Annotated in this window: 50 protein-coding genes, 1 tRNA gene and 3 pseudogenes; 21 read left to right on the plus strand and 33 right to left on the minus strand. The window is 42.3% G+C overall.

Annotation, left to right across the window (positions count from 1 at the left end):
- The 4 genes from purB to IPP77_13820 all read right to left on the minus strand — a co-directional run.
- Positions 1-1,273 (minus strand): adenylosuccinate lyase (gene purB / locus IPP77_13805; protein MBL0310699.1); only part of this gene is annotated, 1,273 nt, incomplete at its 3' end.
- Positions 1,274-1,449: 176 nt separating this feature from the next.
- Positions 1,450-2,214, minus strand: a complete 765-nt coding sequence (locus tag IPP77_13810) for a DUF2279 domain-containing protein (GenBank protein MBL0310700.1) — start codon at positions 2,212-2,214, stop codon at positions 1,450-1,452.
- A gap of 233 nt (positions 2,215-2,447) precedes the next feature.
- On the minus strand, positions 2,448-3,428 hold the full coding sequence (locus IPP77_13815; protein ID MBL0310701.1) for a hypothetical protein: 981 nt from the start codon (positions 3,426-3,428) through the stop codon (positions 2,448-2,450).
- An 8-nt stretch (positions 3,429-3,436) separates the two neighbouring features.
- Entirely contained in the window at positions 3,437-4,897 is a 1,461-nt protein-coding gene (locus tag IPP77_13820; protein ID MBL0310702.1) for a M1 family metallopeptidase, read from the minus strand.
- Positions 4,898-5,526: 629 nt separating this feature from the next.
- On the opposite strand from IPP77_13820, the gene IPP77_13825 reads away from it, so the two are divergent.
- Complete coding sequence (locus IPP77_13825) at positions 5,527-6,771, plus strand: T9SS type A sorting domain-containing protein (GenBank protein ID MBL0310703.1); 1,245 nt, start codon at positions 5,527-5,529, stop codon at positions 6,769-6,771.
- 360 nt (positions 6,772-7,131) lie between these two features.
- Here IPP77_13825 and IPP77_13830 read toward each other — a convergent pair whose 3' ends face one another.
- Positions 7,132-9,090: a T9SS type A sorting domain-containing protein gene (locus IPP77_13830; GenBank protein MBL0310704.1), complete on the minus strand. Its 1,959-nt coding sequence runs from the start codon at positions 9,088-9,090 to the stop codon at positions 7,132-7,134.
- Between the two features lie 187 nt (positions 9,091-9,277).
- Between IPP77_13830 and murQ the strand changes: the two genes are divergently transcribed.
- The 3 genes from murQ to IPP77_13845 all read left to right on the plus strand — a co-directional run bounded on the left by murQ (position 9,278) and on the right by IPP77_13845 (position 12,784).
- Positions 9,278-10,099 carry an N-acetylmuramic acid 6-phosphate etherase gene (gene murQ, locus IPP77_13835; GenBank protein MBL0310705.1) on the plus strand — a complete coding sequence of 274 codons (822 nt, stop codon included), beginning with the start codon at positions 9,278-9,280 and terminating at the stop codon, positions 10,097-10,099.
- 202 nt (positions 10,100-10,301) lie between these two features.
- The gene (locus tag IPP77_13840) at positions 10,302-12,230 is read left to right on the plus strand and encodes an insulinase family protein (GenBank protein ID MBL0310706.1); all 1,929 of its coding nucleotides are present in this window, start codon (positions 10,302-10,304) and stop codon (positions 12,228-12,230) included.
- 32 nt (positions 12,231-12,262) lie between these two features.
- A complete protein-coding gene (locus tag IPP77_13845; GenBank protein MBL0310707.1) occupies positions 12,263-12,784 on the plus strand; it encodes an acyl-CoA thioesterase in 522 nt (173 codons plus the stop codon).
- Here the strand turns inward: IPP77_13845 and IPP77_13850 are convergent.
- Positions 12,777-13,298, minus strand: a complete 522-nt coding sequence (locus IPP77_13850) for a DUF421 domain-containing protein (GenBank protein MBL0310708.1) — start codon at positions 13,296-13,298, stop codon at positions 12,777-12,779. The genes IPP77_13845 and IPP77_13850 overlap by 8 nt on opposite strands.
- Positions 13,299-13,302: 4 nt before the next feature.
- Positions 13,303-15,129: an asparagine synthase (glutamine-hydrolyzing) gene (gene asnB, locus IPP77_13855; GenBank protein MBL0310709.1), complete on the minus strand. Its 1,827-nt coding sequence runs from the start codon at positions 15,127-15,129 to the stop codon at positions 13,303-13,305.
- Between the two features lie 317 nt (positions 15,130-15,446).
- On the opposite strand from asnB, the gene IPP77_13860 reads away from it, so the two are divergent.
- The 4 genes from IPP77_13860 (at position 15,447) to IPP77_13875 (ending at position 17,438) form a co-directional block, all read left to right on the plus strand.
- Complete coding sequence (locus tag IPP77_13860) at positions 15,447-15,884, plus strand: DUF1573 domain-containing protein (GenBank protein MBL0310710.1); 438 nt, start codon at positions 15,447-15,449, stop codon at positions 15,882-15,884.
- 13 nt (positions 15,885-15,897) lie between these two features.
- The gene (yajC, locus tag IPP77_13865; protein MBL0310711.1) at positions 15,898-16,200 is read left to right on the plus strand and encodes a preprotein translocase subunit YajC; all 303 of its coding nucleotides are present in this window, start codon (positions 15,898-15,900) and stop codon (positions 16,198-16,200) included.
- Between the two features lie 70 nt (positions 16,201-16,270).
- Positions 16,271-16,864, plus strand: a complete 594-nt coding sequence (locus IPP77_13870) for a dephospho-CoA kinase (protein MBL0310712.1) — start codon at positions 16,271-16,273, stop codon at positions 16,862-16,864.
- A 1-nt stretch (position 16,865) separates the two neighbouring features.
- Entirely contained in the window at positions 16,866-17,438 is a 573-nt protein-coding gene (locus tag IPP77_13875) for a hypothetical protein (protein MBL0310713.1), read from the plus strand.
- Here the strand turns inward: IPP77_13875 and IPP77_13880 are convergent.
- The 3 genes from IPP77_13880 to IPP77_13890 all read right to left on the minus strand — a co-directional run bounded on the left by IPP77_13880 (position 17,435) and on the right by IPP77_13890 (position 20,320).
- Positions 17,435-18,169, minus strand: a complete 735-nt coding sequence (locus IPP77_13880) for a 1-acyl-sn-glycerol-3-phosphate acyltransferase (protein MBL0310714.1) — start codon at positions 18,167-18,169, stop codon at positions 17,435-17,437. The two genes, IPP77_13875 and IPP77_13880, sit on opposite strands and share 4 nt — an antisense overlap.
- A 1-nt stretch (position 18,170) precedes the next feature.
- Positions 18,171-18,884: a pyridoxine 5'-phosphate synthase gene (locus IPP77_13885; GenBank protein ID MBL0310715.1), complete on the minus strand. Its 714-nt coding sequence runs from the start codon at positions 18,882-18,884 to the stop codon at positions 18,171-18,173.
- Between the two features lie 119 nt (positions 18,885-19,003).
- A complete protein-coding gene (locus IPP77_13890) occupies positions 19,004-20,320 on the minus strand; it encodes an adenosylhomocysteinase (GenBank protein MBL0310716.1) in 1,317 nt (438 codons plus the stop codon).
- An 84-nt stretch (positions 20,321-20,404) separates the two neighbouring features.
- Here IPP77_13890 and IPP77_13895 point away from each other — a divergent pair, with 84 nt between their 5' ends.
- Complete coding sequence (locus IPP77_13895; protein ID MBL0310717.1) at positions 20,405-21,229, plus strand: 2,3,4,5-tetrahydropyridine-2,6-dicarboxylate N-succinyltransferase; 825 nt, start codon at positions 20,405-20,407, stop codon at positions 21,227-21,229.
- A 172-nt stretch (positions 21,230-21,401) separates the two neighbouring features.
- Positions 21,402-21,638, plus strand: a complete 237-nt coding sequence (locus IPP77_13900) for a hypothetical protein (GenBank protein ID MBL0310718.1) — start codon at positions 21,402-21,404, stop codon at positions 21,636-21,638.
- On the opposite strand, the gene IPP77_13905 is transcribed toward IPP77_13900, so the two are convergent.
- From IPP77_13905 to IPP77_13915, 3 genes are all read right to left on the minus strand, one after another.
- The gene (locus tag IPP77_13905; GenBank protein ID MBL0310719.1) at positions 21,635-21,799 is read right to left on the minus strand and encodes a hypothetical protein; all 165 of its coding nucleotides are present in this window, start codon (positions 21,797-21,799) and stop codon (positions 21,635-21,637) included. The genes IPP77_13900 and IPP77_13905 overlap by 4 nt on opposite strands.
- An 87-nt stretch (positions 21,800-21,886) precedes the next feature.
- Positions 21,887-22,318: an IS200/IS605 family transposase gene (gene tnpA / locus IPP77_13910; protein MBL0310720.1), complete on the minus strand. Its 432-nt coding sequence runs from the start codon at positions 22,316-22,318 to the stop codon at positions 21,887-21,889.
- A 765-nt stretch (positions 22,319-23,083) separates the two neighbouring features.
- Positions 23,084-23,299, minus strand: a complete 216-nt coding sequence (locus IPP77_13915) for a hypothetical protein (protein MBL0310721.1) — start codon at positions 23,297-23,299, stop codon at positions 23,084-23,086.
- Between the two features lie 583 nt (positions 23,300-23,882).
- Here IPP77_13915 and IPP77_13920 point away from each other — a divergent pair.
- Complete coding sequence (locus IPP77_13920; protein ID MBL0310722.1) at positions 23,883-24,827, plus strand: carboxypeptidase regulatory-like domain-containing protein; 945 nt, start codon at positions 23,883-23,885, stop codon at positions 24,825-24,827.
- Positions 24,828-25,125: 298 nt separating this feature from the next.
- Here IPP77_13920 and IPP77_13925 read toward each other — a convergent pair whose 3' ends face one another.
- Positions 25,126-26,160 (minus strand): pirin family protein, encoded by a 1,035-nt coding sequence (locus IPP77_13925; GenBank protein MBL0310723.1) that lies wholly within the window; start codon positions 26,158-26,160, stop codon positions 25,126-25,128.
- Positions 26,161-26,587: 427 nt separating this feature from the next.
- Here IPP77_13925 and IPP77_13930 point away from each other — a divergent pair, with 427 nt between their 5' ends.
- The 4 genes from IPP77_13930 to IPP77_13945 all read left to right on the plus strand — a co-directional run bounded on the left by IPP77_13930 (position 26,588) and on the right by IPP77_13945 (position 29,557).
- Positions 26,588-27,835 (plus strand): T9SS type A sorting domain-containing protein, encoded by a 1,248-nt coding sequence (locus IPP77_13930; protein ID MBL0310724.1) that lies wholly within the window; start codon positions 26,588-26,590, stop codon positions 27,833-27,835.
- A 305-nt stretch (positions 27,836-28,140) separates the two neighbouring features.
- Complete coding sequence (rplU, locus tag IPP77_13935) at positions 28,141-28,449, plus strand: 50S ribosomal protein L21 (protein ID MBL0310725.1); 309 nt, start codon at positions 28,141-28,143, stop codon at positions 28,447-28,449.
- A gap of 31 nt (positions 28,450-28,480) precedes the next feature.
- The gene (rpmA, locus tag IPP77_13940; protein MBL0310726.1) at positions 28,481-28,738 is read left to right on the plus strand and encodes a 50S ribosomal protein L27; all 258 of its coding nucleotides are present in this window, start codon (positions 28,481-28,483) and stop codon (positions 28,736-28,738) included.
- Between the two features lie 117 nt (positions 28,739-28,855).
- The gene (locus IPP77_13945; GenBank protein ID MBL0310727.1) at positions 28,856-29,557 is read left to right on the plus strand and encodes a murein L,D-transpeptidase catalytic domain family protein; all 702 of its coding nucleotides are present in this window, start codon (positions 28,856-28,858) and stop codon (positions 29,555-29,557) included.
- A 3-nt stretch (positions 29,558-29,560) separates the two neighbouring features.
- Here IPP77_13945 and IPP77_13950 read toward each other — a convergent pair whose 3' ends face one another.
- Positions 29,561-31,051: a L,D-transpeptidase family protein gene (locus IPP77_13950; GenBank protein MBL0310728.1), complete on the minus strand. Its 1,491-nt coding sequence runs from the start codon at positions 31,049-31,051 to the stop codon at positions 29,561-29,563.
- A 280-nt stretch (positions 31,052-31,331) separates the two neighbouring features.
- On the opposite strand from IPP77_13950, the gene rpsA reads away from it, so the two are divergent.
- Entirely contained in the window at positions 31,332-33,239 is a 1,908-nt protein-coding gene (gene rpsA, locus IPP77_13955) for a 30S ribosomal protein S1 (GenBank protein ID MBL0310729.1), read from the plus strand.
- A 629-nt stretch (positions 33,240-33,868) separates the two neighbouring features.
- Here rpsA and IPP77_13960 read toward each other — a convergent pair.
- Complete coding sequence (locus tag IPP77_13960) at positions 33,869-34,570, minus strand: hypothetical protein (GenBank protein MBL0310730.1); 702 nt, start codon at positions 34,568-34,570, stop codon at positions 33,869-33,871.
- Positions 34,570-35,427, minus strand: coding sequence for a site-specific DNA-methyltransferase (locus IPP77_13965; protein ID MBL0310731.1), 858 nt, complete (start codon positions 35,425-35,427; stop codon positions 34,570-34,572). Before IPP77_13965 ends, IPP77_13960 begins: the two co-directional genes overlap by 1 nt.
- 769 nt (positions 35,428-36,196) lie before the next feature.
- Here IPP77_13965 and IPP77_13970 point away from each other — a divergent pair.
- Entirely contained in the window at positions 36,197-37,183 is a 987-nt protein-coding gene (locus IPP77_13970; protein MBL0310732.1) for a hypothetical protein, read from the plus strand.
- Positions 37,184-37,240: 57 nt separating this feature from the next.
- Here the strand turns inward: IPP77_13970 and IPP77_13975 are convergent, their stop codons facing one another.
- The 9 genes and pseudogenes from IPP77_13975 to IPP77_14015 all read right to left on the minus strand — a co-directional run bounded on the left by IPP77_13975 (position 37,241) and on the right by IPP77_14015 (position 44,681).
- Positions 37,241-37,849: a hypothetical protein gene (locus IPP77_13975; GenBank protein ID MBL0310733.1), complete on the minus strand. Its 609-nt coding sequence runs from the start codon at positions 37,847-37,849 to the stop codon at positions 37,241-37,243.
- Between the two features lie 48 nt (positions 37,850-37,897).
- Entirely contained in the window at positions 37,898-39,112 is a 1,215-nt protein-coding gene (locus tag IPP77_13980) for a class I SAM-dependent methyltransferase (GenBank protein MBL0310734.1), read from the minus strand.
- 56 nt (positions 39,113-39,168) lie between these two features.
- Positions 39,169-39,252, minus strand: a tRNA-Leu gene (locus IPP77_13985).
- A gap of 86 nt (positions 39,253-39,338) precedes the next feature.
- Positions 39,339-40,322 (minus strand): annotated as a pseudogene (locus IPP77_13990) (sensor histidine kinase).
- A 178-nt stretch (positions 40,323-40,500) separates the two neighbouring features.
- Positions 40,501-40,740 (minus strand): WYL domain-containing protein, encoded by a 240-nt coding sequence (locus IPP77_13995; protein ID MBL0310735.1) that lies wholly within the window; start codon positions 40,738-40,740, stop codon positions 40,501-40,503.
- Positions 40,741-41,015: 275 nt separating this feature from the next.
- A complete protein-coding gene (locus IPP77_14000) occupies positions 41,016-43,622 on the minus strand; it encodes a valine--tRNA ligase (GenBank protein ID MBL0310736.1) in 2,607 nt (868 codons plus the stop codon).
- A gap of 96 nt (positions 43,623-43,718) precedes the next feature.
- Positions 43,719-43,985: a type II toxin-antitoxin system RelE/ParE family toxin gene (locus IPP77_14005; protein ID MBL0310737.1), complete on the minus strand. Its 267-nt coding sequence runs from the start codon at positions 43,983-43,985 to the stop codon at positions 43,719-43,721.
- Positions 43,986-43,987: 2 nt separating this feature from the next.
- Positions 43,988-44,188 carry a hypothetical protein gene (locus tag IPP77_14010; GenBank protein ID MBL0310738.1) on the minus strand — a complete coding sequence of 67 codons (201 nt, stop codon included), beginning with the start codon at positions 44,186-44,188 and terminating at the stop codon, positions 43,988-43,990.
- A 46-nt stretch (positions 44,189-44,234) separates the two neighbouring features.
- On the minus strand, positions 44,235-44,681 hold the full coding sequence (locus IPP77_14015) for a cupin domain-containing protein (protein ID MBL0310739.1): 447 nt from the start codon (positions 44,679-44,681) through the stop codon (positions 44,235-44,237).
- Between the two features lie 1,036 nt (positions 44,682-45,717).
- On the opposite strand from IPP77_14015, the gene IPP77_14020 reads away from it, so the two are divergent.
- The gene (locus IPP77_14020; protein MBL0310740.1) at positions 45,718-46,359 is read left to right on the plus strand and encodes a fibronectin type III domain-containing protein; all 642 of its coding nucleotides are present in this window, start codon (positions 45,718-45,720) and stop codon (positions 46,357-46,359) included.
- Between the two features lie 19 nt (positions 46,360-46,378).
- Here the strand turns inward: IPP77_14020 and IPP77_14025 are convergent, their stop codons facing one another.
- The 4 genes from IPP77_14025 to IPP77_14040 all read right to left on the minus strand — a co-directional run bounded on the left by IPP77_14025 (position 46,379) and on the right by IPP77_14040 (position 50,166).
- On the minus strand, positions 46,379-46,693 hold the full coding sequence (locus IPP77_14025) for an HPF/RaiA family ribosome-associated protein (protein MBL0310741.1): 315 nt from the start codon (positions 46,691-46,693) through the stop codon (positions 46,379-46,381).
- A gap of 98 nt (positions 46,694-46,791) precedes the next feature.
- Complete coding sequence (locus IPP77_14030) at positions 46,792-47,193, minus strand: hypothetical protein (GenBank protein ID MBL0310742.1); 402 nt, start codon at positions 47,191-47,193, stop codon at positions 46,792-46,794.
- 98 nt (positions 47,194-47,291) lie between these two features.
- Positions 47,292-49,526: a TonB-dependent receptor gene (locus IPP77_14035; protein ID MBL0310743.1), complete on the minus strand. Its 2,235-nt coding sequence runs from the start codon at positions 49,524-49,526 to the stop codon at positions 47,292-47,294.
- Positions 49,527-49,638: 112 nt separating this feature from the next.
- On the minus strand, positions 49,639-50,166 hold the full coding sequence (locus IPP77_14040) for a hypothetical protein (protein MBL0310744.1): 528 nt from the start codon (positions 50,164-50,166) through the stop codon (positions 49,639-49,641).
- Positions 50,167-50,277: 111 nt separating this feature from the next.
- Between IPP77_14040 and surE the strand changes: the two are divergent.
- From surE to lpxB, 3 genes and pseudogenes are all read left to right on the plus strand, one after another.
- Positions 50,278-51,104: pseudogene (surE, locus tag IPP77_14045) on the plus strand (5'/3'-nucleotidase SurE).
- Positions 51,105-51,113: 9 nt separating this feature from the next.
- Complete coding sequence (locus IPP77_14050) at positions 51,114-51,434, plus strand: hypothetical protein (protein ID MBL0310745.1); 321 nt, start codon at positions 51,114-51,116, stop codon at positions 51,432-51,434.
- Between the two features lie 25 nt (positions 51,435-51,459).
- A pseudogene (lpxB, locus tag IPP77_14055) lies at positions 51,460-52,556 on the plus strand (lipid-A-disaccharide synthase).
- 570 nt (positions 52,557-53,126) lie between these two features.
- Here lpxB and IPP77_14060 read toward each other — a convergent pair.
- The 3 genes from IPP77_14060 to lon form a co-directional block, all read right to left on the minus strand.
- Complete coding sequence (locus tag IPP77_14060; GenBank protein ID MBL0310746.1) at positions 53,127-53,459, minus strand: STAS domain-containing protein; 333 nt, start codon at positions 53,457-53,459, stop codon at positions 53,127-53,129.
- 102 nt (positions 53,460-53,561) lie between these two features.
- On the minus strand, positions 53,562-54,617 hold the full coding sequence (porQ, locus tag IPP77_14065) for a type IX secretion system protein PorQ (GenBank protein ID MBL0310747.1): 1,056 nt from the start codon (positions 54,615-54,617) through the stop codon (positions 53,562-53,564).
- An 89-nt stretch (positions 54,618-54,706) separates the two neighbouring features.
- Positions 54,707-57,181 carry an endopeptidase La gene (lon, locus tag IPP77_14070; protein ID MBL0310748.1) on the minus strand — a complete coding sequence of 825 codons (2,475 nt, stop codon included), beginning with the start codon at positions 57,179-57,181 and terminating at the stop codon, positions 54,707-54,709.
- Between the last annotated feature and the right edge of the window lie 490 nt (positions 57,182-57,671).

Here is a 57,671-nt window from a genome sequence, read left to right on the forward strand (position 1 = left end):
AAATAAATTCATGAATGGATTCTTTGGTGATATGGTTCGTGCCTCTGGTCAGTTCTTTCAACTTTTCATACGGCTTCGGATAACCTTCCCGTCGAAGAATGGTTTGAATGGCTTCTGCCACTACGGCCCAATTATGTTCGAGGTCATTTTGTATAGCAGTTTCGTTGAGCAAAAGTCTGGATAAGCCTTTTTCGATGGAAGCAATGCTTATCATGGTATGAGCAACCGGTACTCCGATATTTCTCAGCACCGTTGAATCTGTCAGGTCGCGCTGCAAACGGGAGATGGGAAGTTTGGCAGAAAGATGTTCAAACAAAGCATTCGCAATTCCCAGATTTCCTTCAGCGTTTTCAAAATCAATCGGGTTCACCTTGTGGGGCATGGCGGACGAGCCTACTTCGTTCTTATTTACTTTCTGTTTGAAATACTCCATAGAGATATAAGTCCACAAGTCGCGGCAGAAATCAATCAGAATGGTATTGATGCGCTTCATCGCATCGAAGTGTGCAGCCAGATGGTCGTAGTGTTCAATCTGTGTGGTGTAGTGGCTGCGGCGCAGATGCAGAATGCGCACCACAAAATCATTGGCAAACTGCACCCATGCAATCTGTGGATATGCCACATGATGTGCATTCAGATTACCGGTAGCCCCACCAAACTTAGCGCTATATGGTATTTGTTCAAACAGGTGTATTTGATTCTGCAAACGTTCAACAAAAACCATCATCTCTTTTCCCAAACGGGTGGGAGATGCCGGTTGCCCGTGCGTATGAGCCAGCATAGGGATAGATTTCCAGTCTTCCGACAGTTGCTCGATTTGTTCAATCAATTTCTTGATAGCGGGTAAATAGACTTTCTCATTCGCCTCCATAAAGGAAAGCGGGATAGCGGTGTTATTAATATCCTGCGAGGTGAGTCCGAAATGGATAAACTCTTTCCATTTCCCTAATCCAAGCTCATCAAATTTTTCTTTCAGAAAATATTCCACCGCCTTCACGTCGTGGTTGGTTACCTTTTCGGTGTCTTTTATTTTTTGTGCATCCGCCTCCGAGAAATTCTTGCTGATATTCTTCAGAGCAGAAAAACTCTTGACCGGAAAATCAGCAAGCTGTGGCAAAGGGATTTCGCAGAGGGCGATGAAATATTCAACCTCTACATATACCCGATAATAAATCAATCCATATTCGGAATAATAGCGGGCAAGAGATTCGGTTTTGCTTCTGTATCTGCCATCAACGGGTGAGATGGCATGGAGCGGATTTAATGGTGTCATAGCTTTAGCAAAGATATAAATTTAAAGCCCGCAGGTCTTTGATTTCCAACTCATCGAATCTTCATACTGCTCTGTGAAACTCTGTGTAGTATTCAAGAATTCTGACTACGCGGAGTTGCTCAGAGAAGGCACAGAGAGGCGCAGAGGAAAATATACAGAACTCGGTTTGATAATTCTTAAAACCTGATTTTATAGGAAGGAAACGGCATCTTGAACGGATTAGATGCTTTGAACAAAACCTTGCCGGTCGGGTCTTTCTTGCGCATTCGGGGCAGGTCGGCATCCAGCGAAAATTTCAACAAACGATAGCGGGTCAAATCATTGCGGTTATGTTCTTTTCCTTCTTTGTCCAACCATTTGTTTTCAAATCCTCCATAAACATTTTCAGTACCATAACCAACGGAATAGCAAAGCCAGTCCGGTTTAATACGCGGGATAAATTTGGAAGGATTGACAGAAAGCCAAAAGGTCATGCCGTTGTAGTCTTTTATGGCACGCTCCATCATCGTCTTTCCGAAAAGATTATCGGCCCGTTCTGCCAATTCGCCCTCTTTATGTTTGTATGGAGCAAAAGAATATTTGCAAAGAATTCGTTGCTCTTCCCAAAGAAGAAATTGAGTCATGGCAAAAGAAGCGCCTATAAAATTTGCCAGCAGGTCGCTCCACGAAGCGCCCCATTTTTGTGTAAAGCCATCCCAAACTTCGTTGATGCTTTGAAAACCCATGCCAAGAAAGGCAGCCGTAACAGCCGAGCGCTTATTATCCATGCCTCCCCATCGCAATAGTTCATAAGCCCAAACCGTTTCAAAATAGGCTCCGAAGATATGACCTGCCTTATCCATCTGGTTCCATTCCCTCCGGTCGTCGAACCAATGGAACTTGGTCTGTTTGTATAAACGATACCAACCATAATACAACCAAACAAATGAAATCAAATACAAACCAGCAACCGTAGCACCAATGATGGATAGCCTGTGTTAGTCGGGATGTTCTGCATTTTTTACCAGCGTATCAATCTTGGTTGCTAATGCTCCTTTTTGCTTTTTCCGAATATAGTCGGCATAAACAACGTAAAGAATCAGGAGGAGTAGTATGAGCATAGCCGCTCATCAAAGAGAATAAAAAGAATTAAATATTGGATGCCATCACCCAAAATGATGGCATCCAATATTAACTATGGCTTCAAAGCCTCGGTCAGGGCTTTGGATTCCCAATCTTTCCAGGTACCCATTTCAAAAATACCTTTGGCGAGTTTGAGGTTTTCAGGCTTTGCTATTAAAACTTTAAGTGTTCTAATAGCCGGGCCACCCAATCGGGTATTGCTGCTCAATGCGGCGTTAAATAAATTGCGAACGAGTGCGTCGTTGCAAAAAACCAGTCGCTCTGCGGCCCCCATAGCTTTTACTCGAGTGAGAAATTCGTAGCGATTAGAAGTATATTCTACCAACTGATCTTGTTCGGTCGTTCCGGCTTTGGCTTCTTTAGCTGCGATTTCCAACCAAGTAATTCTCACGTTGTTATTATGCCCCATTACTCCTTTCGTTTTATCAAGATATACCTTGGCTTTTTCTGGGTAAAGTTTGTAAAGTTTGCGCAGGGTATTTTCAATAGTTACATAAGAAGAATCTGTCAGTAAATTTTCCACATCGGCCACAATCGCATTAGGGAAGGTTTCCAGATTATCTACCACAGCTCTTCTCACAGTGAGGTCTTTATCGTGTAAAGCTCTGTTGAAAAGGCTGATGGATGCAGCGTTATCATCTTTTGCAAGCTGCGAAATGACCTCGTTTTTGATCACGTTGAAAGTTTCCTTATTGAATAGCCGGATTAACAAATCTCTCTTTTGATCAAGGCCTGTCTCCTTCAATGCGGCAAGAGCATCATAGCGGTCAATCATGTTTTTGGCATTCAAAGCCTGAGCAGAAAGTTCTTCAAAGTTTCTCTGGAATTCCAAGGTTTTTAAAACATTTGACTCCGGGTCGAAGAGCGTATATTCCACCGGGCTATCATTGGGCGCGCTGACATAAACCGTGTCAGACGCATGGCTTAACCAAGCTTTCTTTGTGGAGGAAGATCCATCTTTGAAAAAGACTTGAAAAAATATCGGCATTTTGAAGTAGCCAGTCAACTCATCGGTCTTGTGAGTTTGGTTCACATAGAAAGCTACTCTATCTTTTGGCGTTCATAACTCACTGAATAATTTGGAACTCCGGCACGATATACCCACTGATCGAAAAACCAATCGAGGTTGATTCCGGCGGTTCTCAAAAATGTCATCATGAAATCATGATTGCTCACGTTATCATAAGCATGTTCTTTAAGATAATTAGCGATGCTGCGTCTAAATACCGAATCGCCCACTACATATCGAATCATATCAATCACCGAACTTCCCTTGGGATAATGACGCGCCGAGCCACCCTGACTATGTGCCACCGGGAAACGATCCTTTTTATCTGCAGCGATGGAAGCATTTGCTTCGCCGCGCTTTCCCCACTGATAAGAATCTTCCCCGTTTACTGTTCTTGTAAACTGTTTGGCATAATAGGTCGCAAAACTTTCGTGCAGCCAGTGGTCGGTAGAGCCGTACTCGGTAACATAATCACCAAACCATTGGTGCGTTAATTCATGTGCGTTCGTGCCGAGGTATTGACGGTCCATCTCCATCCGTGCATCGTTCAAAGAAAAATCACCATAGACGGTAGCGGTGGTATTCTCCATCGCACCATACATAAAGTCCTGCACCGGTATGTTGGCATAGGTCAGCCAGGGGTATTTGGTTTCCAATTCAGTAGAAAGCCAGTCCATCATCTCGGCACTGTATTTGTAGGTAGGCGCAACCGTTTGCGGAAGGTTGTCATAATAATATTGACGAGACACCATGCCGTTCTTGCTCTTGTAGTCTTTGTATTTATACTTGTCAATGGCCAGCATAATCAGGTAAGGAACCATCGGCTTGTTCATGGCATAATGCCAAGTGGCTGTTCCATCGGCATTATATTTCTTGCTTTTCAGGCTGCCATTTGATACAACGGTATAGCTTGAATCGAAGGTGATTACTGTTTCGGTTATCATTTTATCGTTCACGAAATCATAGCAAGGAATCCAATAGCGGTTGTCGGTCAGTTGTCCTTGTGTCCATATTTGTTTGCGCGTGAAGTAGCGATCGCCATCGGGGTTCTTGGCGTTTACATTCCAACCTATGAAATATAAACCCCGGCGAGGAGTGGCTTCATAAGTAATGTCCAGTTTATAGCTTTTGTTCCAGTTCATAGCCTGAAGGAAACGGATGGTAACCCCTTCGCTGTCCATAGCAAAGGGAGTTTCTTTTCCATCAAGCAATACTTTTTTTATCGCAATATCCGGTGCATTCAGGAACAGTGTGTCCACGACGTACTGAATAGGCCGGAAGTCGTATTTCACATTGCCAAAGACAATACCTTCTTTGGTATTGAATTTCACGCTCAAGGCCATTTTGGTGAAGTCAACGTTATGGTCGTGTGGTTTGCCGCCTTCATCGCGCAGGTAGCAGATGGAGGTGTCTTGGGCAGAAGTCGCAAGAGACGAGACGCAAGACATTAGACACAAGACAAGGGACAGGAGATAAATGGAAAGACGTTTCATGTTTATGATGTTTTATTGAGGCGTAAAGAAATTGTAATTAACGAATAATGAAAAGGGTATGAGGTTAAAATTCATTTTGGCCTTTCTCAGGGGACTTATAAGCTCGTTTACAGCAAAAATCTTCACTTATAGTGAAAATTTTTGCGTTTTTGGTAGGGCATGAACCCGTACAATTTCCTGTTTTAGGACTCTGATTTTCAATTTTAACGCGTTCATTTTTGATTGCTATACGCTTCTTTCAAATATCAATGCGTTTGGCTCCGGCATAAGTGCGTTTATTTCCCGTCATCATAGCTCTAATTTCCTCTTTTAGTGCATTGCAACCGGCCAGAAGCGCGTTGCGCTGAGCCGTAAGCGCGTTGTTCACCACGCATAAGCGCGCTTATCTTTGCCATAAGAGCAATAATTTTCGCCAGTAACGCATTGCACTCAGTCATCAACGCGTTTAGCACTGGTGTAAACGCGTTTATTTTTGGGGGAAATGGGTAGTATGGCCTATATTCTGGGGAGAATGCAAGTCGGAGAATGCTTTATTAATATTTTCAAGTGCGCAGAGCTAACAATGGGAGAACTGGTCTACACTAAATCGACACTCCTTAATTTTTTAACTTTGCAACTTAAAAATGACCATGAAAAAATTTGCAAATTTTATTGTTCTTCTAATCGTGACAGTTGCAACAAGAGGACAACAATCATATCCCATCACCTTCAATCATGACGGTCTAACTGTTAATGGAACATTCACAATTCCAAATGGGACAGGACAATTTCCAACTGTAATTATTAATGCGGGAAGTGGCGCAAGTGACAGAGATGGAACGATTCCAATGTTAGGTGCTAATGTTGCTTGTCTTTATCCTGACTTGCTCAACGACACGCTTCGACCTTATAAAGAGCTATCTGATGCCTTGGTTGATTCTGGCTATGCGGTTTTGCGATATGATAAATTAGAATATACCTATCCAACAACTCTTGGAACCATTACATTTCATAAGCTTTGGTTGCCGGTTGAAAGTGCTATCAATTATGTTAAGACACGCGATGATGTAGATACAAGCAATATCATTCTTATCGGACATAGTGAAGGTTCTAGCCTTATTCCTTTCATAGCCAAAGGAAGAACCGATGTGAAGGCGTTAATATCCATTGCAGGAGCAAGGACACCTTTTGATTCCATATTGGCTTATCAACTTGTAAATATTGCTCAAACTTGTGGAGGAAATGTTTCACAAGCGCAATCGCAGGCAAATCAGATTTTAAGCTACTTCAATATCATTAGAACTAATACGTGGAATGGAAGCACATCACCTTTATTTGGAGTTCCTGCAAGTGTTTGGTATGACTATTTCCTTGCGACAGATTCCGTTGCTATTAATTATAATCTGGACAACCTTCCAACTCTTTTTACAGGAATGGGACTGGATATAAATGTTCCTCCAGCAGAGTTAATACGCTTTCAAAACGAAGTCACCATCACAAACGATTTTTGGAGTATTCCCGGACTTGTTCACTATATGACCCCTAACAATGATCCTCATGTTTCACCCGTTCTAACAGACACGATAATTTACTGGCTTCGTCAGCATGTTCTAACGACCGGTATCACCCCTATTAACTCACCAGACCGTTATTTCCATATCACACCAAACCCGTTCAATACAGACTTTTCTATTTCCATCGAGAAAGAGAATGTGACTAATTTGAGCGTTTCACTTATCAATATTTTTGGGCAAATAATGTTTAGTGAAACCGATGAAAATATGCAAGGCAAATTTACTTCTACGTATTTAACGGGGGCACTTCCATCAGGTATATATTTTCTAAACATTTCTGCTGACGGACATTCTATGACAAGGAGAATTGTCAAACAATGATATGCGCGACCATCTAGCGCGAGCATCCGCCCGTGCCAAGTTCAGAGGTTCGAGCGGATGTTTTGTATCGGTCGTTCCTAAGGAACTTAAATTAGATGCTGTTTATTGACTACCAAACGCATAGCTCCTACGGAGCTAAATAAATCTACAGCAAAGTTTTGCGAGAATTTTCTGAGGCAATCTTTCGCTGCCAAAGGCATGGATTCCCATTTGTATTTCTGGTTTTATAAATACACAAAGGAAGATTGCCACGGCTTTTGCTCTGTTTATTATTTGGGAAAAAGCCTCGCAAGGACAATCTATTTGATTACCTCTCGAGGTAAGGCTGGACAATTTTCTCCGCCGGAGGGTACCAAAATTTTATTGGGCAGAAATGATTTTACCTGTCTTTATTAATTGGTCATCTTTTTGAAGTTGCCAGAAATAAAGGCCGGATGATGGCAGGTGGCAGATTGTTTCTTGCGCTGTCAGGTAAATTGACTGAATTTCTTTTCCAACGCAATCATAGAGGGTGAATGTGGAACCTTGTAAGGATTCATTCACCTTTAAAGAAAACAGGTCGGATGCAGGATTTGGAAAGAGGGTTACTTCCAAATTGTCGTCCAAGTGTGTAGCTTCAGTAATGAAAGGATAGGTAACCGTAGCCGAATCGGTAATTCCTTCGCTCAGATTTATATACATGCCCGATGGCGAGGATTGAAGTTTAGCCGCGCGAACCATGTAGTAATAGAGTCCATCGGTTCCCACAGAATCATAGAATGTATTGGAGGTGAGCAGCCCGCTAATCTGTTCGTAGCGGCTAAAGGCAGTGGTGCTTTTATAAACATAATAGCCCAGCACGGTATCAACAGAAGCCGTCCAGTTGAGGCTTGCTCCTAGCGGAGCGGAGGCGTGGGGAGTAGCAGTGAGCTGGGTAACGGGAGCCACCACATCTTGTTTTAAGGTGAGGTCGCCCATCAGCGCCACGTGAACGGAACGGACGCCAAAGTTTCCGCTATAGAGGTAGGGATTGTTTTGTGAAAGCCGGGCAGAGAAACCGATATGTTCGCCCATAGCCATGTGATGAAAGAACCAATATGGCCGACCGGCCCAGCAACAAGTCAGCGCCGGTTCATCGGCACAAAGCGGAGCGCGGAGGAAATTGTTCTGCGAATTCCAATCGCCGAAGTAGCTGCCAAAAAGCATGGTGAAAACAGCGTTGACAGATTTGGTGGCAAAATTAGTTGTACTTCCTATGCCACCGGCGCTGTTAAAAGAGCCTCCTCCGCAACCATAAGCCCATTGATAGGAAGCCGTATCGAGCGTAGAAATAAAATCGCGATTGAAAATATTCTCGCGACCCAGAAGCGGAGCAAAATTTCGATAGCCGCAACTGGCAAAGGCTTCGCCACTGAATACTCCAAAATTATCATCTACCAGCCCACGATGTACCGGCTCAAATAATTTGTGACGATAAGCGTGGTCTTTATCCAGATAATTCTTCATCAACTGTACTTCACTTCTCGGAATGGAGGGCATGTTATAGAAATCCACGCGGCTGATTTCAAGTTCCAGATTGGAAGGAAGGTTGCTTTGGTCAAACTTTCCGTCGCCCGGAATATTTTTATTCAGTGCATAGGATGAGGTAGTGTCATTTACAGAAATATCTGTCCAAGAGGAGTTAATGTCTCCATAATACGCATCGGCGGGCCAGGCACCGCGGTGGTTAGAGTGGCCATCAGGATTTATGTCGCCGCTATAAGGCACCGGTATATGTCCCAGTAGTAACACCGCCTTTGTACGTGCAGAATCTTCTGCCACCACATTCAATATTTTCGCTTTGACCGAAGGTACAAGTTCGTTTCTTCCCATCACCATTTGCTTCACCTGCCAACCATCGCCACTGATGTCTTTCATCAGACGTTCTATCTGCACCGGAAGGGAATCTGCAAAGAGTGAATCAACCAGCAACAGAAGTATCCCTTTGTCATGCACGGCAGGCAGACGCACCGCTGAATAGATATAACCCGCCAAAACTCTGTTGTAGGCAGCTTTTTCCACTTTATATTCATAAGCAGAATCCACAGAAACATTGTTGTCAACGTAAAAGGTATCTGAAGGCGTGAGCGTCGCGAGAATGATTCCCCAACTGGTTGCTTCTTTGGTTTTTCGATACACTTTATAGGAAGTAGCGCTATCCGAATAAGGCCATTGAACAGTTACCTGGGGTGGAACTAGGCTCGTCGTGGCGGTCAGCGGAACCAGATAGTCTGCCGTGGTTTGGGAAAAAACAAGTAATACATTGACAAACAGAAACAGGGTCAGTAGAATATGTTTCATCTAATGGAAATTTGTTTTCAGAATAGTACTTTGATGCTAAAAATAAATAAAAATAGGTACCTCAATTTTTAAAACCAAAACAAGAATACGTTTTATTGAGTCTATTTGAAAGATAAGGCGAAGAAGCCAGAAGTTGCTAGTTTGATCTGCTACTCATCCACCTCGTTTTATCTAATCCAGAAAAAATATCTTCGCAACCGTGAAAATCACCGAATCGCCATCTCTCTATCGTCATCTTGAAAAGATGACCACGAACGAATTGTTGGCTAATATCAATATCGAAGATCAAAAAGTAGCTGAGGCAGTAAAAAAGGTGATTCCCCAAATCGAAAAATTGGTAGTTGCCGTAACTGATAAAATGTTGAGTGGAGGAAGACTCTTTTATATCGGCGCTGGTACCAGTGGGCGCTTGGGCATTGTAGATGCTAGCGAATGTCCGCCTACTTTCGGAGTTCCACATGGTTTGGTCATCGGTCTAATGGCGGGAGGCGACAGTGCCATCCGCAAAGCGGTGGAGTTTGCAGAAGATAGTAGAGAACAAGGTTGGAAAGATTTACAGGAATATAGCGTGAATCAACGCGATGTGGTGGTCGGAATTGCTGCATCAGGTCGAACACCTTATGTAGTAGGCGCGCTAGATCTTTGTAGAAAGAACAACATCCTGACCGGTTGCATTTCCTGCAATCCCGATTCACAGGTAACGCAACATGCCGACTTTCCTATAGAGGTGATTACTGGTCCCGAGTTTGTGACCGGCAGTACCCGAATGAAAGCCGGAACAGCACAGAAACTAGTACTAAATATGCTGAGTACGGCTGTAATGATAAAGTTAGGAAGAGTTGAGGACAACCGGATGGTGCACATGCAACTGAGCAATGAAAAGCTAATTGAACGAGGAACTAAAATGGTGATGGAATCAAGTGGATTAGATGAAACAAAAAGCCGCGAACTGTTACTGAAATACGGAAGCGTAAAACAGGCGCTAGAAATCTATCTGAAGAAAAAATGATGATGAAAAAGAAAGCACGGGGAAAAGACTATCCTAGTTTCGGACACAAGTATATCCCTGACTTCTGTAAGCCTCAATTGTGAGATTCAGCCCTTGGTTTTTGTCCGGAAAGTCTTTCGTACATAATTCGCGAACGTCACCGTTAAAATTACAGGTGTAGCACTTAGAACAAGAAGAAAAAGAAAAAGATAGTAGAGATAGAATGGCAAAGCAAGCAAGAAAATATTTCATTTACACGAATTTATCTGCCGACAAATTTGACAGAAAGAATGGTATTTCCAAAATTTGCCTCATGACGTATAGATTATTTAAAAGCCTTTTCTATAGATCGGTTGGAATGATTGTGGTTCTTTTGCTGTTTTCATCTCAGGCTCAGACTCAGGAAATATCTTCCACCGACAGCTTTGTATACTTCTCCCAACTTCCTAATGGAATCAACTTTCTGTTAGCTCCCCGCGAAAAGGATAATAAAGTTGAAATCAGCTATTACATAAAGGTGGGAACAGTTTATGAAAACGATACTATCAGCGGCATATCTCATATTCTTCAAAGCATTCTGGCAGATAAAATTGCCTCTTATCTTCGCAATGACCAAAACCCAGTTTCGTTTAATAATACAGCGCTTAAAACCTTTGTAACACCCGAGCTCTCGGTTTTTCAGCTTTCTACTCCGCCCTCTAAATTCTCTGATTGCCTTCGATTATTGCGCGATTCCCTAAACTATGCTACGGTTTCAGATAAGGAGATAACCAATAAAGCAGAACAGGTAAAAAAGGAGTATGCTGAAATCGGCAGAAGTTTTCGCGATGAATATATGCTGAAATTGAAACAGCATATCTACCGATATGAAGCCGATCGTCAAATCCAGACTGGTGATACATCTGACTATGTAAACATCAATGAAAAGAATATGGGGAGTTTTTACCATAAATATTATGGTCCTAATAATTCCATAGTCAACGTCATCGGCAAATTCAACCTCTACGCCCTTCAAGATACCTTAACAAAGGTTTTTAACCGCGTTCCCAGACTAGAGTTTGATCCTGAATCCATCACTAAGATTTTTGATTTTAAAACGATGGTGTACACCTCACGCTTTTCAATAACCGCTCCGGAAGGAGTGGAACCGGAGATAAAAATATCTTGGATGTTTCCGGGAGCTCGAACAAACGCTGCTTCCAGTCATTGCGGATACCTGCTCACCACTCTGTTGAACGATGAAAACAATTATATTCAGGTGAAGGCACGCAAGATGGGTTGCAAAATGATGCGAGCAGAGTACGATGGCTATAATTTCAGTGGCATCTTTACGGTTACACTTAAACCAGGTAAAGAAAATTTCCTACAGGTTTATGAATTTGTTAGGGGGGAGTTGTTTAAGATGGATAAGATGCTGATAAACGAAAGTATGATGGCTGCGGCGAAGGTTAATTTTAAAAATTGGTTTGAAAAATTCCATCTCACGAGCGCATATCCTTCACAGATCACCCGTTTCTGGGTTTATAACTATGAGAAATACCTGCCAACTTTGTCGGACAGTGTGATGAATATATCCGAGAAGAGAATGCACAAATTCATCAATGAATACATTAATGAAAGTGCACGTACTACTGCCGTCATTGCGAGCGAATCTGACTATGTCGCTATGAAGCTCGACTCCGCCATGGTAGCATTCAACGATTCTATTCTAAATTTATCATTTACCTATCCTCAAAATGTTACCGATCTAGAGGGAGAGGAAAACTTGAATAAACTAAACATTCTGGTGCAGTGGCTTCGTGAAAATCCGGATATCAATGTACAAGTAAATGGAATGGCTGACACCAAAGAAATAAACATGATGAAGGATCGAAGCGTATTAGCTTTTATTGATACAATTCCTACTTTCGAGCGAGTAAAAGGTGATTTTTTAATTAGATCCATGATGCGTACAGAAATGCTACGTGCTTTAAAAGTTGTCCGGCAACTATATCTACATGGGATTGAATTGAACAGATTGAAAGGTACTAGCATGGCCTTTCGATCCAAAACAAAAGAGGAGGAAGATGAAAACAGAAGATGTACGCTTTCATTTGAAAAACAGAAAGTCAATTATACCTTGCGTGAACAATTCTATGAATCCGCAAAATAAAAAACGGAAGATCTAAAGACTGAAAATTATTTATGCAAAGAAAAACATGTAAAGAGTCGGTCGTTGTAATGACTGAAATAGTATTGCCAAATGACACCAACGTACTGGGCAATCTGCGGGGAGGGAAAATTCTCCATTGGATGGATATTGCCTCAGCTATTGCTGGTGGGAAACATTCCAACGCTGTGGTGGTGACCGCATCGGTAGATAATGTGTCTTTTGAAAATCCGATAAAATTGGGTGATGTAGTGACTATTACAGCTCGTGTTACTCGTACGTTCAATACCTCAATGGAAATACACCTAGAGGTTTGGGCTGAAAATCTCCCCTCCCAAAACCGTTATAAATGTAACGAGGCATATTACACCTTCGTGGCATTGGATAGCAACGGAAGACCCAAAAAAGCAACTCCCTTAATTCCCGAAACGGAAGATGAAAAGAAGATGTACGACTCTGCTTTAGCCCGAAGAGAACTAAGACTTGTGTTGGCCGGAAGGCTTAAGATGGACGCAACAAAAGAATTGAAAAAAATGTTCGAGGTTCCTATTAGTTAGATTTAGTGACCGCTTTATGTGCTTTCCTCTTTCGTATAGTGCGATGTGCATACTCTTTTGACATCACACTGATGCTGCCATCCACTTCAAGAACTGCTAGATCTACTTCTTCTATTTTCTCCACTCCGTGTTCCCGTACTACCGCATGCAGTTCATCATTAGTCAACATGGATTTGTTTAAATTCTCTTCGAGAACATTTCCTCTATAAATCAGCATCATAGCTCTTCCCTGAATAGCGTGGCCTACAGAGGGGAATGATTGCAATACCCACTTGAATAAATAATTAATAAGGAATAATCCAGTTGCGGCAGCCAGTCCGCCTATTAACGAGTTGTCCGCACCGACCATAGCGTTTTGAACTGAATTGCTAATGAGCAAAATAAATACTAAGTCCATAACCGAAAGTTGGGCAAGTTCTTTTTTCCCAAATAGGCGAATAGCAAGCACGATAAAAACATAAACCGCAATGGATTTACCTATAACGATGAAAATAGATAGTGCGTCGAAGTCCATAGGTTCAATTGAAGTTTTTAAGCCAATAACTGAAACACCCCAACCTCCATGCGATGATGGCAAAAGCATTATTTCCATTTTTATACTCTTCCACTGCGTGTTTTGCTTCAGAAACATTCAGCCAATCCATGGCGCTATAATCTATATCCATCAAGAACCGCAGCGGTCCACTTAGCCATTGTTTTTCTCCCGGTGTAACAAATCCCTTTTTATCCTTTCGAGAATAAACAACTTCGGGCAGAATCTTCTTCATGGATTCACGCAGAATATATTTCGTTTCCGCTTGCTCATTAATTCGGTCTTCACGCGATAAAGTGAAAGCAAATTCCACTAAACGATGATCTAGAAAGGGAACTCTCGACTCCAAAGAAAAAGCCATCGAGTTCCGGTCTTCAAAATGAAGAAGGGTTGGCAATGTAGTGCTCATCAAAGTGTGGTAGAGAAAATTATTGAAGCGGTCGCTGGTCTTATCTTCAAAATTTAGATCCTTTTTCTTCTCCTTTAAAAATCTATTGACACGTGAATATTCTAAAGAATACATCCTGTTTTCGTTGCTAAAGGCTCCCGCAATACTTCGCATTAAAAAATCTCTCCGTTTTGAAACAGCAAACTGCTCCCGTTGGCTCAAATTGTTCAAAAGGCTCAATCCTTCTACAACTTTGAAAGACGAGAACAACTGTCCAATAACGCGATAAAACGAATGAAGATATCCACCCAGATATTCATCAGCCCCTTGTCCATCGAGCAGCACAGTAACTCCCTCATTTTTGGCTAACTGCATCAGAAAATACTGTGAAATAAAGGATGAGCCAGTCAAAGGAACGTCCGCATGATAAGCCGCTCGGTGAAAGCAATCAGCAATCTGCGTTTCGTTTGGTGAAAAATAATGTGGCTCTATGTTCGGATACTTTTTCACTACCTCACGTACAAAGGGTCTTTCATCCACATCGTTTTCATAATAAATAGAAAACGACTTCATCTTTGCCTCAGGAAATAAAGTAGAATACATCGAGGAAATTGTCGAAGAATCTAATCCACCGCTCAAACAGGTTCCGCTTTTTACATCACTCCGAGAGTGCATCATCACTGACTCACGGAATAACAAATAGAACTTCTCCTTTTTATCTTCCCATGAAAGATTTGAAGTTTTTTGGCTGAAATCTATATCCCAATATCTTGAAACTGTAAGTATCCCTCCCTGCCACACTATGTTATGTGCTGGCAAAAGGGACCACATATTCTTATAAAAAGTCTCTTCCTTATAAACTACTGATGAAAACTGAAGCGCCCGCTTAAACTGTTCCAAGTTTAATGTGCGATCAAAATTCGGGATCTCCTTCAGTGCCTTATATTCTGAAGCAAAATAAAAACTCGCGCCTCGCTCCACATAATAAAAGGGCTTGATGCCAAATCGGTCGCGCGAACAAAAAAGCTTTTGCTCCGATCCATCCCATAAGGCAAAGGCCCACATGCCCATAAACCGCTGTACGCAATCTTCCCCCCAGCATTTATAAGCCGCGCATACCACCTCGGTATCACTCTGCGTCCTGAACCGGAAGCCTTTCCCCTCCAATTCCTTCTTAATCTCTAAATAATTATAAACCTCTCCATTAAAAATAAGCACCACACCCTCATACTCAAAAGGCTGATTCGCTTCATCGGAAAGGTCAATAATCTTCAGGCGGTTATGCCCCAGCGTAACGCCCCCTTCACTCCATACATTCGAAGCCTCGGGCCCCCGATGCACAATCTTTTGCAGCATCCGATGTGCCGTTTCCCGGCCTGCATCCCCTGTCAGCGAACTGTCAATAAAACCTGCGATACCACACATGGACGGCGAAAATAGGCAAATTGGAACTGGTTAAATCACAAACAACCATGTATCCAACAATAATTCTTTACCATAACGAAATTTCCGGTGAAGACTATTTTTAGGATAGGTTATGTATTGCCTTACAAATTTTTATACTAGAATTAATCGTATCAGCCTACATATTTAACAATAACATGTAAAGAATCTGGTTGGATTTATCCTTTACAAGCCATTCCCTCCAATAAATATTTCCTTAAAACCCAAACAGCCTCAAAGGGAGGTGGTCTATTCGTATGACAGATTGCCTAATTGAAAAAGATATATTTGCACCCGCTATGAGAAAGGTATTCTTATTACTATCAGTTTTTGCGCTCTCGGCTAGTATATTTTCATGTAGAAAAAAAGGCGAGATTCCTCCTGAAATAAAGATGGAGGCTGAGATGCTCACAGACACAACAACTATCGAGTTTGTTGATTCTGTAGATTTCTTTTTTGACACTATTACTGCGGGAGATAAAGTACAACACACTTTTCACATTAAAAATACAGGCGATAAAAACCTAATCATCGCACGCGCTTTTGGCTCCTGCGGATGTACGGTGCCGGAATATCCAAAAGACCCTGTTAAGCCTGGCGAAACTGCTGCAATTCACGTAACCTTCAATTCGGAAGGGAAGCTAAATGAACAAAAAAAGCAGGTGACCATAGTTTGTAATACCGAAAAGCGTAATGAAGTAGTTCTCCTTACGGGTTTTGTAAAAGAAAAAAATTAAGAAAATAGGAAAGATGGATCAAATAGGGTTATTGTTTTTGGGGGGGATGTTTGTGGTAATGTGGTTTTTCTTTATTCGCCCGCAGGCCAAGCAAGCAAAAATGGCTAAAGAGTTTCAAAACAATATTGAAAAAGGGGCTAAAGTAGTGACCTCTGGAGGTATTCATGGTAAGATTTTAAAAGTGGATGAGGGAACTATATTGTTGGAAATAGACAACAATGTAAAAATGCGAATTGAAAAGTCGGGTATCTCGCTTGAATTGACCAAAGCATCGTATGGCGACAGTGAAAAGAAACCCGAATCAGAAACAAAATAATCTGTTAAAAAAACCAACCAATCAACGGCACTAAGAAAATATATCTTAGTGCCGTTTCGTTTTATATAAGATGCTGAAAGTTGGAATTACAGGCGGTATAGGTAGCGGCAAAAGCACGGCCTGCAAGATTTTCATGGAATTGGGAATTCCCGTCTATAATGCTGACGAGCGCGCCAAACATTTGATGCAGCATGAACATTATCTCATTGATGAAATCAAAAGAAATTTTGGTGATGACATATACGTAGATGGGAAATTAGTACGAGAACTTCTGGCAAATAGGGTATTTAATAATGAAAAAAAGATGGCTTTGCTTAATTCCTTGGTACATCCGGCTGTTTTTCGAGACACAGAAAGATGGATAGAGGAACAAAAGAAAACTAAGTCTCCTTACGTCTTGAAAGAAGCCGCCTTATTAATTGAGTCGGGTTCATATAAGAATCTGGATAAATTAGTCGTAGTGACTGCCCCGCTTGAATTGAGAATTAAAAGAGTGGAAAAACGAGATAGTGTTACCAGGAGTCAGGTAATGAAACGAGTTCAACATCAAATGCCCGAAGAAGAAAAATTAAAACTGGCTGATTACATTATACAAAATGATAACGGTCTGGAACAATTGAAAGAGCAGGTGCTCCTAATTCATCATAAACTATTAAAAAATTAGTATGCATGAGATTGAACCATATCATTACTGGCGCGACTATTATATATCTGCGGAGGATAAGTTGTCTCCTTTTTATAATCGCAGATATAGCGAAATGGAATTTAGCAATCAGATATACAATTACTTAATCCATCCCCAATGGGATTTCTTTGGATCTTCCACACTTTATTGCAAAATTCTCTTCGCTGATTATGAACAAGGCTTTGCTGTGATAGAATTAATTGGAGAATGGAACGATGCGGTACATAATGATATTATGGAAATGAAGCGCGGACTTATTGATCCTTTGATTGAAAATGGAATCGTCCGTTTTGTCATCATTGCGGAAAATGTATTGAACTTTCACCACTCTGATGAACTATACTATGAAGAGTGGTATGATGACATCAAGGATGATGGTGGATGGGTGGTAATTTTCAACCTGCGGAAACATCTATTGGTAGAAATGCAGAAAATTCGATTACACCATTATATAAACATCAATGAAAATTACAGCGACATCTTGTGGCGGAAATTCAAACCAATGGATCTGCTCGACCTTGCAGAAAATCTTCTTTTGAAGCGCTTGATTTAAACCAGATGCTGAAGCATCTCCTGCCTTACTTTTTCTCTCAGTGCAGGTAAATCTTCAATGGTCATCCCCTTAGTTTCAATTGGTTTACTCCAATAAACCTTTACGGTTCCCGGGAATAGCTGAATCCCATTGGGATCGTTCAACTTCTTGGTGTTTGTAAGAGTTTGAACTGCAATGGGCATTTGCGCCATAATTGCCACCCGGAATGCCCCATCTTTAAATTCCTTCAACGGCTGCGTTGTCCTGTTCCTGGTGCCTTCTGGATAAATAAATATGCTCTCCCCCTTCCGAAGCGTAACTACCATGTAACGAAACGACTTTTCCCTGCTTTCTTTTTTCCCACGCTCTACTACAATAGCCAGCATCTTAGTCATATATCCAAAAAACGGGACCTTGAGTAGTTCAGATTTTGCCAAAAACTTCGCCGGCTGGGGCGTGGATGCGGCTCCAGCAATAATATCCAACTGCGCCGCATGATTGGCAACAATCACGAAAGTCTTTTTGGGATCTATGTTTTCTTTTCCGTAAACCTTAAGTCGAACACAAAACATAAAAAGCAGAAACCGTCCCAGATATCGAAAGTTAAACCAAATACATGGCATAGCCATCTCTTTACCTCCAAAAAAAAGGATCAAACTATAGATTGGAGTCAATATCATCATGGTAATCATAAACCATAATGCGCCCCACATAGCCCAGGCAAAACCGAAAGCAGATTTCAATATCTTCATCTTATTCTAATGCTCGTAAATAAAGTTGGATAGTATTTTCAAGACCGTAATACAAACAGTCACGTACTAAAGCATGTCCGATAGAAACTTCTAGGAGATTTGGTATGCCCTCTTTAAAGAAATGAAGATTATTTAGGTTCAAATCATGTCCCGCATTGATACCGATGTTTATTTCGTTGCAAAACTTTGCAGCCGCAATAAAATCTTTAATGGCTTCTTTTTTGTCTTGATGAAAGGTATGAGCATAAGGGCCTGTGTAAAATTCGATGTGATCGGCACCGGCCTTCTTGGCTTGTTCTATTAAATTATTGTCTGGGTCAATGAAAAGAGAAGTTCGAATGTTGTTCTTCTTCAACTCAGCAATAACCTCGTGCAATAGGTTTTGATGCTTCACCGTATCCCATCCGTGGTCAGAAGTTAGTTGACCAGGTTCATCCGGAACCAAAGTGCATTGGTGTGGTTTTACTTCATTCACCATTTTCAGAAAATCAGGAGAAGGATAACCTTCAATATTGAATTCTGTTTTCACAACTTTCTTCAATTCATAAACATCACTTCGACGGATATGTCTTTCATCTGGACGTGGATGAACGGTGATACCTTGTGCTCCGTAGCGTTCGCAATCCTTCGCAAACTGAACTAGGTCGGGAATATCAGAACCTCGTGCATTGCGCAATAGCGCTATTTTGTTGATGTTGACAGAGAGTCTTGTCATGCGTCAAATATCCAAAAATATTTTGCACATCGCTCCCAATAAAATAAAAAGAGCAAGCCATTTTGGACTTGCTCTTGATATTCACTATTAACAGCTAACCGTTAGCCGATCAACCAATTTTAATATCTATAAAGTTCAGGTTTGAATGGCCCAGTCTTATTTACACCAATATACGCAGCCTGCTTTTCGTTCAGTTCTTCCAGTTCCACACCAATCTTTTCTAAGTGAAGCATGGCAACCATTTCATCTAAATGCTTAGGCAATGTATAAACCTTGTTCTCATATTTTTCGTTATGCTGCCATAGTTCCAACTGAGCCAGTGTTTGGTTGGTGAATGAGTTACTCATCACAAAAGAAGGATGACCGGTAGCGCATCCCAAGTTCACTAATCTTCCTTCTGCGAGGACGATAATGTCTTTTTTATCAATCGTGTATTTATCAACCTGTGGCTTAATTTCATCCTTGGTCTTTCCATAAGTACCATTCAGCCATGCCATATCAATTTCATTATCGAAGTGGCCGATGTTACAAACCACCGCGTTATGCTTCATAGCGCGGAAATGTTTTTCCTGAATGATATCACAGTTGCCGGTAGCGGTTACGATGATGTCAGCTTCTTTGATAGCCGTATCCATCTTCTTCACTTCATAACCTTCCATCGCCGCTTGCAAAGCACAAATCGGGTCAATCTCGGTTACGATGACACGTACACCAGCATTGCTCAATGAATCTGCAGAGCCTTTTCCTACATCCCCAAATCCTGCAACCACAGCTACTTTGCCAGCCATCATCAAATCAGTAGCGCGGCGGATTGCATCTACCAATGATTCGCGACAACCGTATTTGTTATCAAACTTTGACTTAGTTACTGAATCGTTAATGTTTATCGCTGGAAGTACCAATGTTCCGTTCTTCTCTCTTTCATACAAACGATGAACGCCTGTAGTCGTTTCTTCAGAAATGCCCTTGATACCCTTAACTAATTCGGGGAATCTGTCGAACACCATGTTCGTCAAATCGCCACCATCGTCCAGAATCATATTCAGAGCCTTGCCACCTTCAAAAGCAAAAAGCGTTTGCTCTATGCACCAGTCGAATTCCTTTTCATTCATCCCTTTCCAGGCATAAACCGGAATACCCGCTGCCGCAATAGCTGCTGCTGCATGGTCTTGTGTAGAGAATATGTTGCAAGAACTCCAAGTCACATCGGCACCCAGTTCTTTCAGGGTTTCGATCAAAACCGCCGTCTGAATCGTCATGTGCAAACAGCCAGCAATGCGCGCTCCTTTCAAGGGCTTCTCTTTGCCGTGTTTGGCACGAAGCGCCATCAATCCCGGCATTTCGGCTTCTGCTAATTTGATTTCCTTACGACCCCACTCGGCCAAGGTCATGTCCTTTACTTTGTATTTCACTTTTGTTTCGCTTGTTGTTGACATTAGTTATATATTTTTTGAGGGCGCAAATATAACATTTAGCCCTAAAACGCTTTATACTTGCGGAGATATAAACATCTATACCCTATGCAAGACCTTCAAAATGTTCAACAACAGATAGAACAAGCTTGGCAAAACCGAGAACTATTAAAAAATGAAGCCACGCAGGATATTATTAGAGGAGTGATTGACCTGTTAGACAAAGGATCTATTCGCATTGCCGAACCAAAAGAAGCGGGCTGGCAAATCAATGAATGGATAAAAAAGGCCGTGATTCTTTATTTCCCTATTCAGCAGATGGAAACAATGCATGCCGGACCTATGGAGTTTTATGATAAAATCCCTTTGAAGAAAAATTTTAAAGAACTTGGTATCCGGGTGGTGCCTCACGGCATTGCCCGATATGGTAGCTATATTTCCAAAGGAGTGATCCTTATGCCTTCTTACGTAAACATCGGTGCCTATGTGGATGAAGGAACGATGGTGGACACTTGGGCAACGGTCGGCTCATGCGCCCAAATCGGAAAGTACGTGCACCTGAGCGGAGGAGTAGGCATAGGCGGCGTGCTGGAACCGGTACAGGCCGCACCGGTTATTATCGAAGACAATTGTTTTATCGGCTCGCGCTGTATTGTGGTCGAGGGCGTTCGCATTGAGAAAGAAGCGGTGCTTGGCGCCAATGTAGTGCTCACCATGTCCACCAAAATTATAGATGTAACTCAAACAGAACCCAAAGAATATAAAGGCTATGTCCCCGCTCGCTCTGTGGTCATCCCCGGAAGTTATACCAAGAAATTTCCTGCGGGCGATTATCAGGTGCCTTGCGCCCTCATCATCGGCACCCGAAAAGAATCAACCGACAAAAAAACCTCTCTCAACGATGCTTTGAGAGAACACAGTGTGGCAGTGTAGGCTTTCACCATCCTTTTGTTATCGTCAGCGTATAGCTCGTGTTGGGGGATACTAACAAAAAACCTTCCAGGCCTTTCGACCTGGAAGGTTTAATTCAAATCAGCCCGCTGGTGGTGATTCGGAAGGCGATTTCGGTAGCACGGGAGGCTGTTTGTTTTAAACGGGAGGCGATTTGGGAGAAACGGAAGGTTTTTTAGGCAAGACGGAAGTCATTTTAGTAGGGACGGGAGGCTTCGGAGGTGACACGGGAGCCGTTTTCGGACAGACCGGAGGCCTTCGCGACCATCCCGGAGCCGATTTCGGAGGCACGGGAGGCAGCCGTGGAGAGGCGGAAGGCCGGGAAGGGGGTAGAAATGGCGGTTTTTTAGATAAAAAGGGCTATTTCAAGCTATCTGCGGGGTCTTTTTAGCATTTATATTTATTGGAAAGAGAGACTCTGTTGGGGGATTTTTTCCTCGCCCGGCCATCTTCTAAAGTGATTTTCATTTTTTGGTAACCCATTCCTGTTTCAGGCAAATTGATTAGTTGCTGAACAATGGTTTCGGGAAGTTCTATTCTGTTTGCTTTCATAGCTTAGTTAAAGGTTTCGTAAATAACTCGACAAGGTGAAATTAACTCCGCCATTTATGGCGGAGGGCCGGGATGGATATAACGGCTTTAGCCATGATTTTTGAAATTATATTTTCTCATGAAATCATCATATTCTTTCGTGAAAGTGGTCTTGGCATGATGTTCTTCTTGTCCGTCAATATAGGCGCTCACTTTATCTAACATAGATTCGCTGACTGACACAGCAAAATATTCATCAGCCCATTCAAATTTGATCTTCGTCAGCTTTTGTTTATTTATCCAAAATGCTGATTCGCCTTTTATAAGTTGCAAACTCTTCGCAATGGTCATGTCAGCATTTAATCCAAATAAGCAATGAAGATGTTCTGTGTGACCATTCAACCGGTCAATAAAAATTTGCTTGTCACGCGCGTTTTGGCGAATGTGGTCAATAACCAAAGAGCGGATTTCTTTGGTCAAAAAATGGGTTCTGTTCTTAGTTCCCCATACGGCGTGAATCATGACTTTAACGTGGGACATAGGTTTTCTTGTTGAACGATTGCGAATATAAACTGTCAGGGCTAAAGCCCCGTATATCTATCGTTTCTTATTCTCCGCTCTAAAGAGCGGAGTTAATATTCAGGGCTAAAGCCCTCTATCCCTTCTTCACTGTCTCCCCATGCTAAAGCATGGGGTTTGGACATATACATTCTCATTCTGAAGCATGGGGTTATTACCGCCCTTTATTGCGAATCCAGTCTATCGGGTTCCCACCAGCCAGCGGGCTTATAACTCCGCCATTTATGGCGGGTTGGGGCGGGGGGGGGGGGCGGCCCGGCGCGAGGGGGGGGGGGGGGCCGGGGCGGGGGGGGGGGGGGGGGGGGGGGGGGGGCCGGGGTACCCCCATTATGGCGGAGAATTTGGGAGGACAGGTATTGGATGAGATTCAGTGCTAAAGCCCTGTATATCTATCGTTTCTTATTTCTCCGCTCTAAAGAGCGGAGTTAATATTCAGGGCTAAAGCCCTCTATCCCTTCTTCACTGTCTCCCCATGCTAAAGCATGGGGTTTGGACATATACATTCTCATGCTGAAGCATGGGGTTATTACCGCCCTTTATTGCGAATCCAGTCTATCGGGTTCCCACCAGCCAGCGGGCTTATAACTCCGCCATTTATGGCGGAGAATTTGGGAGGACAGGTATTGGATGAGATTCAGTGCTAAAGCCCTGTATATCTATCGTTTCTTATTTCTCCGCTCTAAAGAGCGGAGTTAATATTCAGGGCTAAAGCCCTCTATCCCTTCTTCACTGTCTCCCCATGCTAAAGCATGGGGTTTGGGCATATACATTCTCATGCTGAAGCACGGGGTTATCCCCCCAACTCTCCTTCCTCAACAAATCCTTCACCGTTATCGGTACAATTTCAATTTCGCCGTCTTTGTCGAGGGGCTTTATTTCTTGCAGCATCTTGAGGTTGTCGCCGCAATAGATGGTGTGGGGCTTGAGTTGGTGTTTTGCCATTGGGCGAATAAAAACATAATCAGAGTATAAAATTTCAGGGGTTTAAACATGGGGAATGTGGAAACCTTCTTCTGACTAAATTCCACCCCCGTCTTTTTCTGCTGTTGCATCCCGCTGATGTTGGCGGGACACCTCCGCTCGGGGAGGACAAACAGCCGCCACTTTTGGCCCGGAGCGGGCAATGCCGTTAAGTTAAGCCGTGATTGTGTTCAAAACATGATTATTTGTGGCTAAAGCCAAGCCAGTTTTACACCAAATGCTCCGCCATAAATGGCGGAGTTATAACACCACGCTTCAGTGTGGTGAGCTTTACACCAAATGCTCCGCCATAAATGGCGGTTTATAACACCACGCTTCAGCGTGGTGAGCATCCGGCTCATGCTAAATGGCTTTAGCCATGATAATAGCTACGAGGAAGTCAGATTCAAACTTATTAGGATGAACCTTGAAAACCGCATCGCGGTCGAAATCCTTAACTTAATGGCATTGCCGGAGCGGGGATTAAAATTTATTAGTCTTTATTTGGAATTCTTTTTAATTTAGCCTTGATATTATCACTAATGAACTGCAAAACATATCTTATATGCCAGAAGAATTAGAACACGCACATTTTTCCTGCACTCAAGCAGAGCTTTATTCTATTTGCGATTTGGGATGGAATATGGTGAACGATCGTCAGCTAACGATGGCGGGTCGGTTTCCAATTTACACGCCGACTTATATCACGGACCGGAAGGCGGATATAGATGCGGCTCGCAATCTTCCTGATTTTCAAAACAGTTCGGAGCTATCGGAGGAGGATCGGGTGATATTGATGAGCCGCGCCGGAGACGCTATTCCGTTTTGGGATGTGTTGGAGCGGTATATTAATCAGGCTTTTGCATCGAACAAGGGGCTGATTAAACCAAATGTGGAGGCAGCAGGCAAGCTTTTTTATGAAAAAGCCACGCGGCAAGAGCCGAACTGGGAGGATTTGAAAATGATGTTGAAAGATGGAAATGATTATATCACCGCAAATGTAGGGGGCGTGTTGGCACCGGTGATAGCGCCTTCATTTCAGGCGGATTATATCATACAAAAAGATGCTTATGATTTGGCATACGATACGTTTATTTTGGAGAAAACGGCGCACATCGAAGATACATCGGCGAAGCGGGTGGCGAATAATGGTATTTATGATGTGTTGATGGCGATGTTGCCCGACCTGAAAATAATTTTGCCTGCGGGCACCAAACATCAGGCTACGTTTAAATTTTTGAAGGATCAGGTTTCCTCTGCGGGTTCGGCAGGATTGAAGGGCAAGGTGACGGATGCTTCCAGCGCAGCCATAACGGGGGTTTCGTTGATGCTGGCCGAATTGAGCCTGACGGTGCTGACGAATGCTTCGGGAGATTATGATTTTGGAAATATTGCTTCGGGCACCTATACGCTGGTGATTACAAAGGCAGGCTATCAAAGTGTGACCGAATCGGTGGTGATTCTTGTGGGAACCACTTCTACAAAGAATTATCAGTTGGCGGGGGCGTAAATGATATTCAAAATGCAACAGCGTCACGAAAATTTCGTGGCGCTGTTTTTTTTGCCCACAGGGCCTCTTTTTACTTTATCGGTGGGTGGGACACCCACCTTAACTTTATCAACTGATGAAAAAGTTTCACGCAGAGGGCGCAGAGGAGCAGAGAGTGCCGACCATCAAATCTGTTTGTTGTATTTTCTCTGAGTTCCCTGCCACTTTGCGGCCTCGGCGTGACAAAGGGAATTATAGATTCAAGAAAGTTTTTCCTATCGGTGTGTGTTGCACCGATAGAATAAGGCGTTCTTAATATCTAACTGCTCTTCACCTCCTCCTTCCCGTCGGCATGTTTCGCAAAGCGTGGTTTATTGCGATCGTGAACTTGGTCGAAGCGGGGCCAAGGCCAACCGCCGAATTTGGTGCTGTGATAATCTTCAAATGCCTGATTGATTTCTTCTTTCGTATTCATCACAAAGGGGCCGTATTGTATTACCTGTTCGCCGATGGCTTTTCCCTGAAGAACCAAAATGCTGACCTCCTTCTCTCCTGCCTGCAACAAAATGTTTTCATCGGGTTTCAGTTGCACAGCGCTATATGGAGGAATGCTTTGGTCGGCCAGCGTTAAAGAAGTGCCCTCATAAAAATAGATTGTTCGGTTGATTCCTGCTGTGGCTTTGGGGAGAATAAACTCTGCCCCGGCCTGCATTTTAATATTCCATACCGCTACTTCATTCTTTTTATCGGCTGCCCAGGAATCAGGCGGCGGTGTCGGAGCGATGGTGTTATACAAATCGCCGGCAATAACTTCTACCCGGGTTTCCTTCTTCGCAGCATCTTGATAAACATAGTTAGGGATAGATTCGCGCCAAAGCATTTTGAAATGGGGCTCCACCATTTTACTATTCTTAGGAAGATTGAGCCATATCTGGAAAAGCTCCATCGGATTGTCCTGCTCTTTTTTGATGAGAGGAAACATTTCAGAATGTTGCACGCCTTTACCAGAGGTCATCCATTGAACATCACCATCGCCATATCTGCCCGAAGCGCCCATAGAGTCGGCATGATCCACGATTCCTTTTCGTACAACCGTAATAGTTTCAAAGCCCCGATGCGGATGGCCGGGAAAGCCCGGAACGGTTTTGCCGTGATACATTCGGAAGCCGTCTTTGATAATGAAATCATCGCCCAACTGACGGCCGGTCAAATAGCTTTGTTCCGGACCCATCATTTCATTGCCCTTCGGAAACTTGTCTTCGTGGTGAACGCAGAATAGAAAGGGGTCGGCAGCCTCCCATTGAAAACCAAGAGGCTTGATGCTAAGAATGGGATGAATGTTTTTGTTCGACATGATTTATAGTTTTTATGCGGAGTTTAAAAATCTCTGAATCTGCTGAGCCGCAAAAAGGACAAAAGCCAAGGAACTGTATTGCTTTTCATTTATCAATAGAGGCTTCTGATTTTCTCACCGGTAAAGCTCGGATTTTTAGAGAGGAATCAAAAATAGCTTAAAAAAAGGTGGTCCCATTAACTAAATCAGAGGAAAATGGGTTTAATTGAATTATTGATATTATACAAGTTGGAGCTGGTATTAAGTCCAAAATCATAGCATTTCGAATAAATAAACAGCCATTTTAACAATAAATCAATAGTTTTAGATGATTTCAGGATGCCTAAAAGGGATGGAATATGGTATCATATAGGAGAGGGAATAAAAAATCCTTGCAAAAAAGTGGTTTGGAATGTATATTGCTTATATCTTTGCAAAACTATTAGCCATGAAAGTTATCCACAAAATATTCTTCTTATTGTCTCTCACAGTTTCGTTTTCCACAATCGGCGGGACTGTTGCGGCCTCGTCCATACAGGATAACGATTATCAATCAAATTCTGCTTCGCGCAGCCAGACTCTTACTTTGGTAGTGAGTTCTATTAACCCTAAATGTTTTGGAGAATATACCGGAAGTGCAAACGTGAATATCATGGGCGGAGTACCCCCTTTCACTACCACTTGGATGCCCGGCGGAATGACCGCCACAACGGTTACCGGTCTTTGCGCAGGAAACTATTCTGTCCGAGTGAAGGACAGCACCGGAACTATTGTAATGGTTAATGTACAACTTACTGCTCCGCCCGCTATAAACGTTACTGCTGCAATGATCTCTCCTGCTTGTACGGAAATTGCAACTGTAAAGGTAGGAGCAAACGGAGGAACTTTACCTTACACCGGCACTGGCAATTTCCTGACACCAGCAGGTAATTTTGTTTATTCAGTTACAGACAGCAGAGGTTGTAAAGCAACTGATTCAATGAATGTAGTAACATTTATCCCCCCCACTGTAAGCATCACTGCCGACACGACTACTCTTTGTGCCGGTTCAATCATAAATATTTGCGCCACTGCTACATCTGGCACTTCTTTATTGTGGAATACTGGAGAAGTATCTAATTGTATTGAAACTGGCAATGCAGGGAACTATTACTTGGTGGCTACCGATGCAAATAATTGCTCAACAGAGTCTAATCGGTTTGAAGTAAAAGTTCACTCTGCCCCTATTGTATCTGTTATGATGTATGGAGATACTTTGAAAGCAGGTAAAGCTACGGGTTATCAGTGGTATCACAATAATCAGGAGATTGCCAGTTCAAACCAAAATGTGCATGTTGCTCGTACTGTTGGCAGTTATAATGTGGCAGTTACAGACCAAAATGGTTGTACCGCTCGTTCTGCTGACGTTTATGTGTCTAGCATATCAAATAATGTAGCTACTGGTATCGGAGAATTGAATGAGGACGGCTTGGTAGTGCGCTCTAACCCGTCTGTGAACGGAAATTGGGCACTATCTGCTATTACCGATCTTATGGGTGGTACTATAGAGGTAATGGACAATAACGGCAGACTGGTGTACAGCTCCGTTATCACTAATTCAAATATTTCTTTGGATTTAAATGCTTCTAAAGGTGTTTACCTTTTGCATATCCGCTCTGGTAATCAGGATATTACCCGTAAGCTTATTCGTTTATAGTCTTCCCCTTTGGCTTGGGAACCTCCCTTCTGGCTTCCCCTTTATTAAGTATACGAGTCACGCGCTTTTTTGTTTCAAGTTTCTGAATCTTTTTTTCAGAAACTTTTTCCGCCTTAGCAGATTTCTTGTTTTTCAATTTGTTAGTGCGTTTCATATATATAGGTATACGCGGGCTATTTGAAAAGGTTACAGGATTCTGAAAATATTTTTTTGACTTTACTCCCCCCCTATTATAAATAATAATCAGCCCTTTGGATAATTCGCCTATGTGGCTATATTTGCGCTCCCAAAAAAAATCAAGAGATATGTACGCAATAGTAGAAATAGCCGGACAACAGTTTAAAGCCGAGGCAGGTAAGAAGTTATATGTACATCGCCTAGAGGGCAATGTGGGCGATAAAGTATCTTTTGACCGAGTGCTTTTGATTGAGGAAGGAGGAAATGTGAAAGTTGGAAAACCGACTGTCAGTGGGGTAAAGGTGAATGCCACTATAGTGGATCACATGAAAGACGACAAAGTACTTATTTATAAGAAGAAGAGAAGGAAGACTTATGAGAAAACTCAAGGTCACCGCCAGTCGTTGACGCAAATTGCGATTGAATCTATAGGATAAATATTATTAAAGACAATTAAAGAACCAAGTCATGGCACATAAAAAAGGTGAAGGAAAAGTAAAGAACGGACGCGACTCGCATAGTAAGAGATTAGGCGTCAAGATTTTTGGTGGTGATATCGCCATCCCAGGAAACATCATTATTCGTCAGCGGGGCACCAACTACCATCCCGGAAATGGAGTAGATATGGGTAAAGACCATACTATTTTCGCCGTGACCGAAGGAGTAGTAAAATTTACAAAAGGTAAGAACGACCGTCGGTTTGTTCACGTTGTGGCTACAGCTTAATCGCTATCTCAGAATAAAAAGCAAAAAGCCCCACTAACCGTGGGGCTTTTTGCTTTTTATTCCTGCTTTGCAACTAAATACAAGGTATTTCCTTTACTTTTGTAACATATCATACAAATGATTCGAACTTGGAATTTATATTTTATCGTTTTAACTGTGATTGGAGAAGTCGCAGTTTTTATCCTGTTGGTATCCGCCAAGGCTGATGTTCGAATGGCAAGGCCCAATAAAGTGAAGGCCGCTTTTTATAACAACATGCACCTCATGGAATCAGGATTAAATGAAGATGTATTTGAATTAGCAGTAAAAGGCTGGGAAAAAATGAAAGAAAGGGGAGAATTAGCTAGCGATACCATCAGTATTTGCGATTTCAGCCAATCCTCCAATTGCAAAAGATTCTATGTCATTGATATGAATAAAGGAAGGCTGCTTTTTAACACTCTTATAGCTCACGGCAGGAATACCGGAGAAGAATTTGCGCGATATTTTTCTAATGAACCTTCTTCCAACAAAAGTAGTCTTGGTTTCTACAAAACAAAGAGCACTTATTCAGGCGAACATGGGTTAAGTCTAAGGTTGGAAGGCAAAGAGAAGGGATTCAATGATCGAGCTGAACAAAGAGCTATTGTGATGCACGGTGCCGAATACGTTGATGAAAGTTTTATCAGGCATTTTGGAAGATTGGGCAGAAGTCTGGGCTGTCCTTCAATACCCTATGAGTTTCATGAACAGGTTATCAATACCATTAAAGATGGTTGTTGCCTTTTTATCTACTATCCTGATCGAAAGTACCTTTCAGCCTCTAGGCTTTTGAATTAGCCTCTACGTAGAACTTTTTTCTCTAAGATAGATATCTTTATAAAACCTGAGATGGCCATTTTCGTCAATGTCAGCTGTCATATATAGTAGTAGGACAGGAAAATGTTTTTTAAGTGGAATCTCAGTGGGTATTTGGTCCTTTAAACATTGCAGTAGATTGAATATTTTTGTCGAATCAAGGGAGTTGTCGAGAAGATAGTTAGCCAATTCCATCGGACGCTCAACTCGAACGCAACCATGACTCATAAAACGCTCCTTCTTCCCAAAGAGCCCTCTGGCATTAGTATCATGCAAATAAATACTAAAGGGGGAATTTAGATCGAATTTGAGTACTCCGAGCGAATTGTCACAGCCAGTAGATTGTCGGAAGGTGTATGGCAGATAATTTTTAGAATATTTTTTCCAATCAACTTGTCGGGGATCAATAATATCGCCCTTGTTATTTACAACCTGAAGATTATTGTTTTCAAAATACTCCACGTTTATCTTGATTTTAGGAAGCATTTCTTTTGTGGCAATACTAATTGGCACAACCCAATAGGGGTAGGTTATCACACGGCTTATGTAGGCTGTGAACGAAGGAGTGGGCGAGGTTGTTTTGCCGAGTATCACCTTCATACTTATATTTTTCACAGAATCCCGATTCACAATTCGCAATCTTGCTGCGGGAATGTTTACCAAAATAAACTCTCTTTCAAGGAGTCTGCCAGTCCAACGCCAATAATTCAAACTTTCTTTCATCTGGCTGACTCTAACGGAAAGAGGAAAATTTAGCGACTCCGTGGTCTTTTTGTCGAGAATACCGGTAGTATCCAAGCTCATCATGCGCTGAAACCTTTTATATGAATTGGCGGTTTCCACATGTGTGAGTGAATCAACGTTCAGCGAATCTGGAATACACCCATACACTTTTAATTTATGAATTGCCGCTACTTCTCCTTTTGTAGTAGTATTTACAACTTCAGTATCTATTCCGGTAAGATTATGAAGAACAGTAACCATTCGGTTCATCTCATTTTTCATCAACAGATACTGCGGAATTTTCGGTTCTACACTATCCAGCGCTCCTCGCCAATTTTTATCACTGATCAGTTGATCGAATATCCCAATAATTCTGGTTGAATCAATATGATACTTGACTCCATTATAAGCTATCTCAACTTCTCTGCCATAAGCCACATCATACAAAAATGAAAGGGCCGCATCGGAGAAAATGAGTTCATTTTCCGATTCATATTGGCTATTATCAAATCCCGCAAGGCTGGCAAGCGAATCATACCTATTGATATACTCATCATGATAATTCCTTCTGTCTAATCCCAGGCTGTCGGCATGGCGAAGCATCTCCATCAGCATCAGGCGATACTTATTGTCTTCGTACGAAGAACCTGTCCCCTTTTTTGAATAACCGAAATCATTATAATATTTACGAAGCAGTTCCTTACTATTAATAGTCTCCGAATCTTCCTTCACCACTATGTTCCCGATCTCCATCTTTCCAAGCAGTTGATACAGTCTGTCTTTGGCAGGATTAAAAAGTGAATGCCGGAATAAAAAAATGGTGCAGCCAACCAAGAATAGTACACACGCTAAAAGAAAGAGTTTAGTATTTCGATTGAAGGTCATTAATCCTAATTTTTCAGGACCTAATGTTAGATATACTCCGAATTCTCGGGTTATGTAATTTTCTCCCCATTTTCATATATTTGCGCCCCATTTTACTCTTAACTAAACTCATTCACCGACATGAGAATAAACAAACTCGGTTTACAAAATGGAAGAACAAACTTTAGAATCAACCAAAAATGAAAACACCAGCGGTCACGACGACTTTAACTGGAATGTTGACAAAAGAAACGTCGTTGCCTATTCAGACGAAGATCGCAAAAAATACGACGAACAGTATTCTTCTACACTCAAAACTGTAGAAAATGATGAAATCGTCAAGGGAATCGTTGTAGCTGTGACAACCAATGACGTGGTTTTGAACATTGGTTTCAAGTCAGATGGCTTGGTACCACTTGCAGAATTTCGCGATGTGGAAGATCTGCAGCCCGGTCAAGAATATGATGTCTATGTGGTTAACAAGGAGGACAAAAAAGGAATCCTGCAACTGAGTCGCAAAAATGCTCAGAAGTTAAAGGCTTGGGACGAAATCATGGAGGCTCATAAAACAGGCAAAGTGGTATCCGGAAGAATTATGTCTAAGACCAAAGGCGGGCTTATTGCCAGTGTATTTGGGCTCGAAACATTCTTACCCGGTTCCCAAATTGATGTGAAGCCAATCACCGACTATGATATTTATGTGGGCAAAACCATGGAATTGAAAGTGGTAAAAATCAACGAAGCGATTAAAAACGCCGTTGTGTCACATAAAGCGCTTATTGAGTCTGACATCGAACAACAGCGCGAAGCTATTATCGGCAAGTTGGAAAAAGGCCAAGTTCTGGAAGGAGTCATTAAAAACATCACCGATTTCGGAGCATTCATTGATCTGGGCGGTGTGGACGGACTACTTTACATCACCGATATTTCATGGGGAAGAATCAGCAGCCCCAAGGATGTACTGGAAATCAACCAGAAAATCAATGTTGTGGTATTGGATTACGACGACAACAAAAAGAGAATTTCTCTGGGAATGAAGCAACTATTGCCTCACCCTTGGGATACTCTGGATAAGGACATCGAAATTGGCAGTAAGGTTCAGGGTAAAGTAGTCAATATCGAAGACTACGGCGCTTTCCTCGAAGTTACTCCGGGAGTAGAAGGACTGGTTCACGTTTCAGAAATAAGTTGGAGCAACACACCGGTCAACAGCCGTGAATTCTTTAAAGCAGGCGAAACACACGAGGCTGTAGTCATGACCTTGAATCGTGAAGAAAGAAAGATGTCACTTTCTTTAAAGCGTTTGACCGAAGATCCTTGGATCAAGATTGACGAAAAATTCCCGAAAGGAACCCGCACGAAAGGAATCGTGAAGAACATTACCGCATACGGCGTATTTATCGAACTGTCTGACGGCATTGGTGGCATGGTTCACGTAGGCGATTTGTCATGGCTCAAGCGCGTTGGTCATCCCAGCGAGTTTACCAAAGTAGGCAACGAAATGGATGTCGTAGTTCTCGATATTGACATGGACAACCGCAAACTATCCCTCGGCCATAAGCAGATTGAAGAAGATCCATGGGATACTTTCGAAAATGTATTCCCCATTGGTTCTGTTCACGAAGCTACAATCGTTCAACTGGAAGAAAAGGGCGCTATGGTGCTTCTGCCTTATGGATTGGAAGCCTTTGCTCCTAAGAGACACCTTGCTAAAGAGCAAGGCGGCAGTATGGGCTTAGATGAAAAAGGATCCTTCAAAATCCTGGAATTCAGTCGCACAGATCGCAAGATCCTCGTATCTCATGCACGGACTTGGGAAGATGATCAAAGAGATGCCGAAGAAATTGAAAAGAAGGATAAAAAGGTGCAACGCGAAAAAACCGCTAAGACCGTAAAGACCCTTCAAAAGAATGTAGAAAAAACTACGCTCGGAGATTTGGCTTCGCTTAGCGAACTAAAGGAAAAGATGGATAGCAAAGAAGCCAGCGACGATGCGGCCAAAGTTGCCTCTGCCAAATCCTCTAAGGCCAAAGTCGAGGAAACCGATGCTACTTCCGAAGAAAAAAGCGAAGAATAAAACCTTCCTTTTCACGAATACAAAATCCCGTTTGCCAGAAGGTAAACGGGATTTTTTTTGTACTCTAATAAGTGAACTATCGCAAAAAATCGGGCTAATACACATCTGTATATCATAATTGCTTCCGGGAGATTTCCGATACCATTTTATCTACCGGTAAGAAAATATTTCTAGCAGAGCCGCAACATTTTGCGGCTGCAATATTTTTAGAAAAATAATTTGGGCGGCACCCCAATCCCGATTCCACTAAAATTATTTTGGAAGAATCGGGAAAGGGGCCAGGCTTTCGGCTATATCTTTTTCGACTCGCCTATTTTTTATTGGATGAAAAAGGATGCCGCCTCTATCCCTGCCGCAGCTCTGCCCTCATTAGTATAGATTGTCCTTGCGAGGCTTTTTCAAAAATAATATACAGCATAAAAGCCGTGGCCCCGCCTGCCGGTCGGGCAGGAATCTTCCATTGTGTCTTTTAAAAACAGAAATACAAAGCGGAAGATTGCCGCAGAAAATCCTCGCTTATTTTCAAAGGAATTTTCTTCGCAAAGACAATCTGTTTAAGTTGGCGAGCCTGATTCGAGCGCCCACTCGGACCTCTGAACTGGGCACGAGCGGATGCTCGCGCCAGAGGGTTAAACGATTAGCTGGTGATTTTCATAAATCAAACCGATGTCATTTATATGAATTCTGAATTTTGTACCGTGATTTCTTAACGAAGTACCTTTTCCTGCTTTTGTCCTTGCATCAAAGTCTATATAAATAACTCCCTCTTTTATTGCCTCGCATATTCCGGTTAAATTCAAGTCCCAATAACCAACAGCACTTTCATAGATTACTTGCCTATTTTTCTTGTCCACTGTTCCGTGAACAAGAATTAACCTTCTCAACTTTCCCCCAATTGCGTTCAGAATAACATTGTTTTCCCAGTATGGGATTATATTGTTATTCTTTTCGTTAGTTACTGTAATTCTGTTACCAATATTATTTACAACAAACCCCCGTTCAGACTTCCCACTAATGGTATGTCTGAAACTTATTTGCCCCTTTTCGTTATACCAACCAAAAGCATTGACAACTTCCTTAATTATTCCTCTTGGTTGAGGGTCTTTATGGAACAATGTAAGTAATGAGTTACCCCCATGAAATTTTATTTCCCAATCATTAAGGTCGGGTGAATCAAAATTATTTTGTTCCACATTGAGAAGGTATTCTAGGGTGTTACCCGGAGCGCCTGCTCCTTTGAATTGGGGAGGTATTTCTACTTTTCCCATTCTGACAATTTCTTGAATAATTTTGAAAGCCTTCGTGGAAGATTGCGGTATTTTAGAAACCATCAAGAATGAATTAGGAGATTTGACTGCTTCTGCAGAAATGAAGCAATTCTTTTCTCAGCCACTTCACAATATTCAGGCGAAAGTTCAATTCCCAAATAGTCTCTTTTGTTCATTAAGGCGGCAATTGCAGTGGTTCCACTACCCATGAAAGGATCTAGCACAGTTTCCGCATTCGTTGACGAAATAATTCTATCAATTAATGCCACCGGAAATGGGGCAGGATGCCCATTTTTCATTTCTTGAGTAAATTCCCATACGTCACCATATGCGTTTGCTTTGGGTCTTAACTTGAAATTGGGTTTTGGGATAAGATAAATCACTTCATGTGTAGGTAAAAAATAGCCAGGATTAAAATTAATCCCACCTCTTCTTTTCCAAATAATTATTTGCCTTACTGGTAATCCAGTTAAAATGTCATCTCTATCTTGTAATAGTCCATTTTGAACCCTTCTTTTATGGTTATAGAAAATAGCCCCATCATTCTTTAAAAGTCTAAACATTTCTTTTAGGCAATGATTCTGCCAATTAGCATATTCTTTATGGGGCATGCAATCATCATAATGACTATACCCCTTTTGCAAGGCTGCTCCTGCCCATTTACCTGTTTTTGTATTTATACTCATTCCGTTTCCGGTTGAGTTTTTCAGATTATACGGAGGTGATGTAACGATTAAATCAATCGAGGAATCAGGCAGTTGCTTCAATATTGCCAAGCTGTCTCCACAGATTATCTTATTGATGGAATTTTCCCATAGAGATTCAGGTTCCTTCACAATACTTAATGGCTCTCTAACAACATAGTTGCTCTTGAGCTTTTTTAGTTTGTTCTTATCCTTTTTGATCTTAACTGTCTTCATTATTCAACTATTTACGTCAAAAATAATTTTTCTGCTTCGGCTTCCATTTTACTTTCTCTTTTAGATATAAACAGGTGTTTCGTTATAAACATTGTTCCAATACCCAACCGATATAAAAGTACTTAAGTATTTAAACTATAAAAGCCTTAACGCCTTTTGTTACTGCAACCAATCTTCCGGGATGCCATTCCAGATTTGGCAAATGCCTCCTTGACTTCCAAGAAGCCATTCTGTATATCATTATTGCTTCCGGGAGTTTCCCGATGCAATTCTCGACTAAATTATTTCCTCCGGTACTTTCCTGATATCATTATTGACTAAATAATTACCTCTAGGACTTTCCCGATACCATTTTCGACTAAATAATTGCTTCCGGGACTTTCCCGATGCCATTCTCGACTAAATTATTATCTCCGGTGTTTTCCTGATACCATTATTGACTAAATAATTACCTCTGGGACTTTCCCGACACAATTTTCGACTAAATAATTCCTTCCGGGACTTTCCAGATGCCATTATTGACTTAATAATTATTTCCGGTAGATTCCTGACAGCATTCTCGACTAAATAATTACCATCAGGAGAATTCAAAAGCTCTGAAAGATTCAGGAAATATCAGCCATAACTCCCGTCCCAGATTATCAAAATGAAAATTGCTGACAAATATTCTGCCTTGTTAAAATTTATCGAAACGGCACTCATTAGATTGTCTGTGGAACTATATTTATATTCGCATAAGCTTAATTTTATAATCGCTAAAATAAAGTCTATGTCAGCTAATAGGAAGGCTAACTTGTTCAAAAACACTTTTTTAATTAAAACCCGTGGAAGCCATCCCAAGGCACTGTCTTTCCTCACCGACTCGGCGGATAAACTAAATGCTTCTACCGATCCGGCTATACAACTTATCTACACTGCCTTTCTTCCGCATTTCGATGCCTACAAACATTTAAACGTAGCGGTTCTAATTTCCGAAGGCACCTATAAAGGAAAAACCAACCAGTTTCAAGTTTATCTGGAAGAAATGAAAAGCAAATTGAAGCAATGGGAAGGGCCAATACATTCCGTGTTTCCAGAAGATTCGCCCACGGCTATTGAAATTTTTCCCAAAAAGAGAAATCCATTTTATAAAGGCAACTATGAAGACCGCTTGATTTCGCTCAAGGCATTGTCAGATAAACTGCTGGAGTTTACGGGAACTCAGCCGTCGCTGGTGCCGGTTCAGGCTGATGTGGCAGCTTATTATGCGCTGACCAAAGCTGCCCGCGATGTGCAACAGGGCAAGGAGGGCAACACGGATGAATTGCGCAGCCAGCGCGAAATTCAATGGAAGGCCTCGATGAAAGCATTTTGGGGCATTGTTTGGGGTGGCTTGCTCAGCCGTTTTTATAATGAAGAACACCTGCTCCATGATTATTTTGATTTGAATATTATAAACACGTATCGTTTTCATTTCTCTAAAAAATTGACGGTGGTAGCCGGTATAAACTATATAGAGATTCCGCCGCACGTGGCAGAGAAATTGAATCCGAATAGAAAGGCAGTTTTTTTGAACGACAGTCAGGATAAGATCAACCTCCAGTTCGGATTCTCTGATTCTTCCACGGCACAAGGACCGGTTCCTATAAATTTGTCTGAAGGCAATCGCAGAAAAATGAACATAGGCCATGCCGGTTGGGCACCGGGCCGCAATTTTTTGGTGGTGAATAATCTCTCGACATTCACCGGTTCATTCCACGTTGAAATTAAAGGCTGAGAAAGGCTGCTTGTGCTGTGCTGAAAGCACCTGAAAAAAAGAGCATCAACAGATAGACTAGTAGTTCGCTTCTTTTCTCCAGTTATCAAATTCTTTTTTCTGGATTTGAGTGAACAGGTCGCGCATAGCAGCAGCCCATGCTTTTTTGTTGTCGCCTCCACCGGCTTTGGCAGTCATTTTTTTACTCCATAAAACACTGCTGTTGGCAATATCGAAAAACACTACATGAACCGTTGCTACCTGTGAGGTCTTATTAAAACTCTGCACCAAAAATGTAACACCAAGTCCTTCCTTTTTATGCCCAACCGGAGTTTTCTTAATCATCTCGGCAATAAATTCTGGTGTAAAATCTACGTCTTCATCTGCTTTCAGATTTTCGGTAGGACGCGCGAGATTCATCTTAGTAATTCCGTTAGGATCTTTAAAAGCGGTGTTTTTTTGAAAAACCTTGGCCATGTCAATATCAATCGCCACATCATTCCATGCGCGGAAATATTCGTCTTTTATTTTGGTGGGCGATTCATCACCGAAGCCGAGCATCTTTGCTTCTGTAAAATCCATACCATACCAACCTATATTCAAGCTGCCGAAAACTTTTTTCGTGTCTTGAGCATGGAGCGAAACAATAAGAGCAAATAAGAGGAGGAACAACAAATTCTTTTTCATGGTTTTATATTTTCAAGGTGAAATAAATAAAAAGAAGAAAATAGAGGGTCAAATTCTTTTCAACCGGGCGATATAAAAACCATCGAAACCGGTTTCTGCTGGTGAAATTACTTTCTCCTCCTCCAGTTCAAACGAGATGGAGCTTCTCTTAATGAAAGCCTGTATTTGCTTTTGGTTTTCAGAAGGGAAAATACTACAGGTGGAATAAACCAGAAGGCCTCCGGGTTTGAGCATGGGGGAGTACTCATCCAATATTTGCGACTGCGCATTTTTTAATTCATTAATAAATTTTTCAGTCAGGCTCCATTTAGCATCTGGCTTCCGACGTAGCACACCCGTTCCAGAACAAGGAACATCCAGCAGAATCCGGTCCGCAAAACTTTGTAAGCGCGCCTGATAATTGTGGGTCAATTTACTCGCATCCAATGTTTGAATGATAAAACATCCTGCCCGATTGGCACGTCGGGTCAATTCCTCCAGTTTCTTTTCGTGCGTATCTACTGCCAGAATTTCTCCCTGATTCTTCATCAGTGCTGCAAGATGAAGCGCTTTGCCTCCGGCTCCGGCGCAGCCGTCAATCACTTTCATGCCCGACGCAACTTGAAGCATCGGAGCCACTAATTGGGAAGCAATGTCCTGTACCTCAAACAAGCCATTCTTATAAGCCGGATGACTTCTAAAATTCTTTTTAGAAAGAATGATCAATGCGTCGGGCGCTATTTCGCTTTCGGCAAATTCCACCCCTTCATCGGTAAGCTGTTTAGTGATAACCGCTTTGTTTGCTTTCAGCGTGTTGATGCGGAGGCAAAACTTTGCCGGAGTATTCAGCGCAGTAATTTCCTTTTCCCAATCTTTCCCTAATTCCTTCAGACCCAATACATCCAACCAATCAGGAACTGATTCCCTGATTTTAGGAATGGATTGGGCGCTTTCAAACTGCTTTAGTATTGCTTCTTTATTCAACGTAGCGAACTCTTCCCATTCTGGAAGTTCATGGCCATCGGTCAGCCATTTGGTGGCGAAGATTCTCCAAATAGCGCCTTCACCCCAAGCCTCTTCATCGCTACAAAATTCATAAAGCCTTTTGTAGCGAACGATATGGTAGATGTTATCGGCTATAAAATGCCGATCGCGTGCGCCCCAAGTCTTATTGGAGGTAAGGATTTGTTCAACTGTTGAGTCTGCCTGTTTTTTGTCAAGCAAAATATCTTTCAAACCGGCGATAACCGCCACCACTAAATTTCTGTGAAGTTTTTGCATCATAACAGGGATAAAAAAAATAAAGTCCTGCTTTCGGCAGGACTTTTCATTTACTCAGGTGCCCGAAGCGAGATTCGAACTCGCACACCCTTTCGGGCGCTACCACCTCAAGGTAGTGCGTCTACCAGTTTCGCCATCCGGGCTTTGAGAGGTGCAAATATAGAAAATTGATGTTAGGCAGAAGACATCAGGCACAAAACATACCTGATTCTACAGCTTTTATAATTGGTTACTTTTCCTTGGATTTTTCAAGGGTGAAGGCGAAGGTAGTGCCTACTCCTACCGTGCTGCGAACGTTAATGGTTTGTTGATGTGCTTCAATAATGTGCTTTACAATGGCCAATCCCAAACCAGTACCACCTTGTTCGCGCGAGCGATGTTTATCGTTCCGGTAAAACCTTTCAAACAAACGCGGCAGGTGTTCCTCAGCAATCCCGATTCCATTGTCGCTTACTTCAATGAGAACATTTTCGTCCATGTCATAGAAGCTGGCATAACTCTCTCCACCCTCGTTTCCATACTTGATGGAGTTCTCAACCAGATTGTTTAGCACCTGCCTGATTTTCTCTTTATCAGCAAATACATATTGAGGTTTGTCGTGTCCCTTCTTTATGTGCAGCGAAATATTTTTCTTCTTCGCCCTCAGTTCCATTGATTCAAACACCTCTTTCATCAACTGGACGATGTCAAAAGATTCCATCACCATATTTATTTCACCGCGTTCCATTTTAGATATTTCATCTAAATCATCCACCAGCGTGTTGAGTCGGTCAACGCTTTTAGACGTTCTCTCCAAAAAGTGTTTTAAAACTTCGGGTTCATTCAAGGCTCCATCAAGCAGTGTATGTATATATCCCTGAATATTAAAGATGGGAGTCTTGAGTTCATGGGAGAGATTTGCGAGAAATTCTCTTCTAAATTTCTCCATCTTTTTCAAATTTTTAATTTTTTTGCTTTTATTTTTTATTTAGTTTTCTACCTGTACCTCCATTTCACGAAGGGGATCATCACTACTTGTTTCGCCAATGGATACTTTTAAATTCTTGGTCAGTTTAAATTGATGAATCGTTTTATAAGCCAGCTTTATTCGATTGCGAAGGTATATGTCCACGAAGTAGTAAATCAACAAGGAAGCCCCAACAAAAACCATCAAGAACATCACAGAGAAATGGAGCAAGGATGCTCCAAAGAATAAATCAGCAATGCTCACCATCAAGGCGAGTAGCAATGAAATAATTATAGTAAGGGTTCTTGGAGAAAGCTGATTCAACGTTCGGTTGTTTGGCTCTAATTTAAAATTAAAGGTAGGAGTAGTAAAACAATATCTCTTAAAAATTCAAAAGGCAACAGTTGGGTAACTGCTGCCTTTCTCTATTAGTAGGTCAAGAAAATTAAACTTCGGGACTGCTTTCCAAAGCAGATTGATATAGCTCATTCAAAAATACGCTTTCATCAAAGTCCGCGCGCTTCTCAAAATTCTCATTTTTCACTTTGACAGTAGTCATACGGTCAACAATAAAAGTGCGGTAATCATTGCGAAGCCGACACCAGCCCACCAAATGCTTCTTACCATTTTTTTGAATGATAGATATGGGTTCAACAACCCTGTGAGAAGTACCCTTTTCTCTGATTCATATTCTACTTCAACAATTTTGAAGTTTTCAATGCCATGATACAGAGCACTTAATAAAACAGGAGAATAGTGCATGGGCCGACTGTTTCGATCAAAACCTGAGTGTGAACTATTGGTACGCATGGTGATAATTATGTTGACAAAAGTAATGGTTAAACCCTTTCCGCCAAATTTTTAAAGAAATTTAATTTTTACAAGTTTCCGTTAAACCACTGATATTGCTACATTTCAGAAACCTATAATCAGACAAAAGTTTCCGCCTGTTTTAGACAATTAGGAAAGCGACTGTTCCAGAATACCAATTTTCTTCACAGCATCTTCCTTCTTTTTCCGTTCGCCTTCAACAACTGCCGGAGGAGCGGAAGAGACAAATTTTTCGTTAGAAAGTTTCTTTTCGATGGAGGCAAGAAAACCTTTTGCGTATTCTAATTCTTCGAGCAGTTTCTTTCTTTCCTGGGCGGCATCAGACACTAAGCCTGTGTTTACAAAGAACTGTCGGTCTTTGACCATAAAGGCTTTCATGCCCTTTTGTTCTTCGGTAGTATGCTCCAAAGTTCCCAGTCTGGCCAGCTTAATCAACTTGTGCCGGAAGGAATGAAAAGGCGCCTCGCCAGAACCGGTATAGAGCATATCCACTGTTTCGGCATTCTTCTTATTTGCTTTGGCGCGGATATCGCGGATATTGGCAATGACTTCAAAAGTAAAACTCGCTTGTTCAATCAATAATTCATTCACTTTCCCGACTTTGGGATATTGAGCCACGCAAATACTTTCATTTTCCTTTCTCACTTTCAGCGAATGCCAGATTTCTTCGGTGATGAAAGGCATGAAGGGATGGAGCAACAAAGTGATCTGTTCAAAAATATCTATCGTCTTTTCGTAGGTGTAAGAATCAATAGGCTTTTGATAATCTGGTTTAATCAGTTCCAGATACCAAGAACAGAAATCATCCCAAATGAATTTATAAATAGTCATCAAGGCTTCGCTCAAACGGAAGTTCTGCATGGAAGCGTTCATAGATTCTATCGTCAAGTTGAGTTTGCTTTCAATCCATTCTATAGCGATTTTGTTTCCTTCATTCGCTCCGTCTTCAATATGCCATCCTTTCACCAAGCGCAGCGCATTCCAAATCTTGTTGCAGAAGTTTCTTCCCTGCTCGCAAAGCGATTCATCAAAAGGCAAATCATTTCCGGCCGGTGAACAAACGAGCATACCCATCCGCACTCCATCGGCACCATACTTGCTGATGAGGTCCAACGGATCAGGAGAATTGCCAAGACTCTTGCTCATCTTTCTTCCCAACTTATCGCGCACGATACCGGTGAGGTAAACATTCGTGAATGGTTTATCGCCTGCAAATTCATAACCGGCAATAATCATCCTCGCCACCCAGAAAAAAAGAATCTCCGGCGCGGTTACTAAATCATTAGTCGGATAGTAGTATTTGAAATCTTTTCCCTCCCGATTATTAAACCCATCAAAAACTGTAATCGGCCAGAGCCAGGAGGAAAACCAAGTATCCACCACATCTTCATCCTGTTTAAGATTTTGAATAGCAGATTTCGGATAGCGGGTTTTGTATTCAGCTATTGCCTCCTCCTGTGTTTTTGCTACTACAAAATTTCCTTCTGCATCATACCAAGCAGGAATACGCTGCCCCCACCACAACTGACGTGAAATACACCAGTCGCGCACATTCTCCATCCAGTGTTTATAGGTGTTGATATATTTTTCAGGAATCAGACGGATGTTTTGATTCACTACATTTTCCAAAGCAGGTTTGGAAAGGTCTTTCATGTTTACAAACCATTGCAGCGATAAACGAGGCTCTACCACTGCATTGGTGCGCTCGCTTCGGCCTACCTTGTTCATGTAGTCCTCAGTCTTGATGAGAAGGCCTTCTTCTTTTAGTTTTTCAATAGCCAATTTGCGGGCTTTGAAGCGATCTACTCCAACAAACACTTGTGCCGCTTCACTAACGGTTCCATCTTCATTGAAGCAATCAATTACAGGCAGGTTGAATTTCTTTCCTATTTCATAATCGTTGACATCATGCGCCGGAGTGATTTTCAATGCACCGGTACCGAATTCCATGTCCACATAGTCGTCAGCAATTATTTGTACTTCGCGGTTCACCATCGGAACAATTACCGTTTTGCCCACCAGATGTTTGTAACGCTCATCATTCGGATTGACGCAAACCGCCACATCGCCCATAATCGTTTCGGGACGAACGGTGGCCACAGAAATAAAATCCTCGCTACCCCTTATTTTATATTTCACAAAACACAGCAGGCTCTTCTCTTCTTGGTGAATCACCTCCTCGTTGCTCAATGTGGTCTTGGCTTGCGGATCCCAGTTGATCATGCGCAGCCCGCGATAAATCATTCCCTTGTTGTACAGATGAATGAATGCATCGGTCACCGCTTCGCTCAAAGATTCTTCCATCGTGAAGCGTGTGCGCTGCCAGTCGCAACTGGCGCCCAGTTTCTTTAACTGTTCGAGGATGATACCGCCGTACTTATCTTTCCATTCCCAAGCATATTTCAAAAACTCTTCGCGCGACAAATCACTTTTCTTGATTCCCTTTTCGCGCAGCATGTGTACCACCTTGGCTTCTGTAGCGATCGAAGCATGGTCTGTACCCGGTACCCAGCAAGCGTTCTTGCCTTCCATCCGCGCCTTCCGAATCAGAATATCCTGAATCGTATTGTTGAGCATGTGGCCCATGTGCAACACACCGGTTACATTTGGCGGAGGAATAACTATCGTGTATGGCTCTCTTCCATCCGGCTCGGAATGGAAATAGTTGTTGTGCAGCCAGTATGCGTACCATTTATCTTCAATCTCCTTCGGGTCATATATTTTCGGCAATTCCATTGGTAATTTTTCTTTTTTCAGTCCGCGAATATATGCAATTGACAATGACCAATTAGCGAATCCACTGAGGTTGGATAAAAGTAAATAGGTACAGAACTATGGGAAATATCTGTAAATCTCCTTTCGGTGAAGCACTCGTCTTAATTCAAGAACATTGTCTTTATAATATGCACCGATACGGTATGAACCAAAACGCGCTTTGAAGCAATATTCATAACCTGTCATCTTTTCAAACCTACTAAGTTCCGCTATGGTAGCAGCATCAGGTAAGACCTCAAAAACAAAATTTTCTATTTCTTTCCTGCTTCTGTGAGGAACAAGAGAAAGGTCTTTCAGAAACCTCTTCTGATAAAGAACCTGCATGATTACTTCTTCTTTTTCAACTTCCGGTAATACACTTTGGCTTCTTCAGCGTTCAAAGGTTTCTCTTCGGCCTCCTTCATCAAGTGGAAAAGAGCATAGTTTTCCAACACCTCTTCAATCTTTTCGTAGGCTTCTATACTTAACTGGACAGCTACTTTCTTGTCTTTAGCATCCGTAACATAATGTGGTTTCAAGTGAAACATATTTTTGGTTTGATAAGAGTAAAGATAAAGATTTTCTTTTCAGCCTTTACATCGCCAATTCCTCCACCACCTCTTTCAAGTGCGGATATTCTTTCAATAGTTCTTCGCGCTTGGCCATTTCAAAATCGCGGAAATCGAAACCGGGAGCAACGGTGCAACTGACCAAGGCATATCCCTTCGCATCTTTCAGTTTAGAAGCAAACCAAAGCCCGGCAGGGATTACCGCCTGCGCAACTTCTCCGGTTTCGAGATTGTTGCCGAGATAAATATGATGCGCCTGTCCATCTTCGATGTAGGTGATTTCTAAAGTCTGCCCGCTGTGGAAGAACCAAAGTTCATCGGACTGAATGCGGTGGAAATGGGATATATCTCCATCCTCCAGCAGAAAGTAAATAGCTGTGCAACAGTTTCTTTCTTCTCCGTCGCGGTTCTTTACTTTTTCTGCGGAGCGATATGTTTCTTTATAATATCCTCCTTCGGGATGTGGGAGCATTTGAAGGTGGGAGATGATTTGTTTGGAATTTGACAATGTGTTGATTTGAGCATGTGATAATCAGACAATTAACTTGTTCGAGCCGGTGGTATCAAAATAAAACCTGAGATAGGTACAACAACAAGATTTATAAGATACCCAAAGAAAGCGAAGGTGACTACACCAGTCAAACATTTTGGCCCCTCAGATTGGCGGTTGTATGTCAATCCGAAAATGGAAATATAGATTGCCATAATCGGTACGATTAAACCAACCAAAAAACAAGAGGAAACTACTCCCCAATATACTCTTCGATCAATCCATTTCATTTTGCTACTAAACAATATGATAAAGAAAGGAGCCATTATCAATATGGCAGGAATAATAAGTCCAAAAAACAAAGCGAAAATCACTTTCATAATTCTTTTCCCCCAAAAATAACAATCCTCTTTTCCAATTTCCACATCAATGCGTCAAAAAAGCCTATCCATTTACATACAAAATGGACGGTGTTTTCGAACAAACACTTTATATTCTGCTGGAATCGGACACTTTTTTTCAAATACAATGTCCTTGTTTTCAAAAGGAGCCTATCTCATACCAAATTATAAGCCCTTTGCTACAGGCTTATATTGTCTATATTCCATAAAGACAATATAAATTTCAAAAAAACCGATTTCTCTTGCTAAAATATATTGTCTATACCACATATAGACAATATCATGCTCCAATTTAGGACCCTTAGTTAAATAATAATATTGTCTAAACAGGATATAGACAATATAAATAATGGTGCATGGCCGCTTTTGGGATGGAACATATTGTCTATACGCGGTATAGACAATATGTTTTTGAGGATTAGAACTGAATATTTCTCAAGACAATCCCTGTTCTATTAAACTACCGTCCTCTTCTGTCATAAAATAAGGATAGAAAGTTACCCATTGTATTGCTTTATTCAAAAAGTATCTATTAAATTTGAATTTATAAATCAAACTGTGGCGAGGTGGATGCTTTCCCGCAAATGTTTGATACTGATTAACAAAATAAAAAGACGATGAGCAAAGTAGTATTAGACCTTCGCAACACTTCACCGGTTCAGAAGCATGAAATCGCCCTGCTTATTTATAATTCGATGAAAGACAATCCCAACTTTCTTGATCCCAAGCCAACTTTAGCAGCTTTTAAAGCAAAGATGGATAAGATGAATGCTAAGATGGAGAAATTGGCTATCGCGAAGCAGGCTTTAAAAATTGCGTTGATTGAACAACGGAAAGCAAGCGACGAGCTGGCAAATACACTAAGACAAATGAGCTGGTATGTAGCAGTGGCCAGCAATGGCGATATGTTGAAGGCGCTCAGTTCAGGAATGAAATGGCGGAAAGCGAAAACAGCTTCGCCTGTTCCCCCGGTTTTGCAAAATCTTCGCGCACGGGCCACCAATAAATCAGGCGAAATTATTCTACTCTGGAAGGGAATCGCCCGGCGATATAATATATTCAGCTATGAGATTCGCTATACATTTTCTTCATCGGAGCATGCCAAATGGGTTCAGGGAGATAGTACCAGCGACCCTAAGTTGGTGTTTCAATCTCCCCGCCCTGGTGTAAAAATTTGGTTTCAGGTCCGCGCAACGAACGCTACCGGTGCCGGTCCATGGAGCAACAGGATTGGCATCGTTTCGCATGAGGAGGAATGAAAGCTATGATTCAATAACGCTACTTATCTCTCAAACGCCCAATAGCGGAATCGAGGGCAGATTTCATCTTGTCAACAGCTCCGCGCACGACCTGTTCATGGGTGTTGTCATGGTTAGTGACGGCGATGGGAGGAAGCCCGTTGAGACGCACTTCAATAACACAACGTTTGTCGTTTGGCGTGTTCTTACTGCCATTTTCGTCGGTCAGATGAACCTCTACGTTGGTGATTCTTTCTTCAAAACGGCTCAAGCCTTTGGTGATAAATTCGGTGAGCGATGTTACGTGTTCTTCTTTTCCAGATACGTTGTGGTCGGTGTTGAATTGAATGTTCATTTTGTTTGATTTTAATAGATAAAAAAGAGTTTAGGAATAGGTGTGAAGGTAGTGAAATATTTCAGGCAGGTGTACCTGCTTATAATAAATTGTGAAGATCAGATGGAGGTGATCGTGGCGATGGCGCTGTCGCTCAGCCCGTTGTCTTGGAGTATGATAAAGGTGTATCGCTCAACATTTCCCGAATCGCCAACGGTGTATCCATAAAATTGAGAGAAGGTTTGTGTGATGACATCCATTTCTTGTATGGTGCTATCGGCGCTGCCGTTGATGCTGCGCTGGATGATACATTTGCGAAGGAGTTGATCTACTCCGGCCTTGTAGGCATTGATGCCAAAAGTGGCGATGGTTCCGTGAGCAAGCACCGTATCAGAATAGACATATCCGGTACCGGCATAGAAGTTGATGACCGGAAGCGTGACTCCTGATTTCTGACAAGAGTAGAAGGTAGAGAACAGCGCGACGAGGATAAAATCGAAAACAGTTTTTTCATAAAGCATTTAGTTGCTGCGACAAACATAAACCTTCGGACTAAAACCCACAGAAAGGTTGGTGGGTAAAAAAGGATGCCACCCGATTTGGATGGCATCCGTAAATATTACCAGTTGAATCTGGCGGTGACGAAGAAGTTTCTTCCTGCGGCACTGAAACCAGAACCAAATGAACGATAGCGCATGTCCATGATGTTATCGCATCCCATATCGAAACCGAAGTTTTTATGAGGTTGAAAACCAATTCGAGCATTGAGGGTGAACCAAGCAGGCTCACCGTTAGGTGTCGCTTGTTTGAAGTTGTCCTCGCCCAGCATGTTGAAATCTTGCAGTCGCTTTTTTGCAGCGAACAAGGCAAAGAATTCGCCGCGCACCCATTTGTGTTTGGCGCGGAAACCTGCGCGTCCGTAGATAGGCGGAATATGGTCGAGCGGATAAGGCACACTGTCGGTAACGATTCTTCCGTAGGTATAAGTAACATTACCATAGAGGCTTATCCAATTGGTAAGATCAGCTTCTATATTGCCGCTCACACCGGCAATGTATGCTTTGCCCTCGTTAGTGCTTGTGATGACCTGACTCAAAGTCCCGTCATAATCAATGCTATCCTGCCCGTTGAATTGAGCTTTGTCATAAGTGATGGCCTGAATGAAATAGGTGTAGAAACCGGTGGCACTGATGCGAAGTTTATCGGAGAAAGATTTCTCGACTGTCAGTTCTCCGTTTAGGGTGTATTCCGGTTTCAGTTTGCTATTCGGCACGACCACACTTCCTTGAACACTTTCAAAAACCTTGCTCATGTCGTCCACATTCGGAGCGCGGAAGCCGGTAGAGAACAATGCCGCCAAACGAAATCCGGCACCGGGTTTTGCTACCAAACCTACATTGCCTGAAAGAGCATGGTAGTTGTTCTTGATTTCAGAATATGGCAGCGGATAGAAGTCCTGCGATTCGGGCGTGAGCGTGGAGTGCAACGCCACAAAATTGTATCGCAGTCCATCACTCAGAATCAATTTTGGACTGATTTGCCATTGGTGTGTGAGATAAACCGCCATATAGTTCATTCGGTTTTTCCCATCCGGATAACGGGTACTGGCTGCGATGGTGGTATCTTCAAATACATCGGTACCAAATGCTTTTGATTTGAGAAAGTTGAATTGTCCGTCTGCACCTAACACTACGTCATGAGCACCAAATTTCTTGCGAACGTCTGCATGAAATCCAATCACATTCACCTGCTCTATACGCGAGGTTTTGAACCTTTTTCCAAATCCGCGGTTATGGCGGCTCTCTTCAATGTTCTGGTAGTTGACCCCCAAACTGATGTTGTCTAACCATCCGGCATTTTTATAGTTGAATTCATAAGCAGCGAGCAATCTTCTTTGTGGGCCGTAGTACCACTCTGCATCTTTCAAAGTAGTGGGACTGGTCATTGCGGTCATCCTATCGTAGCGTGGCAGGTTGTTCGTGTTTGAAAATTGCACATTCAAAACGTGTGTGATGTTTTCGGATTGCTGGTACAAAAACTTCTGCAACAAATCGTATTGATAGAAAGCAGTTCCAGCTTGAACGGCAGGTACGCTGTTCTTAATGGTCGTGTCTTTCACGTACCTGTTATTGCCCAGCGAATCTTTTGCATACAACATCTTGGCATAGTATTCGCGGTCCCAGAATCCGGCGGTGGCGGGCGTTACATAGCTGCCCTGATGCATGTCGCCGAAATTGGAGAAGGTGGCAGAAGTAATGGAGCCGAATTTTTTACCGGCCAAACTAATATCCATGTGGCCGGTCATTTCATTATTAACGGTGCCATAGCGGAAGAATGCATTTCCTTTGGATAAGAAATTCTTTTCGCCTGAAAGTATAGGGTTCTTCGTTCGAAAATGAACTACACCTCCCAATGCGTCGCTTCCGAAAATAGTGGAAGATGGCCCATACAGAACCTCTACCCTATCCACCATGTTATTATCCACGGTTATAGAGTTTTGAAGATGTCCGGCTCGGTAAATTATGTTGTTCATACGAACCCCATCTACTACTAACAGCACCCGGCTGGCTTCAAAGCCGCGAAGCATCGGGCTTCCCCCTCCCTGCTGGCTCTTCTGCACAAATACCTGGCCGCTCATCGTCAAGACATCCGCAGAGCTTTGAGCATTCATCCGGCGAAGGTCATTGGATGTAATGACGTTGCTTTGCTGAGCAGCATTAGATTTAAGTCCTTCAAACTTGTTGACGGCAATGACTACCTCGTCTTTCTGAATTATTTTTTCTGTCGAGTCTATCTGCGCAAAGACCGAAGCGCCGCTCAACAGAATTAAGGAAATGGTTATTATTCTTTTCATGATTTTAGTTTTGATTAAAATAGATATAAGAGTTGTCACCAAGCGGATATCAGGCTATAAAAGGACATCCGTTCCTTCACGCTATGGGACAAAAAACAATAATGATCGAATACTAAGAAACCCGATCGGGCGGCGGAGAGAGGGGATTCACTATGAAAGAGGAGTATAAAAATGTTTCGGCAGAGTAAAAGGAATAAAGAAAAGCGGAAGCGAAATACTTAAATGAATCAGGATGGGCGATAAACTCCTTAATTACATCATAAAGCATAGTTCTCGTTGGCGATTGGCTATTATCCCCTTCCTGCTGCTGAAAAAACAAAGAAGCAAACCGCTCAATCAAATCAGCTTCTTTGGTGTCTTCCTCGACATATAGTAATACTTGATCTTTGTAAATCTTTATTTCTTCTACATCAAATAGCCGATTGTTGAGACGGAATTCTTTGTTCCTCTTAACCCAAGTGATGTTTTCAAATTCCACGTGGCTCATGGACATGAATGAAAGGTCCTCTTTTTCTAAATGAGCTAAAGATTCTTCCATCTCCTTCCTCGCTTCGCTCAGGTTCAGGATAAAGGCCGCGTAAAACCCGAAGAGATTCAACATTAAAACCGCGACAAAAGCAAGCGATAAAACTCGGCGCATGTGTGGCGCGAATGTAGAAAGAGGAGAGTTATTTCCTAATTAAAGACCATTCACACCTTTCTTGCATAATCGGTTGGCAATCCTTGAAAAGAATATCCTTAATATCGCATCATGAGCAAACCACTGATATTAGTTGTAAATGATGATGGAATCACCGCGCCCGGCATTCGGGCTTTGGTGGAGGCAATGAGTGATTTAGGAGAGGTGGTAATCGTCGCTCCTGATTCACCTCAATCCGGCATGGGCCACGCCATCACTATCAATAAACCTTTAAGATTGACGGAGGCAAAACATTTTGGCGACCTCCTGTCCTATCAATGTTCCGGCACACCGGTTGATTGCGTGAAGCTGGCAGTTGACAAAGTGATGCACCGCCATCCAGATTTATGCGTCAGCGGTATCAACCACGGGTCCAATTCTTCTATCAATATTTTTTACTCGGGCACAATGAGCGCCGCTGTGGAGGCCAGCCTCGAAGGCATTCCTTCTATTGGTTTTTCCTTATTGACTATCGACACGAAGCCGATTTTAAACCGGCGGCTCACTACGCCAAATTGATTGCAGAGCAGGTTTTGAAATTTGGCATTCCCAAGTACACTTTGCTTAATGTGAACATTCCTAAACTTTCTTTAGCCGAAATTAAAGGCATGAAAATTTGCCGACAAGCTCATGCAAAATGGGAGGAAGAATATCTTGAAAGACAAGACCCGATGGGCAAGCCTTATTTCTGGCTCACCGGTAAGTTTGTGAATTATGATCACGGGCAAGACACCGATGAATGGGCTTTGGCGAATGGGTATGTCAGTGTGGTTCCGGTGCAACACGATCTCACTGCACATCATGCCATCCCTTTCATCAACGAAAGTTGGAATTTCAAGAAGACCGATGTGGGAAATGAGTCGGTTCCGAGAGAGAGTGGCGATACTTTTAATTTCTAAATACACGACATGCTTGATAAAATTTTCAATCCCTCTCCCACCATTCACAAATGGGATCGTTTTTGGGTGGGCTTTCTGCCCGGAATGGTTGCCCCCTTGTTGGGTTTAGTGTTTTTCTACTTCCTCAACTTTCGGGAGTACACCATCGAATATTATCTCCAAATGGCTAGCTCGCCCACCGTGCTTTCTCCCATGTTGAGCTTCGGTGCCGTCATGAACCTGTTTCTCTTCTTTCCACTTATCTGGAAGGACTACTATAACGCTGCGCGCGGGGTGATTGGTGCCACTATTATTTATGCCATTCCCATAGCTATTATCAAATTCGTTTGATGATTTGTTTCCATAGCGCTGTCTGATGAAATACTACATCATTGCTGGCGAGGCCTCGGGCGATTTGCATGGTTCTCATCTTATCCGTGCTTTAAAGAAAGAAGACCCCGCAGCTGAAATTCGTTGTTGGGGTGGCGACAAAATGCAAGCTGCCGGTGGAACGGTTGTCAAACACATCCGCGATCTCGCCTTCATGGGATTTTGGGAAGTGGTGAAACATCTCGGAACTATTTTCGCCAATCTTCGCTTCTGCAAAAAAGATATACTGGAATATAAACCAGATGTAGTTATCCTGATTGATTATCCCGGTTTCAACTTCCGGCTTTTTTCATTTTTGAAACAGCACCGGTTCAAAATCTTCTACTACATCTCTCCGCAACTCTGGGCATGGAAAACATCGCGGGTTCACAAGGTGAGGGAATATGTGGACCGGATGTTTGTCATCTTCCCATTTGAAAAGGAGTTTTATGCAAAGTATAATGTTACAGTAGATTTCGTTGGCCATCCGCTGCTAGATGAAATAAAAGATGAGAAGCAGGATTTGCAAAGAGATAACAAAACCATCGCCATCCTCCCCGGCAGTCGGAAACAGGAGATTTCGTACTTACTTCCTGAATATCTTAAAGTAATTTCTGAATTCCCAGATTATCGTTTTGTAGTAACCGGTATGAGCAACATCGGTCGGGAGTTTTATGAAAACATAATCTCTGATACCCCTTGCGAACTGGTATTAGACCAGACATACTCCACCCTTAAACAATCCACCGCCGCTATCGTCACCTCAGGCACGGCAACTCTTGAAACAGCTCTTTTGGGAGTACCTGAAGTAATCTGTTATAAAGGAAGTTTTGTTTCTTACCATATCGCCAAAATGCTGATTAAGAATATCCGCTTTATCTGCATCGTCAATTTGATTTGTGATAAAAGGTGGTAGAAGAATTAATTCAGGATGAGGTGAACCGGGTACGATTGGTGAAAGAACTGCGCAACATTCTTACCCTCGAAGGCCGCGAACAAATTCTGTCCGGTTATGAATTATTGAAAAGCAAACTCGGCGAAGCAGGCGCTTCTGAAAGAGCCGCGAAGTTGATGGTGGGGTATTTGGGGAAGAAGAATAGCTGATTAGATTTATATTAAGTGCACCAACAAACAAATTGCATTACGGTTGTTGGTGATGTTCCATATATTTATTTCAATGGAGGAACTAAACATCAACAACGGCACGTGGGGGCCGGAGCCGGTTTGATTTTTACAATTTTTTGCATCTTACTAATGCCATTTGTATGCCTGACTTGGGACAATCTCCAAGTGACTTGGGGAAAGTACGAAGTACCTTAGGGAAGTTACCAAGTAACTTGGGGAAGGTACCAAGTACCTTGGGGAAAGTACGAAGTGACTTGGGCAAGGTAGCAAGTACCTTGGGGAAGGTACGAAGTACTTTGGGGAAGGTACCAAGTACCTTGGGGAAGGTAGCAAGTGGGTCTGTTCACTAAACTGTGTCAGGGTTAAAATTTGACACAGTTTAGTGAACAGACTCCTGTGGAAGCTACAGCGGCATTTTTTTATCCCAAACCGTTCTATGGAATCCACAGCCTCATTTTCCAAATAAATATTGGCTCTGTGGAATCCACAGAGCCAATATTTATTTGGAAAACAGCCTTATAGAAGGAAATGGAACGGTAAGAATCTTTGTTACTTCAGCGCAGTAATAGCTGCTGCTTCATCTGAATAAATCAGGAAAATGCTTTCTACTTTGGTGGTTTTGAGGAGTTTGCTGACTTGCTCGGGTAAATTGCAAAGGGCCAAGCGGCCACCAATATTTTTTGTCTTGGAAACTGCGTTTAACAACAAGCCTAATCCGGCGCTGTCCACATATTTCACGTCCATGAGATTGAACAACACGTTTTTGTTGCCAGTCCCAATATGTTGGGTAATCAGACCCATGACTTCGGTGTTAAACTGCATGCCCAGTATATTACCTTCGAGGTAAATAACCAGTGTTCCTTCTTTGTTTTCGCTTTTCATAAGGGGGGAATTTTAATACTAAGGTAAAAATTATGATGATATATCCTTGTTTACGGTAATAAAAAGATTTGGTTGCACCGGCTACCACGGAACCGGTACCGTTTACAATTCAGGAATTTTTTTTCTTTTCACAAAACCAGCTGTATTAACAGAAAGGGTGAAATAGTTGAGCGTTTGCCCCTGAGCCATAGGTTGCAGCGCATAGTTGAAATCAAATTGACGTATGTTTATCCGCAAGCCGAAAGAAAAACCGGGCAAGCCCCTCCTCGTAGCCAGCCTGAGCTCCTGCTGACGAAGGTGGTTATAGGCTACATGGAGAAAAACCACTTTTTTGATATTCACCTCCAGTCCGATGATGATATGTCTGAATAGTTTATCGGCAAAATATTTTTTCTCCTTGGTGCTGGTATCGGCAAAGAGATCGCTATTTTGAGATTCGGCAGGGTCGGTGTAGCGGATATTCCAGCGATATAGGTCGTGGAAAGTAAGATGAAAACGGAAAGGCACATGCTTGAAACCAAAAGCAAACCCTGCCTGCAAATCAAAAGGTAAAGGTTCGCGCACGCCCCGGTTGTATGCCTTGAACTGGGTACCGATATTTTTGGCAACGATAGAAGCCGTCAGGAGATGTGCGGTGTCGTGCAACATCACCGCAAAGTCGGTGGCCATACCTATAGAACTCCAACCGGCTAATTGAGAATAAATGAATTTAGCGTTCACTCCTGCCGAAAAAAGTTTTCCAAACTGATAACCGTATCCGGCATAAATATTCATCTCTCCAGCATTGAAACGGCCCGTAACATTTCCGGCTTCATCCGTTTCTTTGAATTTACCGTAAGCGACATATTGCAAACCAAAGCCAAAGGTTCCGGGAATTTTGAAGCGGTGGGCATAGCTCAAGTTTCCAAAATTGATTCCACCCGGATAAGCGGTCGTTCCAAAAGCAACGCGGCGGTGCATCAGGGGGTTTAAGGAGGCAGGGTTAGATAGTTGCGTGGTCAGGTCCTGGTCAAAAAGGGTCACGTTGGTTCCTCCCAAAGCCGTCACCCGTGCGGATGGAGAAAGAGATAGAAATTCATAAGTGCTCTCCCCTCCTATTTGTGCAGAGGAAATAAGTACCGTCAAAAATAAAACCGAGAATAATAAAGCCTTCTTCAAGCGCTGAGAAATTTCGACGCTAATAAACAGAAAGGCTTTGAGATTATTGTGTGTAGTGAAAATTAATTATTCAATAGCGTTTCTGCCACTTATGCAACCGAATGTTTTTTCTCTTCTTTTCCGTTCGTGGTTAGAAAAGAACTGATCTCAATTCCATTTTTAATACGGGTTTTCATCAGGGCTAACTCTACCACTTCATCCATCGTTTTCACATAATGGAACTTCAAATTTTTTAGATAATCCTGATTTACCTGCTCCACATCTTTGCGGTTGTGTTCGCACATGATTATTTCTTTAATCCCGGAACGCTTGGCTGCCAGTATTTTTTCCTTAATCCCACCAACAGGCATCACCTTTCCCCGTAAAGTAATTTCACCGGTCATGGCCAAAAAGGACCTAACTCTCCTTTGCGTGAACAAAGAAGCAAGCGAGGTCAAAATAGTTATCCCGGCGCTCGGTCCATCTTTTGGAACCGCCCCTTCAGGGAAATGGATATGGACATTCACCTTGCTGAATATATCAGGATTGATTTGAAGTTTAGCGGCATTGGCTTTCAAAAAGGTCATAGCCGTCGTCGCTGATTCTTTCATCACATCGCCTAAGTTACCAGTCAAAGTCACTAAACCGGTTCCCTTGCTCAGCGTAGATTCAATGAAAAGAATATCGCCACCTACCGAAGTCCAAGCCATGCCAACGGCAACACCCGGAATGTTTTCTTCGGTGTAGATGCTCTTGTCGAACTTCTCCGGGCCCAGGATTTTGATTAAATCATCTGGCCTCACTTGAGGCTGATATTTTTCTTTCAGCGCTACCTTCTTAGCGACATAGCGCATGATAGCGGCCAATTGACGATCTAATTCGCGAACTCCGCTTTCCTTGGTATATTCCTCAATCAAACGTTCCAAAGTTTTATTGCCTACCTGAACCTGTTTGACTTTCAATCCATGATTGCCAATCTGTTTGGGAAGTAAATGTTTGTTGGCAATTTCAATTTTCTCTTCCACTGAATAACCTTCTAAGGGGATAATCTCCATCCGGTCGCGTAAAGCCGGTTGAATCGTTTGCAAAGAATTGGCTGTGGCAACGAAGAGGATTTTACTTAAATCGTATTCCAGTTCCAGATAGTTATCATAGAAGGCATGATTCTGTTCCGGGTCTAAAACTTCGAGCAAGGCCGAACTCGGGTCGCCTTTGTAATCTGCACCCACTTTATCTATCTCATCGAGAATCAAAACCGAATTAGAACTGCCGGACTTCTTCAGGCTTTGAATAATCCGACCGGGCATGGCACCGATGTATGTTTTGCGATGGCCGCGTATCTCGGCTTCATCATGCAAACCTCCCAACGAAATGCGAGTATAGTTTCTTCCCAAAGCCCGAGCGATAGATTGTCCTAAAGAAGTTTTTCCCACTCCCGGAGGGCCTACGAGGCAAAGAATCGGAGATTTTAAATCACCCTTTAATTTCAACACCGCCAAATATTCTAGGATGCGCTCCTTCACTTTTTCCAAACCATAATGGTCTTTGTCCAACACCTTCTTGGCGTGTTTGATGTCAAAATTATCTTTGGTATAAACTCCCCAAGGCAACTCTAAAATTAAATCTAGATAATTCAGCACCACAGAGTATTCTGCCGCAGCAGGATTCATCCGTTGTAATTTGTCCAATTCCTTATCTACTTGCTCCTTCACCTTGAGGGGCAATTTCATCTTAGATGACTTTTCACGCAAGCGGTCAATGTCTTTATCGGCAGAATTCATGCCCAATTCATCCTGAATTGTTTTTAACTGCTGGCTCAGGAAATAATCGCGCTGTTGTTTATCCAATTCCTGACGTACCTTTCCCTGAATCTGGTTCTTCATCTCCAACATTTGGATTTCCTTATTCAGGTAATCCAACACTAGCTTCACGCGCTCTTTTAAATCAGCCACCTCTAAGAGCGATTGCTTTTCGCGGGTAGATAAATTCAGGTTGGATGAAATAAAATGAAGCATTGTCACCGGGTTGGCGATATTCTTTAAAACAATCGCCGCCTCCGACGGAATCTGGGGATTCAACTTCACAATATTGCCCGCCAAATCTTTAATAGTCATCAGCGCTGCCTCAAATTCCTTGTCGTTTTTTGGCATGATATCATGCAACACTTCTATTCTGGCACGGATATATGGCTCGGCATGAATTAATTCAACTGCGGTGAAACGCTGTCTTCCTTGAATAATAGCCGTAGTGGAACCATCCGGCATTTTTATCATGCGCAGAATCTGTGCCACCGTGCCCGTCATGAAAATATCTTTGAACTCCGGCTCTTCTACATTTCCGTCAATTTGTCCGACCACACCAACCAACTTGTCCGCTTTATAGGCTTCTTTGATAGCTGTTATGCTCTTGTCCCGCCCAATCGTAATGGGTAAGACTACCCCTGGAAAAAGAATAGTATTGCGCAAAGGCAATAAAGGAAGCTCTGTAGGTATTTTTAGGTCCTTTCCATCCACGCCATCCTCCTCCGGGAGAAGTGGCAGCATATCAAAATCATCATCACTAATCGGTTGTTGGAAGAAATCCATCATGTCCATATTTCTAAAATTCAAGCCTCAAAAATAACAGAATCAGAGGTAAGTCAATAGCCATGCCAAACTATTGAAGCAGACAAAATTGGCAGGAAGGTTTGATTGATTAACTACCCAACGAGGTATAATACCCAAATATAGGGTAAGGTGGTCAGGAATATCAGTAAAATAAAATTGTGTCTGAGTTTACTTCTAAAACCAAGTGAGAATGCAGATAGTAATAGCTAAAACAAGCGCGCCAACAATGCCCTTATAAAGTAGTTGCTCTGATAAACTCTGGCTAAAGTGTTGTTGTTCATTTCCGCGTACGGAGAAATTAGAATTTTTCATGGGTTAATTATTCAGTCAAAATTAAGGGCGCTGGCAAGTTTGGGAGTGGTCAAGCATAGGGTCATTTCACACAACATATAAAGAGGTGTACGAAAGATTAGTCAGAAGGTTTCGTGATCATAGGCATTCCGGAATCCACTGAAAAAACCTTGGGTAC

This window comes from Bacteroidota bacterium (genome assembly GCA_016722375.1).
Taxonomy (GTDB): domain Bacteria; phylum Bacteroidota; class Bacteroidia; order Chitinophagales; family LD1; genus Bog-950.

Bases quoted from the DNA above. Each gene is read 5' to 3' on its own strand.
- IPP77_13820 (MBL0310702.1), bottom strand. From the start codon at position 4,897: ATGAAACGTCTTTCCATTTATCTCCTGTCCCTTGTCTTGTGTCTAATG.
- IPP77_13825 (MBL0310703.1), top strand. From the start codon at position 5,527: ATGAAAAAATTTGCAAATTTTATTGTTCTTCTAATCGTGACAGTTGCA.
- IPP77_13830 (MBL0310704.1), bottom strand. From the start codon at position 9,090: ATGAAACATATTCTACTGACCCTGTTTCTGTTTGTCAATGTATTACTT.
- IPP77_13840 (MBL0310706.1), top strand. From the start codon at position 10,302: ATGGCAAAGCAAGCAAGAAAATATTTCATTTACACGAATTTATCTGCC.
- IPP77_13845 (MBL0310707.1), top strand. From the start codon at position 12,263: ATGCAAAGAAAAACATGTAAAGAGTCGGTCGTTGTAATGACTGAAATA.
- IPP77_13850 (MBL0310708.1), bottom strand. From the start codon at position 13,298: ATGGACTTCGACGCACTATCTATTTTCATCGTTATAGGTAAATCCATT.
- asnB (MBL0310709.1), bottom strand. From the start codon at position 15,129: ATGTGTGGTATCGCAGGTTTTATTGACAGTTCGCTGACAGGGGATGCA.
- IPP77_13860 (MBL0310710.1), top strand. From the start codon at position 15,447: ATGAGAAAGGTATTCTTATTACTATCAGTTTTTGCGCTCTCGGCTAGT.
- yajC (MBL0310711.1), top strand. From the start codon at position 15,898: ATGGATCAAATAGGGTTATTGTTTTTGGGGGGGATGTTTGTGGTAATG.
- IPP77_13870 (MBL0310712.1), top strand. From the start codon at position 16,271: ATGCTGAAAGTTGGAATTACAGGCGGTATAGGTAGCGGCAAAAGCACG.
- IPP77_13875 (MBL0310713.1), top strand. From the start codon at position 16,866: ATGCATGAGATTGAACCATATCATTACTGGCGCGACTATTATATATCT.
- IPP77_13880 (MBL0310714.1), bottom strand. From the start codon at position 18,169: ATGAAGATATTGAAATCTGCTTTCGGTTTTGCCTGGGCTATGTGGGGC.
- IPP77_13885 (MBL0310715.1), bottom strand. From the start codon at position 18,884: ATGACAAGACTCTCTGTCAACATCAACAAAATAGCGCTATTGCGCAAT.
- IPP77_13890 (MBL0310716.1), bottom strand. From the start codon at position 20,320: ATGTCAACAACAAGCGAAACAAAAGTGAAATACAAAGTAAAGGACATG.
- IPP77_13895 (MBL0310717.1), top strand. From the start codon at position 20,405: ATGCAAGACCTTCAAAATGTTCAACAACAGATAGAACAAGCTTGGCAA.
- IPP77_13905 (MBL0310719.1), bottom strand. From the start codon at position 21,799: ATGAAAGCAAACAGAATAGAACTTCCCGAAACCATTGTTCAGCAACTA.
- tnpA (MBL0310720.1), bottom strand. From the start codon at position 22,318: ATGTCCCACGTTAAAGTCATGATTCACGCCGTATGGGGAACTAAGAAC.
- IPP77_13915 (MBL0310721.1), bottom strand. From the start codon at position 23,299: ATGGCAAAACACCAACTCAAGCCCCACACCATCTATTGCGGCGACAAC.
- IPP77_13920 (MBL0310722.1), top strand. From the start codon at position 23,883: ATGCCAGAAGAATTAGAACACGCACATTTTTCCTGCACTCAAGCAGAG.
- IPP77_13925 (MBL0310723.1), bottom strand. From the start codon at position 26,160: ATGTCGAACAAAAACATTCATCCCATTCTTAGCATCAAGCCTCTTGGT.
- IPP77_13930 (MBL0310724.1), top strand. From the start codon at position 26,588: ATGAAAGTTATCCACAAAATATTCTTCTTATTGTCTCTCACAGTTTCG.
- rplU (MBL0310725.1), top strand. From the start codon at position 28,141: ATGTACGCAATAGTAGAAATAGCCGGACAACAGTTTAAAGCCGAGGCA.
- rpmA (MBL0310726.1), top strand. From the start codon at position 28,481: ATGGCACATAAAAAAGGTGAAGGAAAAGTAAAGAACGGACGCGACTCG.
- IPP77_13945 (MBL0310727.1), top strand. From the start codon at position 28,856: ATGATTCGAACTTGGAATTTATATTTTATCGTTTTAACTGTGATTGGA.
- IPP77_13950 (MBL0310728.1), bottom strand. From the start codon at position 31,051: ATGGAGATCGGGAACATAGTGGTGAAGGAAGATTCGGAGACTATTAAT.
- rpsA (MBL0310729.1), top strand. From the start codon at position 31,332: ATGGAAGAACAAACTTTAGAATCAACCAAAAATGAAAACACCAGCGGT.
- IPP77_13960 (MBL0310730.1), bottom strand. From the start codon at position 34,570: ATGGTTTCTAAAATACCGCAATCTTCCACGAAGGCTTTCAAAATTATT.
- IPP77_13965 (MBL0310731.1), bottom strand. From the start codon at position 35,427: ATGAAGACAGTTAAGATCAAAAAGGATAAGAACAAACTAAAAAAGCTC.
- IPP77_13970 (MBL0310732.1), top strand. From the start codon at position 36,197: ATGTCAGCTAATAGGAAGGCTAACTTGTTCAAAAACACTTTTTTAATT.
- IPP77_13975 (MBL0310733.1), bottom strand. From the start codon at position 37,849: ATGAAAAAGAATTTGTTGTTCCTCCTCTTATTTGCTCTTATTGTTTCG.
- IPP77_13980 (MBL0310734.1), bottom strand. From the start codon at position 39,112: ATGATGCAAAAACTTCACAGAAATTTAGTGGTGGCGGTTATCGCCGGT.
- IPP77_14000 (MBL0310736.1), bottom strand. From the start codon at position 43,622: ATGGAATTGCCGAAAATATATGACCCGAAGGAGATTGAAGATAAATGG.
- IPP77_14005 (MBL0310737.1), bottom strand. From the start codon at position 43,985: ATGCAGGTTCTTTATCAGAAGAGGTTTCTGAAAGACCTTTCTCTTGTT.
- IPP77_14010 (MBL0310738.1), bottom strand. From the start codon at position 44,188: ATGTTTCACTTGAAACCACATTATGTTACGGATGCTAAAGACAAGAAA.
- IPP77_14015 (MBL0310739.1), bottom strand. From the start codon at position 44,681: ATGCTCCCACATCCCGAAGGAGGATATTATAAAGAAACATATCGCTCC.
- IPP77_14020 (MBL0310740.1), top strand. From the start codon at position 45,718: ATGAGCAAAGTAGTATTAGACCTTCGCAACACTTCACCGGTTCAGAAG.
- IPP77_14025 (MBL0310741.1), bottom strand. From the start codon at position 46,693: ATGAACATTCAATTCAACACCGACCACAACGTATCTGGAAAAGAAGAA.
- IPP77_14030 (MBL0310742.1), bottom strand. From the start codon at position 47,193: ATGCTTTATGAAAAAACTGTTTTCGATTTTATCCTCGTCGCGCTGTTC.
- IPP77_14035 (MBL0310743.1), bottom strand. From the start codon at position 49,526: ATGAAAAGAATAATAACCATTTCCTTAATTCTGTTGAGCGGCGCTTCG.
- IPP77_14040 (MBL0310744.1), bottom strand. From the start codon at position 50,166: ATGCGCCGAGTTTTATCGCTTGCTTTTGTCGCGGTTTTAATGTTGAAT.
- IPP77_14050 (MBL0310745.1), top strand. From the start codon at position 51,114: ATGCTTGATAAAATTTTCAATCCCTCTCCCACCATTCACAAATGGGAT.
- IPP77_14060 (MBL0310746.1), bottom strand. From the start codon at position 53,459: ATGAAAAGCGAAAACAAAGAAGGAACACTGGTTATTTACCTCGAAGGT.
- lon (MBL0310748.1), bottom strand. From the start codon at position 57,181: ATGGATTTCTTCCAACAACCGATTAGTGATGATGATTTTGATATGCTG.